Here is a 44,993-nt window from a genome sequence, read left to right as displayed (position 1 = left end):
CGGCGCTTTCGCGCTCCATAAGTCCCTCTGAGGGACTTGCTCAGCTCCAAGCAGCGCTTTTGCGCGCCATAAGTCCCTCTGAGGGACTTGCTACGCTCCGAACGGCGCTTTTGCTCACCATAAGTCCCTCTGAGGGACTTGCTCGGACCATCCCCCACTCCAAAAGTGTTCCAATTACGTTACAGTAACAGCTCGCGCCAGCGTAACAGTCTGTCTTGAGCCGGTTCCAGCTCCCCTAAACTTAAAGGCGGCGCCCGCTAAGCGCGGCGTCGCCTCTGTTCTATGTGTTGGATTAAGGTACTCACTCTTGTTACGCCCGAAAGACTGCAACGAGGCCCGTTGTGGCTATCCTTAATTAGTGTTTGAAATGTCTTACGCCGGTGAAGACCATGCGATGCCATTTTCATTGGCTGCTTGATGGATTCCCCATCCTTAATGGAGCCGCCCGGTTGAATGATGGCGGTAATGCCGGCTTTCGCTGCCAGTTCCACCGTATCTCCCATCGGGAAGAATGCATCGGAGGCGAGAATCGCGCCCTGCGCTTTCTCTCCGGCTTGCTCAACCGCAATCCGCGCCGAGCCGACGCGGTTCATCTGGCCTGCACCAACACCGACGGTCATGTTGTCCGCAGCCAGTACGATTGCATTGGACTTCACGTGTTTGACCACCTTCCAGCCGAAGAGCAGTTGCTTCAACTCAGCTTCGGTTGGCTCGCGGTCTGTCACCACCTTCAGGTCGGCCACATCCAGGGAATGCACGTCGCTTTCCTGCACGATCATGCCGCCTTCAATCGTCGTAACGGCAAGCGTGCTCTCACGTTCCTTAGCGGAACCGAACTCGCCCATCTTGAGCAGGCGGATGTTCTTCTTCTTCGTCAGGATCTCCAGCGCTTCCGGCGTGAAATCCGGTGCCAGGATGATCTCCAGGAAGATTTCCTTCAGCAGATCGGCTGTTGGGGCATCAATCGTCCGGTTCGCCGCCACAATGCCGCCGAAGATGGAGGTCGGATCTGCGTTATAGGCTTTTTGATAAGCTTCCAATACGCTAGTGCCGATGCCAACGCCGCAAGGTTCATATGCTTCACGGCCACCACGGTCGGCTCATCAAACTCCTTCACGATCTGCAGGGCCGCATTCGCATCGTTAATGTTGTTATAGGACAGCTCCTTGCCGTGCAACTGCTCGGCTGTCGTCAGGGTACCCGCGGGAGCCAGCGGTTTACGATAGAATGCCGCCTTCTGATGCGGGTTCTCGCCGTAACGAAGATCCTGAATTTTCTCGTACGTCACGCTAAAGCGCTCAGGGAGCGGATCGCCCAACACATTCGACAAATAGTCGGAAATGAGCGTATCGTAAGCCGCCGTATGGCGGAATACCTTGGCAGCCAGACGTTTGCGAGTTTCCAAAGTCGTGTCGCCGCCGCCGCGGATTTCCTCGATTACGTTGCCATAATCCGCCGCATCGACAACCACGCTCACAAAAGCATGGTTTTTTGCCGCCGAGCGCAGCATCGTTGGACCACCAATGTCGATATTTTCGATCGCATCTTCATACTCGACATCCGGCTTCGCAATCGTTTCCTGAAATGGATACAGATTTACGACAACCATATCGATGTAATCGAGACCGAGCTCCTGCATTTGACGCTGATGCTCCTCGCTGTCGCGAATGGCAAGCAAACCGCTGTGCACCGCAGGATGAAGGGTTTTGACACGTCCGTCCAGAATCTCGGGGAATCCAGTCACATCCGAAATACCGATGACAGGAACTCCTTCTTGCGCGAGCAGATTCTTCGTTCCCCCTGTCGAAATGATCTCTACACCCAATGAAGACAACTCGCGGCAAAATTCCACGATGCCGGTTTTATCCGAAACACTGACCAAAGCTCTTTTGATACCCACGTCCATACCCCCTATATATGAATGAAAATGATATAAGCCTGTCTTGATTGCATAAATGCTGTCGAACACCCATAATTGCAAATTATTTCCCGAGAAATATCGAACATGTCACTCGGCAATCGTCACATTCCGCCCATTCAGCGAAATCCGCCTCTGAGCAAACCAGGATACGACTTCCGAGTACAGCTTCTGCTCCACGTTATGAATGCGTTCCGCCAACAATTCCGCAGTATCGCCTTCCTTGATCTCAACCGCCTTCTGGGCAATAACGGGCCCGGTATCCATGCCGCCATCCACGAAATGAACGGTGACTCCGGTCATTTTCACGCCATATGCAAGCGCCTGTCCAATCGCGTCTTTACCTGGAAAAGCAGGCAGCAGGGAAGGATGAATATTGATGATTCGGCCGTTGTAAAATTCCACAAAAGACGGACTTAACAACCGCATATATCCTGCAAGCACAATCAATTCGACACCGCGCTGTTGAAGCTCTGCTGCGATATTCCGTTCATACTCTTCCTTGGAGGCATACTCCTTAGGTTGAAATACAAAGGTATCCACGTTCGCCGCTTTGGCCAGCTCCACGACGGGTGCCTGCGGCTTGTCGCATACCATGAGGCTGAGCTCGCAGCCCAAGGCTCCGCTTACCTGCGCATCCACCAAAGCCTGAAAATTACTGCCTCTTCCGGAAGCAAACACCGCAATCCGAAGCGAACTCATTACACTTCAGCTCCCGTGAAGGTTACGATGCGCTCGCCTTCCGTCACGCGGCCGATTACGTAAGCCTCTTCGCCTGTGGAGCGGAGGAATTGAAGCGCCGCATCGGCATCCTGTTCCTTAACGACAAGAACCATGCCGACTCCCATATTAAATGTCGTAAACATATCTTTGTTCGAGATATTGCCTTTCTCCTGCATCAGCTTAAAGATCGGCAGAATCGGCCAAGCGCCGTATTCAATGTCGACATTGACGCCATCCGGCAGCATGCGCGGAATGTTCTCGATAAATCCGCCGCCCGTAATGTGCGCCATGCCCTTCACTTCGATCTCCTTCAACAAACTAAGCAGCGGCTTCACATATATCTTGGTTGGCGCCAGCAGCACGTCGCCAAGGCGTCCTCCCAATTCGTGAATCTCTTGCTGCAACGAATAGCCTGCATCCTCAAGGAGCAGTTTACGGACAAGCGAGAAACCATTGCTGTGTACGCCGCTGGATGCAAGTCCGATCACCGTGTCGCCTGCCGCGATATTCGACCCGTTGATCATTTTGCTTTTGTCGACAATCCCTACGGTAAAGCCTGCAATGTCATACTCGCCTTCACTGTACATCCCCGGCATCTCCGCTGTTTCCCCGCCGATTAGAGAACAGCCCGCTTGGTTACAACCGTCAGCAATCCCCTTGACGATCGATTCGATCTTGGATGGTATGACCTTGTCACACGCCAAATAGTCGAGAAAAAAGAGCGGTTCGGCGCCTTGCACCACAATATCGTTCACGCACATCGCTACCGCATCAATCCCGATGGTGTCATGTTGATCCATCGCGAATGCGAGCTTCAGCTTTGTGCCGACGCCATCCGTGCCTGAGACGAGTACCGGCTCTTCATATTGGTCTTTATTCAACTTGAACAGTGCGCCAAAACCCCCGAGGTCGGTCATGACTTCCGGTCTGAAAGTCGTTTTGACATGCTTTTTCATCCGCTCTACCGCTTCGTTGCCTGCTGCGATATCCACGCCTGCTTGTTTGTAAGTATCAGACACGCGCTCAACACTCCTTTTTCGTTATGACGAAAGTATCAGTTCAGTTCACACATCATTTATATCCTTAATAGATCATCAGCTTAAAGGGTCAACCTGAGAAAACGTGGCTGTCCACTGCAAAATCAGCAGCTACAGCCCATTTTCTCTTCCCCATTAAAATCAATGGGCGTCGGGTAATCATTGTCGAAGCACGCCATGCACAAACCGCCTTTATGGCTATGCTCATCATAACCGCCAATCGCGGAGATAAGTCCATCCGGGCTCAAGAACGACAAGGAGTCGGCATTGATCTCCCGGCAAATTTCCTCGACGCTTTTTTCAGATGCAATCAGCTCTCTGCGATCCGGTGTATCGATGCCATAAAAGCAAGGATTCTTGAACGGCGGCGACGTAATCCGCACATGCACTTCGGTGGCGCCTGCTTCGCGAAGCAGATTGACGATCCGGCGGGACGTCGTTCCCCGAACGATGGAATCATCGATCATCACCACACGCTTGCCTTCCACCACGCGCCGTACCGCGCTCAGCTTCATCTTGACGCCTTGTTCGCGCAACTCCTGGCTCGGCTGAATGAACGTGCGTCCCGTGTACTTGTTCTTAATCAATCCAAGCTCATACGGAATGCCCGTTTGTTCGGCATAACCGATCGCGGCTGATATGCTGGAATCCGGCACGCCTGTAACCACATCGGCATCCACGAACGATTCCAGGGCCATGACGCTGCCCATCCGCTTGCGGGCCGAATGCAGGTTCGAACCGTTCAGATCACTGTCCGGGCGGGAGAAATAGATATATTCCATTGCGCACAATGCTTTGCGCCCCGGCTCGGTATAACGCTCTTCCCGAAGCCCGTTCTGATCGAGGACCAGCAGTTCCCCGGGAGCGACATCACGAATCGCTTCCGCTCCAATCACTTCCAGCGCGCACGTCTCGGAAGTGAAGATATATGCATCGCCTAGACGTCCCATCGTCAGCGGACGGAGTCCGTTCGGATCCGAAGCGACGAGCAGCTTGTCATTGGTCATGAGCAGGAAAGCAAATCCGCCGACCAGTCGCTGTAATGCATCTTTGGCTGCTTCAACAAAATCTTTAGGCGAACGGGCAATTAAATGCGCAATGACTTCCGTGTCGCTGGTCGTTTGGAAAATGGAACCCTCCATCTCCAGCTCACGCCGAAGCTTCGGTTCATTCACGATGTTGCCGTTCGTAGCAATCGCCAGATTGCCCTCGCGGTATTTGAAGACGAGCGGCTGTGCATTCGTCAGCCGACTGTCGCCGCTGGTCGAATAACGGACATGCCCGATCGACATGTCCCCCTGCAGCGATTCCAGCTTGTCTTTATCAAACACTTCTTTGACAAGCCCCATATCGCGGTGATAATTGAAGTTCTCGCCATCGGCCACGCAGATTCCTGCGCTTTCCTCTCCCCGATGCTGGAGTGCGTGAAGCCCATAATAGGAAAGGGAGGCGGCATCGGGATGCCCAAACACCCCGAATACGCCGCACTCTTCTTTTAATGTATCAAATATATCGCTCTGACCTGTTCCCTCATTGTAGTAATCCCCTGTCCACAGTCCTTCGGGTATCAGTTCATGAGACATGGAATGGCATCCTCCCAGACGGATTTCAAAGCCTCCACGGATTCTTCCAGCGCAGAAGCACCGTTAATGTTAATGCTAAGCTTGCTTCCGCCAACGAAGCCAAGCGCGGTAAATGGAACGCCCGCTTCTTGCAGAAGCTTCTCAAGCGAATTCTTATGATCAGCGGATACCGACAGCACGATCCGGGATTGGCTCTCGCTGAACAGCGCCACATCGCTGCGAAGATCGGTCGACCATTCGACCTCTGCACCAACGTTGCCGCTAATGCAGCTCTCCGCGAGTGCTGCCGCAAGTCCGCCCTCCGACACGTCATGCGCGGATTGTACCAGACCGGATTGGATTGCCTTCAGGACACCGTCAAGCAATCTCTTCTCGGTGCCCAGGTTCAGCTCCGGTGGTCTGCCTTCCGACAACCCGTGAACGACCGCTTGGAACTCGCTGCCGCCCAGTTCGGCATGGGTATCGCCCAGCACATAAATCGCATCGCCTTCCGCTTTGAAGCTTGCGTCGTAATGTGATCCGTATCATGGATCAAACCGACCATGCCGACAACCGGCGTCGGGTAAATCGCGCCCTTGGTGTTCTCGTTGTAGAGACTGACATTTCCGCCGATAACCGGAGTTCCAAGCTCGCGGCAAGCCTCGGCCATGCCGTCCACTGCCTTCTCCATCTGCCAGAAAATCTCCGGCTTCTCCGGACTGCCGAAGTTCAGGTTATCCGTAATCGCAAGCGGTTCTGCGCCGGAACATACGATGTTGCGCGCAGCTTCGCTGACCGCGATTCTGCCGCCCAGCTCCGGATCGAGATAGACATAGCGGCCGTTGCAGTCCGTTGTCATCGCCAGTGCTTTGCGCGTGCCATGCACCGTCACGACAGCGGCATCCGAACCCGGACGAACAGCCGTGCTGGTACGAACCATGTAGTCGTATTGGTTGTATACCCATGCTTTGCTTGCCAGGCTTGGCGAACCCAGCACCTTCTTGAGGGCTCCGCCCAAATCCTTCACTTCTTGGTAACGAAGCGTATCTACGGCAGCTTGCTCTTTATAATAAGCTGGTTCTTGGGATGGTTTGTCATAGATTGGACACTCATCGACGAGTGCTTTCACCGGCATGTCGCCCACCACTTCATCATGGTGGATCAGCTTCAAACGGCCATCGTCGGTCACTTTACCGACCTTAGCGCAGATAACGCCCCAACGGTCGAAGATTTCTTGTGCTTGCGCTTCATGCTTAGGCTCAACCACGAACAGCATCCGTTCCTGAGATTCGGACAGCATCATTTCATACGGAGTCATTCCTTCTTCACGTTGAGGCACTTGGTCCAAGTACAGCTCCAGGCCATTGCCTGCTTTACTTGCCATCTCTGCACTGGAGCAAGTCAATCCAGCTGCGCCCATATCCTGAATGCCGAGCACGATACCGGAATCGATCAGCTCCAGGCATGATTCCATCACCAGCTTCTCCATGAACGGATCGCCGACCTGAACGGCCGTGCGGTTCGCTTCGGACTCCTCCGTCAGCTCAACGGAAGCGAAGGTCGCACCGTGGATGCCATCACGTCCTGTTGGAGGTCCGACATAGAAGACCGGATTGCCTACCCCTTTGGCGACGCCGCGCTGAATTTTGTCATGGTCGATAATGCCGACGCACATCGCATTGACCAGCGGATTGCTTCATAACTCTCATCGAATACAACTTCTCCGCCTACCGTCGGTATGCCGATGCAGTTACCGTAGCCGGCAATACCGGATACTACATGCTCGAACAAATATTTAACGCGATCGCTCTCCAGCTTACCGAAGCGAAGGGAGTTCAGAATCGCTACCGGTCTTGCTCCCATGGAGAAAATATCGCGGATAATGCCGCCCACACCCGTAGCCGCGCCTTGGTAAGGTTCAACAGCGGACGGATGGTTGTGGCTTTCGATCTTGAATACCACCGCTTGGTTATCGCCAATATCAACGATCCCCGCGCCTTCGCCCGGTCCCATCAGGACGCGCGGTCCGCTTGTCGGGAAGCGACGAAGCAGCGGCTTGGAATTTTTGTAAGCACAGTGCTCGGACCACATGACACTGAACACGCCGATTTCCGTATAATTCGGCTTACGTCCCATGAAGGAACAGATCAGCTCATACTCGCTGTCCGAAACTCCCATCTGCTTGTAAATCTGATGCTCTGCGATCTGTTCTGCTGTCGGTTCCTTAACGGACGTTTGCTGCGCCATGAGTATCCCTCCATGCCTGTAATATCGATGTAAACATTGCCTTGCCGTCATCCGAGCCGAGCAGACTGCTCACCGCGCGCTCCGGATGCGGCATCATGCCGATCACGTTGCCGCGCTCGTTGCAGATGCCTGCGATATCCTCTACCGAGCCGTTCGGATTGTCTTGATACGTAAATACGATTTGCCGGTTGTCCCGGAGCTTTTGAAGCGTTTCTTCATCACAGTAATAGTTGCCCTCACCATGTGCGATCGGAATGACGATCTCTTGTCCCTCCGCATAATCGCGCGTAAATGGCGTTGTATTATTGTTCACTTTCAGTACACTGTCATGGCAGCGGAATTTCATCGAATCGTTACGGCGCAGCGCCCCTGGAAGGAGTCCCGCTTCCGTCAAAATCTGAAATCCGTTGCAGATGCCAAGAATATACTTGCCCTCTTCTGCCGCCTTCGCCACTTCACTCATAACCGGGGCGAACCGGGAAATCGCACCACACCGCAGATAATCGCCGTAGGAGAATCCGCCGGGTACCAATATACAATCGTACGGAGTAAGGTCGGTTGCCGTATGCCATACGTAATCCACCGGCTGACCGATTGTCTCTTCTACCGCCTTATAACAGTCAATATCACAATTGGAGCCAGGAAAGACCAGCACTGCAAATCTCATTGGTTTAGCCCTCCAATTCATAACGGTAGTTCTCAACCACCGTATTGGCCAAAAGCTTCTCGCACATTTCTATCACGCGCTGCTCGGCTTCCTCACGGTTGTCCGTACCCAGCTCAAGTTCCATATATTTACCGATTCGCAGACTCTCTACTTCCTTGTATCCGATCGAATGAAGTGCACCTTGCACCGCTACCCCTTGAGGGTCCAATACGCTCTGTTTAATCGTGACGTAGACCTTTGCTTTCAACATTGTTTCCTGTTCCTCCTCGGTATATATGAATGAAATGGTTAAAAAGATCCTTAAGCTTTACAGACTCAATGTCGTGATTCGGCTGTAAATATCGGTGTAGCGGCGCGTCGTCTCCTCCACCACGGCCTGCGGCAGAGGATCGGGCTCACTGTTCTTATCCCAATCGGACGAAGCGAGATACGTGCGCACCGGCTCCTTATCCATGCTGTCAATCTCAATATCGAGCGCATAATTGGCTTCATCCCAGAAACGGGAGGAATCCGGCGTGAAGATCTCATCGATGAGGACAATCTCTCCATTGATCAAACCGAACTCAAACTTGCAGTCGGCCAAAATAATGCCGTGCTTGCTGCAATAGTCGCGGGCGTACTTATAGAGCATCAGGCTGCGATCCTGCAGCTGCAGCGCCAGCTCCTCGCCGACAAGCTCCTTCATCCGGTCAAGCGAAATATCTTCATCATGACCGACATCGTTCTTGGCGGCCGGTGTGAAGATCGGCTCAGGAAAAGCCTCATTCTTGCGCAGGCCCTCCGGCAGCTTAATGCCGTTAACCTCACCCGTCGACTGGTACTGCCGCCAGCCGCCGCCAGTGATATACCCCCGGACGACGCATTCAATATCGATGCGTTCGGCCCTGCGGCACACCATGATTCGTCCATCCAGCAGCGTCTTATCCTTGACGGCATCGCCCAGGAGATCCACATCGGTATGCACGACATGATTGCTGATGAGCTCCTTCGTTTGTTCAAACCAGAAAGCGCTCAGCTTGTTCAGCACGGTTCCTTTGGCCGGTACAGGCGGCTCCAGCACATAGTCAAAAGCGGAAATACGGTCGGTGACTACGATGAGTACATGCTCCCCCAAGTCGTACAATTCACGAACCTTGCCCTTGTACAGCAGCGGTACGTTGACCAGATGGGTGGCGGTCGATAATGCCGGTAATGTCATGTGTTCCTCCCCTTGGGGCGACGTGTATCTCGGTCCCGAGAACTGTCGCTCCCTATATTTCTGTCGGATGAAAAATGGACTGCTCCGTATCATGTTAAAGATGCAGCTTGTTCATCACTACGAATGCGGATTGTTTTTCCGATCCCTGTTGCCCCCAGATTTATTATGAATTTTATTAATTATGTTTAAATCCGGGGGCAAAGGGGACCGCTCGCGCTTCTCCAAAACAATTCCGCCTTCTCCGTTGTAGCGATTCTCAAGTTCATAGAGCCTTCAGTCGCTAATATAAATTTCTTAACTACTCCAACCCCAGCTTGGCAAAAATCGTATCCACGTGCTTCAGGTGCCAGCTTGGATTAAATGCATCCTCAATCTCCGCAGCGCTGAGCACCTCGGTGATCTCAGGCGTCGCTTCCACGATCTCGCGGAATTGGCGCTGCTCTTCCCATGCCTGCATGGCGCGAGGCTGAACGGTATCGTAGGCTTGCTCGCGGCTAAAGCCTTTGTCGATCAACTTCGTCAGGATGCGGCCCGAGAATGGAACGCCGTAGGTGCGAGCCATGTTGCGCTTCATGTTCTCCGGGAAGACCGTCAGGTTCTTCACGATGTTGCCGAAGCGGTTCAGCATGTAGTTCAGCAGCATCGTGGCATCCGGCAGGATGATACGCTCTACTGAAGAATGGGAGATGTCACGCTCATGCCAGAGTGGCACGTTCTCGTATGCAGACACCATATGACCGCGAATGACGCGCGCCAGGCCCGAGATGTTCTCCGATCCGATCGGATTGCGTTTGTGCGGCATCGCGGAGGAGCCTTTTTGCCCTTTAGCGAATGCTTCTTCTACCTCGCGAACCTCACTCTTCTGCAGCGCCCGGACTTCTGTAGCAAATTTCTCAAGGGATGTAGCGATGAGGGCAAGGGTAGCCATATATTCGGCATGACGGTCACGCTGCAGCGTCTGGGTCGAGATCGGTGCTGCTTTTGTACCAAGCTTGCGGCATACGAATTCTTCCACGGAAGGATCGATGTTCGCATACGTTCCAACCGCACCCGAGATTTTACCGTATTGCACGCCGTCTGCCGCATGACGGAAACGCTCCAGGTTGCGGATCATCTCTTCATGCCACAGCGCCATTTTCAGACCAAAGGTTGTAGGCTCTGCATGCACGCCATGCGTTCTGCCCATCATCGGGGTATGCTTGTAGGCCAGTGCTTTCTCTTTCAAAATGCCGACAAAACGCAGGATGTCCTGCTCCAAAATATCGTTGGCCTGCTTGAGCAGATATCCCGTCGCGGTGTCCACCACGTCCGTCGAAGTCAAGCCGTAGTGGACCCACTTGCGCTCCTCGCCCAGGCTTTCCGATACGGCGCGGGTAAAGGCGATGACATCATGGCGCGTTTCCTGCTCAATCTCGTATATCCGGTCGATATCAAAAGTTGCATTCTGGCGAAGCTTAACGGTGTCTTCCTGCGGAATGACGCCAAGATCTGCCCATGCCTCGCATGCGCACAGTTCCACTTCCAGCCACGCTCTGAATTTGTTCTCCTCGGTCCAAATCGCCCGCATTTCCGGTCTGCTGTAACGTTCAATCATCGTTTAATCCTGCCTCCAAATATTCATTTTCTCTACCCATTCCAGCGCAGCTTCTACATCCCCGCACAAAAGGTTAATATGTCCCATCTTGCGATTATGCTTCGCCTCATGCTTGCCGTACAAATGAAGTTTCGGTACAACACCCAGAGACTCTGCAAGCTCGTCTTCATTAGCGAAGCTTCGCACCGCTTCTGCCAGATGCTGACCAAGTACGTTCACCATGACAACCGGGCTTAACAGCGTAGTGTCCCCGAGCGGCAAATCGCATATGGCTCTTACATGCTGCTCGAATTGGGACGTTGAGCACGCCTCCATCGTATAGTGGCCTGAGTTATGCGGACGAGGCGCCAGCTCGTTCACATACAGCTCGCCATCCTCGGTCACGAACATCTCCACGGCCAGCAGGCCTACCGCCCCCAAGCCTTCAGCCACGCGTTCGGCGAGCTGACAGGCTTTACGTTGAACTTCGTTCGATACACGCGCAGGCACAATCGACAAATGCAAAATATTGTTGACGTGCACGTTCTCTGCCGGCGGAAAGCTCTTCACGATGCCGCTGGGCGTACGTGCGGCGATCACCGAAATCTCGCACGCAAACTTGACGAACTTCTCCAATACGAGCTCCGTGTTGCTGGCTGCCAGCTCCTTGTAAGCTGGCTCCAATTCATCCTCGCTGCGGAGAACCGCTTGCCCTTTACCATCATAACCTCCCATGGCGGTCTTAAGCACGCATGGAAGGCCAAGCTCGGTGGCGGCGGATTGCAAATCTGCAAGGCTTGTTATTTCACGATACGGTGCAACCGGCACGCCAGCAGCTTCTATCGCCGCCTTCTCGCGCAAACGATGCTGCGTGGTATACAGCAGTTTGCTTCCTTGCGGAACATAAGACTGTTCCTCCAGAAGCTTGGCTACGCCCGCATCGACATTTTCGAATTCGTACGTAATGACATCGGCTTTCGCCGCTAATTGCCGAGCTGCCTCTACATCGTCATAACCGGCGGTAAGCTGCTCGGCTATCTGGCCCAGCGGGGAGTTCGGCGTGGGATCCAGCGTGACGAACGAATAACCCAAGCGGATGCCCTCGAGCGCAATCATCCGTCCGAGCTGGCCTCCGCCGAGAACACCGATCACGGAACCTGGCAAAAGCTTGCTGACGGCGAGCGAGTTCTGCTGTACTCCGTTCCCCATCATAAGTTATTGCTGCTTTCCAGCACTTCGTCGCGGATGCGGTCGCGGCGTGCTTGTACTCTTCCACGGACTCCCTCATCTGAAGTGCCCAGAATTTGAGCGGCGAGCAGGCCTGCGTTCGTGGCGCCCGCTTTTCCGATGGCTACGGTAGCTACGGGAATGCCGCCCGGCATTTGCACGATGGACAGTAACGAATCAAGGCCGTTTAAGGCTTTGGATTGCACCGGCACCCCGATCACCGGTAAGACGGTCTTGGATGCGACCATCCCCGGCAAGTGGGCCGCGCCGCCTGCGCCTGCGATGATAACGTGAATCCCGCGCTCCACCGCTTCTTCTGCATAACGAAACATCAGGTCTGGTGTTCGGTGAGCGGATACGACTTTTTTCTCATAAGGAATTTCCAGCTCCTCCAGCACTTCACACGCATGGGACATCGTCTCCCAATCCGACTGGCTTCCCATAATGACTCCTACTTGCGCTGCCATGAGTTACCCCCGCTTTCTTATTGTCGTGTCGATTGAATAAAAAAAGTCCGATCCCGTAAACACAATCACTGTGCAGGTTTCAGACATACCAGGGATTACGAACGCTGCCTCTCTAAGTCCTAAGACGTTCTCTTAAGAACAGAAAAACCCGTGCATGTCTGCCACAGAGGCAAACATCAAGCAGGCCCCATCCTTAACGCACCGTTTGTATTCCCTCGTAGTCCGAAAATTCACGGTTTTCGGGTAGAGACTTCCGGGCCATATTCCCGGGGTTATACGAGTTATATTAAATTTCATGTAATCACGTGCTTTACGTTCATTTGAACCACTTTCCTCCTCAGTTTATCAATTTCTGACACCTGATGTCAACCTAAACACGAACATTCAGAATTATGTAAAAAATAATGTTCGTATCTAGCGAGTGAGCATGAAGGCACCAAAACTAAACATGAATGATAGGACAACCGCTCCGCAGACGTATCGTGATTCCGATCGCTGTTAAACACGGGAAACTGGACTTATGCAAATAATAGGATGTTTCCCGTGTTTAAAGGCGAACGCTATCGCTTCTCCATCCACGATTCGTCTGCTCCGCTGGACGCTACCTTGAGAACTTTTGCTGCTTCATAAGTGGGTGGGTAAGGGAAAGGTCTCGCACCATAAACCTGGTGCGAATCCATAGCAAGCATGAGAATTAAACAAAAGCAACAGCAAAAATAAAAAGGGATCACTACCCCCTAAATTGAATAGTTATATAGATTAATGCACGGGAGGAACACAACTTGGAACAAGTTGAACTAGTCGAATTAGGTACTGCTTTATTAGAGGGAACCGGCAGTTACTGTCTTAGAAGCAAGAAGAGCAATGCGGGGTACGTCAAAAAAAACAAGTGGCTGACCGATCGGTTTGAAGAGGGGCTGAAGTATGTTCAGTTGTTCGAGAATCAAAAACAAGTCGGTTTTATTGAATATACGGCGGCGGAATTCTCGTCTCGTGTCGTGTATGCTGAGCATTATCTCATCATCCATTGTCTATGGGTCAGCACCACGGGCAAAGGTCACGGTACGGCACTCATCCACAAATGTATCGATGACGCCCGCCTGGCCGGCAAACATGGGGTTGCTGTCGTCACCAACTCGACGACGTCGTGGACGCCTAGCCAGAATATTTTTCTCAAGAACGGTTTCATGCAGGCGGATACGGCTCCATTCGGTTTTGAACTGCTGGTCTATAAATTTAACGATCAATCGGACTCTCCCTCTTTTCCGACCAATTGGGAGGGGCGCGCTCGGTCCTTCGATAAGCTGACCATCCTTCGTTCGTTCCAATGCCCTTATGTGGAGATTGCCACATCCAATGTTCTGGAAGGTGCGGAGCGACTGGGAATCGAAGCAGACATTTACGATTTGCAGAATCGGGAAGAGTTAATGCGATTATCGCCCACGCCATACGGCATTTATTCCGTTGTATATCGCGGGCAGCTAGTCGCCTTTCATAGATTAACCGTGCACTCCGTGATCAAACGATTAAAGCAGATTCATGCAACCACTTAAACCGAACAGGAGGACTTAGAATGGCTATTTATCTTGCAAGGCATGGGCAGGATGATGAAAGATATCGCGGCGGCTGGAGCCGGCGCGGGCTTATCGAGGAAGGTATTCGCCAATCCGAGCGTTTGGGGCAGTATTTAGCGGACAGGAGTCACGACTACCCAATCAACCGAATCGTCAGCAGCGATCTATCCAGAGCCCAACAAACGGCTGCTATCATTGCCGACAAGCTTGGGATTGTCTCAACAAGTTCCGAGTCTTGGCGGGAGACGAATAACGGCCTGCTGGCCGGCATGCCCCACTCGCTCGCAGAAGAGAACTACCCCGGGTTATCTTTCTCAAGTTTGGATATGGATGAGAGATACCCCGGGGGGGAGAGTCCGCGAGAGAACTTCGAACGTATTCAGGCAGCGTTCACGAGATTGTGTCACCATCAGCAATCGGCGGATCCGGATGATAATATCCTGGTGATCACGCATGGCGGCGTCATTAATATCATCTACCACATCATAAAGAACGTGGAATGGAGCAACAAGAACGCCTTCTATCCCGCGGGCAAGACGGGGCTCCACAAAATGGAGTACCGCGATGGCAAGTGGGCGTTTACATTGGAGAATTCAACCAATCACCTTCAGGCATAATTCTGAATCATCCTTTAGACGACTCACTCGCTCTTTACGGCATCTACATATTGCTTAGCTTCAATTAATGACAATCCCAGCTGTTCTCGCACTAATTTTATGGCCCTAACCTCCTGCCCATCAGCCAAAAGCGTGCGGACCTCCTCATTTACCGGGTGCTCTGGTACTTCCAATTGACTAGCGATTTGGTTTAACGTGAACTGCTGCTGGTTCATCCGCTTTTCCATCGCGGTCATTCGACTGGAGAACATGAGACCCACCAAGACGATCAGAATAATAAGAATAACAAATTCCATGTAATCCCTCCTTGAACGATTAACGCCCTAAATAATACAAAGTAATGCCCATGATGGGCATTACTTTGTATTTATCCTCATTAGATTAACTTACCTATTCCTATTTCACGACCAATACCGGCACCGTAGCATGCTGCACCACATTGTGGCTGACGCTTCCGAGCACGAACTCCCGTATTCCGCCAAGTCCGCGACTGCCGATGATGATCAGGTCACAGTCGTTCTGCTCGGCATATTCCAGGACAACCTCTGCGGGAGGTCCCTGAATCATCTCAACCTTCCCGTTCACGCCCGAATTCTCAATCCGCCCGCGGATATCCTCTGTCGTCTGAACGGCAATATCATAAACATCTTTATTAAGCGATGCCGGGATCGGAGCAAGACCTTCTCCTACAAAAAAACGCGGGAAATCATAAGCATGGATCACATGAAGCGATGCCCCTGGCGTTACCTTGGTCAGCTCGACCGCACGTCCGAGCGCCTTATTCGCTGCCTTGGAACCGTCGTAAGCAAGAAGAATTTTCGTAAACAGCATACAGGCCACCTCTTTCTAGAACGAATATGTAACATACCCTACTACTTCATAATTAACCATCTTCGATCTGAAGTGAAACGAATGAAAGAGCTTGCTGAAGTAAATATCATTATGTAATTAATGACTTATAACCAAAAGTATGCGTATAAAGCGGCGTTTACCGACAACAACAACGGCACACCGATTTTGAACGATAAATGTCTCGTTTTATGACGTTTGCGATACATTCCGACCCATATTCCCAGAGCACCGCCCACCGCAGCGAGCAGAAAAAGCGTTCGCTCCGGGACCCGCTCCCGTCCCAACCGGGCACGGCGTTTGTCCTCGGACATCACCAAGTAAGCTACGGCATTAATAAAAATAAACCATACGATCAGCGCAGGTCTCATTCGTTGCTTGAGCCTCCTTCAAGCGGTCAAATACTATAGTTGCATAACCACATTTACAGTTATTATAAAACTGCCTGCAGGTGGAAAACAACGTCCTTCCGGGACAACTCGCCTGATCGATTACATGAATGCCATGCGAGAACAGGTTATTCACTCGTTCTCACATGGTATTCATCATAAGATGCCAACATATCGTATGACTTATGATTCTTCTTTGGAGATTTCATTCAGGCTGGGAACGTAATCAGCAGCCTTGGTCGGTTTCAAGGTTTTGCTTTCCTCGAGAATGCTGGACTTGTTTTGCTGGTTCTCCGTCTTTCTCGCTTTGTGTTTCGGCATGAATTTCACCCCCTGTTCGTAGAATGATCCATTCTACCGGAGGTTATGCTCGTTTTCCGCAAGTATTGAACGTTAATCCGGATTGTAACTCTCCGTTATTTTTTCTCTTTCTGTTCCAGGGCAGCCTTTAGCAAGTCACCCAGGTTCGAGCCAATGGACTCTGGTTTGCTATACTGCTGAACGAGTTTTCGCTCCTCACGTTTGTTCACATGCTTCGCGTCCTTGTTTAGCGTCTCTGTAATGCCGCAGCCCAGACATTGCACGAACATACCCGCCTTGCCTTCCTTCATCTCCATTTTCTTGTGGCACTGCGGACAGCGACGACTGGACAGGCGCTTCTCTCCGGAACGCTTATATCCGCAGTCCTCACTAGGGCAGACGAGAAGCTTGCCGCGCTTCGTCTTCTTCTCCAACAGTCGAGTGCCGCAATCCGGACAATGGCTGTTCGATACGTTATGCGGCTTGTACTCCACTTCGCTTCCCTTGACGTCCGTAACCAGCTTCTTCGTCATATCACGGATACCTTGAAGGAACGGCCCCGGTTTGCCTTGACCCTTCGCGATCCGCTCCAGTTCGCCTTCCCAGCGGGCGGTTAGTTCTGGTGTTCGCAGTTCTGGAGCTACCAACTCAATGAGTTGCTTGCCTTTTCCTGTTGGGTGCAGCGTCGGTCCCTGGCGCTCGATCGTATCCGAGCTGATGAGTTTCTCAATGATATCGGCCCGGGTAGCAGGTGTTCCTAGCCCATGCTTCTCCATTTGGGAGAGCAGCGCTGCTTCGTTGTAACGTTTTGGCGGCTGGGTTCTGCCTGGTTTCAGCACAACACGGACTGCCTTCACAGACTCCCCTTCTTTTAACTCCGGCAGCAGCTTTCCTGAAGCAGCACCTTGCCCCGGAGCATCGTCCGACTCGTCTTCACTGTCATCGTCATAATCGCCGCCGTACACTTCACGCCAACCACTGTCTTTGATCGTGGTCCCTTTTGCATAGAAAGACTCTCCTGCGATCTGCACGGTCACTGAGACGTTATCGTATCGGGCCGGCGGATAGAACAGACTGATAAACCGGCGCACGATGAGATCGTACAGCTTGCGCTCCTCCGCGGATAGCTGGTTCAGCAGCACCGTCTGCTCTGTCGGGATAATGGCATGATGATCGGTTACCTTGCTATCATCTACCACTCTTTTACCTGGAGACAGGTTCTTGCGTAGCAGCGGACGAGCCAAGGAAGCATAAGGTCCAATCGCAATACTCGATAGTCTTTCCTTCAACGTTCCAACCATATCCGATGTCAGGTAGCGGCTGTCTGTACGCGGATACGTGACCAGCTTATGCTGCTCATACAGACGCTGCAGCACATTGGAGGTCTGTTTGGCTGAGAAGCCGAATCGACGGTTCGCGTCTCGCTGCAGTTCCGTCAGATCGTACGCCAGCGGATGCGGCTCATTATTCTCACTCTTCTTCACACTGGTTATTTTGCCGCCGCTTCCTTCTACCTTCTGTTTCAACTGGGCGGCCTTGTCCTTCTCAAACAGACGTCCATCTCCGCCAGATGCCCGCCATGAAGCTTCGAAGCTCCCCAGATCGACCTGTAACGTCTCATACTCTTGGGAACGGAAATTCAAGATTTCCTTCTCCCGGTCCATAATCATGCCGAGAGTTGGGGTTTGAACTCGGCCAGCTGACAGTTGTGCATTAAACTTCGTGGTCAGCGCCCTTGTCACGTTAAGGCCAACCATCCAGTCCGCTTCCGCCCGGCAGCGTGCAGACTCATACAGGCGGTCGAATTGCTGGCCCGGCTTGAGTGAAGCAAATCCCTCTTTAATCGCCTTATCGGTCTGCGACGAAATCCACAGCCGTTTGAACGGCTTGTTCCACTTCGCCATCTGCAGAATCCAGCGGGCCAACAGTTCACCCTCTCGTGCTGCGTCAGTCGCAATGATCAGCTCACCTACATCCTGACGTTTCATGAGATGCTGCACCGTTTTGAACTGATGACTGGTTTCTCGCAGCACCTTAAGTCTGGACTTGTCAGGCAGAATCGGTAGATCCTCGAGTGCCCACGTCTGGTATTTCTTATCGTAGTCCTCCGGCTCTGCTAAGCCTACTAAGTGGCCAAGTGCCCATGTCACAACATATTTCGGTCCTTCAAAATAACTCTTCTGCTTATTATGACTGCCCATGACCCGGGCGATTTCCTTGGCTACGGACGGTTTCTCTGCTAACACTAATACCTTCATAACTCTCCCCTTCCTCTATAGTCTCTATTATAACTTATTGTACATAAAGATCAGATCCTGCTTCACCTGAAAGCCCTGCTTCTTATAGAATTCCTCAGCCGGAAGCTCCTTCTCCGTAAGCAATACCATACAGTGAATGTTCTTGGAAATAAGATCATCCTTAATATAATTCATCAGGGCTGAGCCAAGCCCACTCCGCTGTAAACCGGTATCGATGTAATATTCATGAACATGATATTCTCTTCCAGAATACCAGCTCTTGGTATGACCAAAACACGCACCCAACAGAGCTTGATTACGCTCGATAACATATCCCACAAATACCGGATTATCCATGAATTCAAGCAGGTACTGCTGCACCTGCCCTGCGGATTGCCACTCGTCAAACCAAGGAGAGGCATTAAACACCTTCAGGAATAGATCAGCACACCGCTCAAGATCTGATTTCTCCATGACTCTGATACTCACATTGGAATCCATTCTATCTCACATCCTATACTAAGGTCCTCTGATTCTGATCATAAACATATAACTCCGATTCAACAACCCTGGACACCGCTTATGTAAGCAAAAAAACACCGTCGAGCAGTTTAGCCCAAACGGTGTTCACGTTGATAATCAGTAAGCACATGACGCTGCAAGTGATATAGCGTTGATCTTCTTCCGCATTTCCTATTACTGAATGATCTTGTACAGCCGGTCCAGATAACGCCAGCGGGTGATCAAGAAATATAGGATCTGAACGCTCAGGAAAAAGAGAAATATTCTTAAGCTGTGACCCACAATCGAGAAATCGACCAACTGCTGCAATGCCACAAACGACACAGCACTATGGATTACAGCCATCAGCATCGGCAGAAAGAACATCACCACGAGCTGCCTGGTCACAATCAGACCTAGTTCTTTTTTACTTAGTCCCACCTTCGCGATCATGCGGTACTGTTGCTCATCCCTTGCCAGATCCGCGTACAACCGGAAATAGATAAAGCTTGCCGCAAAGGTAAAGAACACAATTCCTACAAGTCCGCTGACCATAAGTAAAATGCCGTTATGCTGCTGAGCGCTTTTCCAATCGAGATACAAAGATTTTATATAGTAGCTGTACTCTTCCTTCTCGCTGATTCTGTCCATAATGGTTCTGGATACGTCACCCGTCTCTCTCCAGTTCTCGACAAAAAACGTATTGAACGTAGGGTACCCATAATTGTCCTCTTGCTCACTCATCACTTCGTCATACACACCATCAGAAACGACAAGCGTATCTCCGTAGGCTTCCGGTACGGCTATAAAGGTCTCTGCTTTGATTACCTTAATACCTAAGGCGACGTCTCCATGTATTATCTCGATCTGATCGGTCTCCGTACCGTCGATCCGGTAACTGTTCTTCTGAGTTACAGTTCCCGGCGTTAGAATTCCGTCCGTCTCGGCTAGCGTCTCCAGCGGATAGCCAAGTGACTGGATCAGGCTGTTGTAATCACTCAATTTAATCAACTTGAAGCCATTATCTGAATAGATCGGGGTCACGGACGCCTCTTTGTAATTGAATCCCGCCTTCCCTAATTCTTCCCTGAACACGTCCAGCAGTTTCTCGCTGTCCTTTCCTTCCTCTTCATAAGGGGCATACGTAAAGGCATACGGATTCTCCATGGCCGATAAGCCGGGGTCCCCGATCGCCAGCGTCGTTCCAATTCCCGTAAACGCTGAAGCCGATATAATTGAGACCAGAAAGAACATCACCGCATTATCCTTTACCCGGTATATTAGCTCGGATATCGTCAACAAATTTGTTTTCCGGAAAAAGAAGCGCTCCTTCTTCTGGAGATATCGCATGAAGAACACGCTGAATTGCGTAAACAAAAAGTAAGTACCGATAATGACGAGCACGACACCGCCAAACAATAACAGCAAACTGAAAATTTGCAGAACAGCGAAGACCATCACCATACCATATCCCGAGACGATCAGAACCACGGCCAAAGCTGCAAGCCCAGGTGAAGCTTTCGGCTGCGGTTTCGGACTGTCTTCCGCTTTGACAAGCGAGAGCAGTGTACCCTTGCGCAGCATCACGGATGAGAACAACGCAACGAAAAGGAACAGCACCGCATAAGCTACTGCCGTTATTAGAAGTGCCTTCAGCGGAAAATAAAACGGCAACCCGTGATCTACCGCCAATAGCTTGGCACTGATAAGCAGAATCAGCTTCGAGAAGAGCATACCGATACCGATCCCGGCGATAATCGCCGCAGCACCGATTAAGATATTCTCGATGAACAACATCCGGTTGAGCTGTTTGCGCGACATCCCTAGCGTGAGCAGTATGCCGAATTCTTTCTTTCGCACCTTGATGAAAGCTCCCACTGAATATAGCAGGAAGAAGAAAGAGAAAATGAATACGATATATTGCGATACCGTCATGCCCATGGTGCCCAGCATGCTCAAGGTGCCGCTTGAAGATACAATGCCGTCTTTTATTTGCGGATGAAACGCAAGCAGTCCATAAGTGAAGAAGATCATCACTGAGAAAGCGCTGCTTAGAAAGTGCGCAATATACGTACGCTTGCTGCGCAGGACATTGTTAATGGCGAACTGGCGAAAATTCATGTCCTGACCCCCCAAGCAGCGATAACATGTTGATAATTTTCTGGTAGAAATCGGACCGGCTGTCTCCGTAAGTTATTTCGTTATACAGCTGGCCGTCTTTGATGAAGATTACCCGGTTACAGTAACTGGCTGCCACTGGATCATGAGTGACCAGAAGCATCGTTGCCTGGTCCTCCTTGTTCCGGCGTTCCATCATTTCCATGACATCCCGCGCTGACTTCGAATCGAGATTGCCTGTCGGCTCATCGGCCAGTACCAGCTTCGGAGCATGTATTAAGGCTCTTGCAACCGCTGTTCGCTGGGACTGTCCACCTGATATTTCATAGGTTCGTTTGTTCAGAATCGAGGTAATGCCAAGCTTCTCGCCCAGCTCCTTAACTCGGTGATTCATCTCGTCCAGATCGACTCCGTCCAGAGCAAGCGGCAACAGTATATTCTCCTTCACCGTCAATGTATTCAATAGGTTGAACGACTGAAAGACAAAGCCAAGCTCTCGGCGACGGAACATCGCCAGACGATCCTGGGATAGTCCGAAAGGATCCTCCCCACCGATATGGATTTCACCGGACGTTGGACGGTCGATGGTGGATATCATGTTAAGCAGCGTCGTTTTGCCGCTTCCCGATGGTCCCATGATGCCCACGAATTCCCCTTCGTTGATACTCAAGTTTATATTGGATAGCGCTTCGTGAGACACCGCTGCTTTATAGACCTTCCCCAAATTACGTACACTTAAGATTTCCATGATGTAACCTCGCTTTCTCTTTTCATGTTTCTTGTAAGGTCAGTTTATAGCATGCACAGCCCGTTCTCCTATCGATCACTCTTTCACCAATCTTACATCGATGTAAGCTTTAGACGTACTCGCATATAAAGAAAGAACCTTAACTGCAAGTGGCTGTCATGAATCCACCCCATCATAAGGTTCTTCTTAAATAAGCTATATTACAGCGCGAACACCAACCGGACCGTCGTACCCTGTCCCGGTTCCGATTCCAATTCGATCCGATGGTTCATCTTGCGGATCACTTCCTGTACGAGATACAATCCCATTCCTGTCGACTCCTTCAGCTTCCGACCGTTCTCACCCGTGTAGAACGGATCGAATACCCTCTTCAAATCCGCAGTAGGAATCCCGATTCCACGATCGATAACCTCCAGCAGCACTTCCCGATGATTATCCGATCGGTATGCCGTTATCGTTACCTTAAGTCCGGAACCTGCAGAATATTTAATGCTGTTGGAGATCAGTTGCAGCAGAACAAACCGTAACCATTTCGCATCTGTCTGAACAATCAGATCCGTTTCAATTCTCACCTCGGGGTACACATGGCTATGAATGAAATAGCGTTTGTTCTCGTGTACGGCATCTACAACAGCTTGATGAAGACCTACGGGCATGACGCTAAAATCCTGCTCGAAAGTCTCCAATCTGGACATATACAGCACCATATCCAATCCGCGCCGGATCCGGTCCGATTCCTCCGATATGCTCTTATACGAGTCGTTGTCATCCTCCTGCGTGATCATCTCGATGACCGACAGCGGCGTCTTCATCTGGTGAACCCATTGGTTCATGAAGATCAGATGCTCCTTACGCCTTCGATCCCATTCCTCCATCACATTACGGTATTGTCTGTACTGCTCTTCCATCAATCCACTCAATGCCGCTGGCAGTGGCGCAGACTCATTGTGCTTGATGGATTCCTCTAGGGAGGTGATGGGCTTGGACAATCTATCATAGAAATCCCGGTGCGTGAAGTAACGAAACGCCAGGTACCCTGCAAGAATCGTTAGACCTAGAAATACCGCATAGGCGGCAGTAACCGGATGATCGTAACCGTCATACCAAAAAACGAGGAGAACAACAAGTAATGCGGAGGCCATAAACAGAATAAGCGGCAAATGTTCACGCCAGAATAATTTCTTCATCCCTGACTCTTCCATACGGCATGAAGCCGGTAGCCGGAACCCCGGACGGTTTCAAGCGCACCCTCGATACCAAGCTCGGCCAACCGCTTCCGCACGCGGTTAATATTAACGCTCAGCGTATTATCATCAACGAAGGTATCGTCCCACAGCTTCTCCAGTATCGTCTCACGGGTAACCAGGCGCGGAGATCGGCTCAGCAGGGTTTCCAGCAGGATGGATTCTTTCTTGGTCAGGATCAGGGTGTGATTATCCAGACACAGTTCCATCCGTTCAGGGTACAGAACAAGTCCGTCCTGTTCCACCGTACGTTCACCGGAGGCCGTCGCATAATCCCCATAAACACGGCGCAGTTGACTATGAATCTTGGCTATCACGATGTCGTAAGCAAACGGCTTGGTTATATAATCGTCAGCGCCATTCTCCAGCGCTCTTAATTGATCTGGCGTTCCGCTCCGAGCGGAGATGAATATAATGGGACAGGTCGACACAGACCTGATCTGGCGGCACCAGTAATAACCGTCGAAGCTGGGCAGATTGACATCCAGCAGAACGACATGTGGTTTCGTCTCGTGAAACCGCTCCATCACTCGATCAAAATCCTGGACCATAACCCCCTCGTTGCCATACCTTGCGATATGCGATTGAAGCAATTCCGCCAGCTTGGGATCGTCCTCAACAACCATGATTCTATACATCCTTCTCTCCCTCCAACAAACGTCAGACCGCTTGATTCACATGGAAATAACAGCCTGAATGTTTATGGTTCCCTAACGATGGCCGCTTCAAAAAAGTTTGTCCCTTCAGGCGATGTCCCCAGGATATAAACGGTGTTGTTCTCAGAAACAGAACGCTTAATGACCATGTTGTCTCTCAGTCTTGCCTCATGGTGATAGGTAATTCGGAAGCCTTTAACTCTTCCTTCCTGAAGCTCCGCTTCATCCAGTGCATCAAAGCATAAATCGGCATACCGCGCATTATTTAAATGTCCGTTCGGATCGATTCCACTATAGCGGACTAAGTGTGAATAGGCTTCTGTGAGCTGTACCCCTTCAGGCAGCACGGTCTTATGAAGGGCTTCGCCCACAGCCTCATGAACAACTGGCACTTCATACGGAAACATCGAAGGACGCAAGATTTTCCGCTTCTGAATATCCACCAAAGCCCATACCGACCTGGCCTCGCCCAATAATTCGCCGTCCGAGTTCGTGATTCGGTAATCTCTGTGCCATAGCGCCCCTTTGGCACCTTTACTCCAGGTCTCCACATCCATGGTTTCCATATCGCGGGGGATGCGCTTCATATCAAGTCCGAGCGTAATGAGCATCCATCCCATCCCTTGGTGGATCATCTCATCGCGACTGATTCCAAGCGCCTCCACATGCCGGTCGGCTGCCCTCTGCAGAATACTCAGTAGTGCAGACCATCTGCAGTTTCCCTGAAAGTCCGCATCCACTGATTGTACCGTATATGTCTCTGTCCATTTTTTAACCATGACTTAAATACCCACTCCTTCATCTTCAAAAACATAGCGTTAGTTCAAGCATAATTCAAATTCAAAGTAAATATCAAAAATCAATCGTCAAATATGGATTGGAAATAAATGATATTTTCTATGAACAGATCATTCGGTTTAAAAGTCTCCTCTTTGGTTAATAGTAAGGCACAAACAACTATAACTTATACGAGGTGATAAACATGAGTTTTCTCTGGTCATTAATCGTTGGTGGTATCATTGGTTGGATCGCTGGCTTGATTATGGGAAGGGATATCCCGGGAGGCATTATTGGTAACGTCATTGCTGGTTTCGTTGGCGCTTGGCTCGGCGGGCTTCTGCTTGGCGCTTGGGGACCGGAAATGGGCGGATTCTTCATCGTACCGGCTCTGATCGGTGCCGTGGTCCTCGTCTTTATTGTCAGCCTGATCATGGGTTCAATGAGACGCGGTCGCCGCTCTTAACCAAGCGACAGCTCGAACGATCATCACATGATAAACAGGGTGCCCTTAAGCCGTTAGGCTTTAAGGCACCCTGTTTTGTTGTGCTGTATCAAGCGACAGGGATTCCCTGCTTACGGGCATACCTGCCCCAATGCGGCCTGCATCCATCGATATCGCTGAAGCCGTATTCATCCGATAAATCCCAACTGGTCAGCGCTTTGCCGCTCTTATCAGCCACATTGGGATCTGCAGCTAAAGCCGCAACCGCCTGTCCTACGAAATATGGAGTCTCGGATGCGATGAAATGTGGTTCCTGCTGCACTGCATCCTGCCAATTCTCTTCCGTTACGCCGAAATGATCCAGCATCTGCTCGGATCGGAGAAAGCCTGGGGTTACGGACAACGCCGTGATGTTGTATGAGGACAGCTCGGCCGCCATGCTTCCGCGAGATGGATGTTGGATATTTTGGCCAGACTATAATACAGATTCCCGCGGTAACGGTAACTGGCACCATCGGTTACCTCGATAATCAAACCCTGACCTCGTTCGGCCATGAGCGGTACCCCATAATGACTCGTAATCATATGAGTAGAGACCGCGCGCTGCTGCATCAGAAGGCCATCGGATAGAGGCTGCTTCCAGAACGGAACGTTCCAATGCGTTAACCCTTCTCCGCCCCAGATGTCATTCACGAGAATGTCCAGCCGTCCATCCTGTTCTTCCCGTACCTGCTGGAATAACGCCTTGACTTGAGCTTCCGAGGTATGATCGCACTGCACGGCAATTCCAATTCCACCGCGTTCCGTCACCATATCCGCCGTATCTTCAATCGTTTCGCTCCGCTGAAGATCGGATGCTTGTCTGCGGGTGCTGCGTCCCGTGCAATATACCGTCGCCCCGGCAGCGCCGAGCGCAACCGCAATCGCACGGCCCGCTCCCCGGGTAGAACCTGCAACAACTGCAACCTTGCCTTGTAGTGGCGTATTTGCGTTCATTATCGTACCTCCATATCTAATTGGCTACAACCTTATCGTATCAGTCATATATGACATCTGTTGTCGTATATCCGTGTTACAATATCTTTGATAACGAACATAAAAGAGGAGGTGACCACGCATGCGGGCGGATCGTTTATTGTCGATCCTGTTAATGCTGCAGAACGGCGGGAAACAGACGACGGCGATATTTAGCAGAACAACTGGAGGTATCGGAGCGGACCATCATTCGGGATATGGAGAGCTTAAGTTCAGCAGGCATACCTATCTATGCAGAACGAGGCTCTCTTGGCGGATGGGTGCTAGAGGAGAATTACCGTACGAATTTGACGGGCATGAAGCATGAAGAACTGATCTCCCTGCTCGTATCCAGTCACAATCCGCTCAGCGGAGACCTTGGAATAGGCAAGCAATTTGACACCGCGTACCAGAAACTGCTGGCATCCTCTCCACGTTCCGTTCGGCAGGACGCCGAGATGATCCGGGAGAAAATTCATATCGATGGCGCAGGCTGGCATTCCTATAAGGAGTCACACCCATATCTATCTGTCCTTCAAGATGCTTTGTGGGTTGATCGCAAGCTGCACATTATTTATCGCAAGGAAACAGAGCAGGTCGAGCGGACCGTCTGCCCGCTCGGCCTCGTTGCCAAACGCAGCACATGGTATCTGGTTGCTGAATCTGGCGGGGAACTGAGAACGTATCGTGTATCCAGGATTGTCGAAGTTGTCGCATCCGAGGAAACATTCTCCCGTCCAGCCTATTTCAACCTGTCGCAATATTGGGAAGAGTCCTTAATACGATTCATGCAGAACCTCCCTAAATACCAGGCGCAAGTGAAGATGACGCTCACGCTGATGAAGCGGTTCGAACGGGAACGATTTGTGCAAATCATCCGCAGGGATCAGGAAACGTGCGATGATGGCCGCATAAGCGCGGATCTAGAATTCAACACGCTGGACTCCGCCGCCGATTTCATTCTGAGCTGTGGAGCGGAGATAGAGGTGAGCTCGCCGCAAGAGCTTCGAAAGCGTGTTGCTCATGCGGCGCAAGCTATCGCCCGACTATATGAATAGATCCCCTGGATCATTACGGAGTGGTATCGAGCGGTCTGAGTTTCGCCTCAATCTGCTCACGCTTTGGCTCCAGGAACGGCGGCAAGGCGAGCGATTCACCCAGATGGTCCAGGTGCTCATCGGTATCAAAACCCGGTCCGTCCGTCGCTACTTCGAACAAGATGCCGTTCGGCTCTCTGAAATACAATGATCGGAAATAGTAGCGGTCCACGAAGCCGGAGTTCGAGAAGCCTGCCGCATCGATCTGCTCGATCCATGCCTTGAGTTCCTGCTCGTCCTCCACGCGAAATGCAACATGATGCACACCGCCGCGTCCAAGACGCTCCTGCGGCAAATCATGGCGTTCCTCCACATGCACTTCGGCACCGCTGCCGCCTTCTCCCGTCTCCAACACCAGGATATCCGGCTGGCCTGCTACAGACGAAGGATATTGGCCTTTCTGACGGAACCCCATCAGATCGGTTAATACCGAAACGGTTCGATCTGCACGAGGGACCGTCAGTTGAACCGGGCCAAGTCCGGTGATCGCATACTCCGCAGGTATCGGACCTTTCCGCCATGGAACACCGGCAGCAACCCCCTCATTATCCTCATCGGATACAAGAATAATGCGCTGTCCTTCATAATCCCGGAACCATAAAGTCTTACGGCCGGCTCTCTCTATGATTTCTTCCCGCTCAACATGGAATTTATCCAGTCGCTCCACCCAGTAGTCCAGCGCCCGGTCGCTGGGCACGCGCAGCGACGTCGCCGAGATACTGTTATTGCCTTCCCGCGTGCGACCAGCCATCGGTATTTCGAAGAACGTCAGTTCCGTCCCCGGGTTCCCTCGTTCGTCCCCATAAAACAGATGATAGACCGAAACATCGTCTTGGTTGACCGTCTTCTTCACCAGTCTCATACCGAGAATCTTCGTATAGAAATCAAAATTATTGGCGGCCGCGGCCGTCAAAGCCGAAACGTGATGAATGCCCTTAAATTCCATTTTGACAACCCCCTTCTGTTATATCCTAAGTGTAGTTCTCTTGGAATGAAAGGTCAAGTCTTAATATTAAGATATTCAATATATTAATATTAAGTTAAGTATGACTCACGGCTTCTCTGAATTCGGAAGGTGTCTGACCTGTTATTTTCTTGAACACTTGCGTGAAATAACGCGGGTCCTGATACCCCACCAGCGGTGCAACCTGGTACACCTTCACATCCGAGTTCAGCAGAATGCTCTTGGCTTTCTTAATTCTGCACTCGGTGAGATACTCCAAAAACGTATATCCGGTCGTACTTTTAAACAACGTGCAGAAATGGCTGATGCTCAGATCAGCCAGCTCGGATACTTCTTCGATAGTCAGATCCTTCTGGTAGTTGTCTTCAATATATTCCTTCGCTTTGCCCATGACCGTGCGAACGTTCGCCTTGGATTGAGCCATGCGGCTCTCGGTCATCCATTGGCTGAACCTGTTCTTCACCGCATCCATCAATTGTTGCAGCGTATCCGATGTATACAGCTCTTGCAGCAACTCCTCCAGGGACCATTCGAACAGCACCTGCATGTGCTCGAATTGACGGTACACGACCACGCTCAATTCCACCAGCAGACGCTGCGTCATATCCCTGTTGTAACCGTGCTCTTCGATGTAAGCTTTAGTCTGGTCAAAAAGCTCCAGCAACCGCTCTTTGTGCAGCGTGCGCACACTCTCCACGATCTTGATTTCCAGATGCTTCGGATATTTGGCCTCGCTTGAAATTTCAGCAGGGATATCGGTGATTGCGCTTCCGGTATATACCCCCTCTTCACCGGAATAAAACCGCTGGTAAAGCGCATGCACAGCCAGCTCATACGCACCTCCAAGCTGATCAATTCCCTTCACGTTGGCACTAAATCCAACCGAGCAAGACAGTTTCGTATTCCGTTTAATCAAATCGACGAGATCTCGGCCAATTTCCACTTGGCGCTCATCATTCAAGTTTGGGAACAACAGCACCCACTCCCCGCTTCGAAACGGAAACACCGTCAGTCCCCCATGAAGAACGCACCATTCTTCCAGCACATTACGCACGGCAAACAGCCACAGTCGCTTCTCATCCAGACTCCACTGTTCATTGAGTCGCAGATAATGATCGAGCTGCACGACAGCCATGATGTAACCATGCTCAAGCTCGCTATCCTCAAGCCATTGCATATGCTGCAGCGGACTGCGATTCCCTTCAATGAACTCGGTGAGCATCCGTTCGCGTGCCAACAAGGACAACATCTTGACGGAATGCAGCATTTGATCGTCAGCCGTCTGCTGGTCGATTATTTTGACCGCCCGGGAGATCGTCTCCGTTAACTCCTCATGATCAATCGGCTTTAACAGATAGTCGAAGGCCCCTTCTCGCAGCGCTTCCCTGGCATATTCAAATTCACCGTAGCCGCTTATAAAAACAATCAATCGTCGCTCCTGGTCCGCCTTCAGTTCTTTCAGCAAGGTGATTCCATCCATACCGGGCATGCGGATATCACTGACGATCAGATGCGGAGATACCTCGCGGGCCAGCCGCAATGCCCCGTCACCGCTCTTTGCTTCACCAACAACCTCAAGATTTAGCTCATCCCAAGGAATCGCTGCTCTGAGGCTGCGCAATATCATCGGTTCATCATCGACCAGGATGACTCGATACCTTCCATCCGCCCCTCCCATACGCCACCTCCTGCCTATCTTTATTCTTCCCCTGCATTTCGCCTGAGTTGCCAATACTTCACCGATGACTGCTGGATGTGCGCCAGCGCCGCCTTCGCCTTCATCCGTCCGCCGATCATCTCTTCGATCACTTTCAGATAGGCGGTGTTTACTTCCGGCGACAGTTTGTTGTCGTACGGCACGAAGGTGCTTGGCGCTTGCTCCATCAGCTCGGTCATCTGGGCGAAGACCGGCCCGGTCTGGTTCGCATCATAATCAATATCCATCGACGGAACGCGCAGCCCTTCGTATACGAGCTGCGTTTGTACTGCAGGCGTGTAGAACATCGACAGCAGCTCGAGTGCCGCCTGCTTCTTCGCCTCATCAAGATCGGCGGACAATCCGATTCCGATCGTATAACCCCCGGCTAAGGAACGTTCATCTGCTTCGTGCAGAGCCGGAAACGGCATAACACCGACGTCGAACGGGAAATCGGGTTGGCTGTCGTTACGTAACAACGTAATGTCCCAGCTGCCATTAAGATACATGGCCGCCTCACCCTGGGTGAACTGAGTGATCGCTTCCTCGGTTGACAAGTGATTGGCCGCCGGACTGAACGCCCCTTCATCGATCCACTTCTCCAATTGTTCCAACGCCAGCAGGTACGCTTCATCCTCAAAACTCACGTGCTGCTGTCCCTCAACCAGTTGATCGATTAAAGACGGTCCCGCATAACGATCCATCACATAGTGGGCGAATATCCCGGCCGGCCAGCGATCCTCGTTCCCGAGGGCGAACGGAATGATATCCTCGGCCCGGAGCACGGAAATGACGTCGTTCAGTTCAGCCAGTGTCTTGGGCGGCTCTATACCGAGCCGCTGAAAAATAACCCGGTTGTAGTAGATCGGCTCGGCATGACCTTCGAACGGCAAACCGTATATCCGTTGATCAAACGTCCAGTGCTGCAGGTCTTTGAACTGTTCCCTTAGCCCCTGGTCTTCCAGCCAATCCGTCAGATCCATTAGCCGATTCGAGCGAGCATAGGGCAGAATCTCCGCTCCTCCGAACAATACGAACATGTCCGGCGGCGTCCCCGTGACCATCTCGCTCTTCAGCTTCTGCTCGCGATGAATCGTCTGATCGATGCTCTCGAAGTTCACCTTAACGTTCGGATGGGCTTGCTCATAGGAACGGACGATATTCTCGAATATCCCGAGCACCGGCTTGTCATGCTCCTTGTTCCAGAAGTGGCGAAACGTGATCGTCACTTTATCAGGCTGCTCCGATTCGACTGAGCCTTGATGCTGCAGTGTAGCCCAGAGAAGCGCGAGAATCAGGATCGCCCCGTACACCCCAATCCAACCCCAATTCCAAAACCATCTCATACCGAGACGCCCCCTCATGTCAGTATCTTCGGAATACGGATTCTGACCAAAGAACCGAAGCCGGGGGACGAACAGATCATTAAACCGTAGCGGCTGCCAAATCGTATTCTCAATCGTTCATGCACATTTTTAAGCCCAACACCGTTCTCGCGGTACTTCTTCAGCTGCCCTTGGTCTTTGTTCCACCATTCGCTTAACGTGACCGGGTCAAAGCCGGGACCGTTATCCTTCACGTCCAGTATGATATCACCGTGTTCCTCCATTACCCTAATCGAGATATAACCGTTCTCCTCCATCGGCTCGATTCCATGATACAGCGCGTTCTCCACAATAGGTTGAACGATCAGCTTCTGCGTCACATAGTGCCTGAGCGGATCGGGTAGATCGATCTCGTAATCAAACTTCTCTTCGAAGCGGAATTTCTGAATCCGCATATAATGCCGCACATGCTCCAGCTCCATGCTGAGTGGAATCAATTCATGGTGTTCGCTGATGCTGATCCGCAGCAGCTTTCCTAAGGACACAACCATTTTGCTGATATCCTTATTGCCCTGCAGTACCGCCATCGAATTAATGGACTCCAATGAATTGTATATAAAATGCGGGTTGATCTGGGCAACCAAAGCCTGAAGCTCCGCTTCCTTCTTCCTCGCCTGCTCCGTCTCCACCTGCACGATCAGTTCCTGTATCTGCGTGCTCATTCGGTTAAAGCCGTCGATTAAGAGGTCCGTCTCGTCGTCGGCAATGGGCTGAGCCGGAATAGGAACGAAGCTGCCATGCTTCACGCGCTTCATTCCGTTGACTGCGCTAATGATGCTTCGCACCATCCGACGGACGAAGAAGCGGTCGAACAGAAATGCCGAAACCAGCGATACGAGTCCCAGAATCAAGGCCAGATTACGAATCGAATCCGATTCGGCGGAGATTAGCTTGCTAGGCGTAATCGCGACCAGGAACCATTCCTCATTATGAGAAGGCAGGTAGGTAATGAGTGATTTCTCCTCCAAATACGTGTCTACGTAATACCCCCTTCCATTCGTATCCCCCTCCGAGAGAAATGGAAAATCCGTCTGCTCTCCGATATGGCCACCCGATTTGCTGAACACGATCTGACCGCGTTGATTGACGAGCAGAATATCCCCTTGCTGAAGAGTAACCGCTTCCCAGAACACCTGATCCAGAATGTCCGGTTTAACATACATGACAATCGTGCCAATATCCTCCAGCGAATAATAATCCTTGATCATTCTCGCTTGAATCAGCATCGGCGAACCGGATGCCACTGAACCATTCTCGACTGGTCCCACCCACAGGGGACGCCCTTCGGCCTTGACGACGTCTTCATACCATTCTTGCTGCCTTAATTCTGCATCGTCCAGGCCTTCGTTCGTCTGATATACCAATCCGTTGTTTGAATAGAAGGCAAAAGAAGCAATCATCGGATGATTGATCAGATTGTTGATCTCCTGCCGCCGATCGTAAGTTACCAGGTAATCCGGCTGTTTCAGCATTTGCTGTACAGATTGCTGGGTGATAGCAGATCCGGATATGGTGGTGATTTCGTTCAAGGCAAACTTCAGCTTTCGGTCCGTCTCCAGTAACGATATCCAATAGAAATCATTGGACTTCTTCTCCATTGCCGTAGAGAAACTGTAATACGATACGCCGCCAAGCGCGGTGACGGGTATGAATACAAGAAGAATAATAGCCACCCATATTTTTCGGCGGAGTCTCATCGATGAATAACCTCCCCCTAACTCTCGCTATGACTACTATTCTTCATGTCAGGCTTCATTCCTGTGTGGTTTTGCGTCACTGTTCACTAACTTTTTATCGCACCTGACGTAAGTCCCGCAATCACCCAGCGACTGAACAACAGAAACACGATCAGAAGCGGCAGCGTAGCCGTGAACGTGGCCGACATGATCATCCCGAAGTCGAGCCCGTCTTTATTCGTGAACAACTGCTGCAAGGCGATCTGAATCGTGTAGTTCTCCCGGTTCTTCAGCACGACGAGCGGCCAGAAGAAGTCGTTCCACACGTTCATGAAATTCAGAATGCCGAGCGTAGCCATCGCCGGGGTCACCACGGGAATGGCGATATTCCAGAAAATCCGGAAATGTCCGCCGCCATCGATCCGCCCCGCTTCGATCAACTCGGTATGCACAGCCGAGGCGATGTACTGCCTCATCCAGAAAATACCGAAGGCATTAACCATCGCGGGAACGATAAGCGCTTTGTAGCTGTCAATCCATTGCAGCTTAGCCATGATGACGTATTGCGGGAGCACACCGAGCTGCACAGGCACGAGCATCGTGGCTATGACAAAGACGAACAGCGTCTTTTTCATAGGGAACTCATATTTGGCAAAGGCATAACCCGCCAGTGTACAGAGAAACACCACGGACACCGTGACGGCTGTAGACACCACGACCGAGTTCAGCAATGCCCTGAAGAAATCCGTGCGCTCCAACACGCGCGAGAAATTATCCAGAAACTGCGTTCCCGGCGTCAGCAGCGGCGGGATGTGAAAGGCGGCATCCTTGTCATTGGTGGCTACGACAAACATCCAGTAGAACGGGAAGATGGATACAAGCGCACCTAGGATCATCAATATATAGAAAAAGAACTTCGCGACAATACCCGGCTCATCCGGTTTTTTACGGCTTATGACAGCGGTGCTCATGCTTTATTACCTCCTGTCTCTCTTCCTTCACGACCCATCATCATGTTAAGCACTGAGAACAGAATGGTCGCGATAAACAAGAGCACCGCCGTTGCGGCAGCCGTGCCGAAGAACCCGTTCTTAAACGCTTCGTTGTACAGATAAGTCACCATCGTGACCCCTTCCTGACGAGTGGAGCCTGTGCCGGACTGCCCAAGGAACACATACGGCTCTGTAAACAACTGGAGCGCACCGATCGTTGATACCAACGTAACAAACAGAATAAAAGGTCGAAGCAGCGGCAGTGTAATATAGCGCAGTTGCTGGCCCCGGGTCGCGCCGTCGATTTTGGCGGCTTCATATATATCGGTCGGGATGCTCTGCAGCCCCGACAGAAAGATAATCGCGTTATACCCCATCCATCGCCACATCACCATGGACGATATCGCGATTTTGACTCCCCACCAGCCCGAATTGAACGGGACGCTCTCGGCTCCGAAGGTGTTCAGCATCCAGTTGACCATGCCGTTGTTACCGAACATCGTACTGAAGACGAGCGTCACGGCCACAATCGAAGTGATATTCGGCATGAAATACAGGATGCGGAATGTGTTCTTGAATTTGTTCAAGGCCGAATTGAGCATAACCGCAACAAACAATGCCACAATTAGCTGCGGCACGGTTCCCATTAAAGCCATGATGAGGGTGTTGCTGAACGCGATCCAGAACGTCGGATCACTCGTAATCAATTCATAGTTCTTGAACCCGACGTATTTCATTGGCCCGAGCGCGTCCCATTTGAAGAAAGATAGATAGACGGTAAACAGGATCGGATACAGACCGAAGATCGAGAACAAGATGAAGAATGGCGATATGAACGTATAGGCGGTAAATCGGCTTCGCACCGTCTCCGTCAAGAAGCGCCGCCGTTGCGGCTCGGGATGTGATGACGCTGCCGTAGCTGTGTCTGCCATGAATGCACCTCCAGATAGGTAAGGATAAATCCGAATCCAAGCGGGAGCGTCTCATCCCGGCTCGAATTCGGACCGATGTTTTGATATATGAGTCAGTTACTTGGTGAAAAAGATTTGCTCTGTCTTAGCTGCGATCGACCAGCGTCTTGATTTGTTTCATCGCGCTATCCCATTCTTTTTGCGGATCGGCCTTTTTCTCCAACACGTTCTTGAGCGCGTTCTTAATGATCGTATCGGTCTGGTCATGCAGCGGTCCGTAGTAGACCGGCTTGATGCGTTCGGCCGATTTGGCATACGCTTCGGAAATGACCTGGCCGCTGAAGAATTCATCCTTATCCTCGGTGAACGAAGGCTCGCTGTACACCGCAGGAATGGAAGGGAACAAACCGCTGTCCTTAAATGATTTCAACTGATTGTCTTTATTCAGTACCCACGTGATGAATTCATAAGCTTCCTTCGAATGCTTGCCTTCCTTCGGCAGCGTCAGGAACGAACCGCCCCAGTTACCCGCTCCTTCAGGAAGCTGAGCAATCTGCCATTTACCTGCGGTGTCCTTGGCATTGCGGATCGTACCGGCAATCCAAGCTGGGCCGAGCATCACGCCAAAGTCTCCATCATTAATCGCTTTCTGCCATTCAGGGGACCACAGAATCCAGTTGCCGATCCATCCCTCCTGAATGCCTTTCACCGTGTAGTCGTACGCTTTTCTCACTTCCGGGTTCGAATCTCCAATGAAGGAGCCATCTTCTTTGCTGAAATAAATCTGATCCGCGGACTGATCACGGAGGCCGTTATACACCAAGTCTGTCAGATCGGCGAAAGGCTTGCCGGTCTTGCTCGTGAAGTCTTTGGCAACGCTCGCGAATTTATCCCAGGAATCGATCGCCGCACTGAACCCGTCCGGGTCGGTCGGCAAACCGGCCTGCTCCGCCAGATCCGTGCGATAGTAGACAACGGTTGGGCCGATGTCAGTCGGGAGTCCCAGTTGGAACGAACCATCTACCGAGGTGGCTTGCTTCCACTTCCATTCCAGATAGTTGCCCTCAAGCTCCTTTGCACCTAGGTCATACAGGTTGTAGAATTTGTCTGGATTGTTAATGAAGCGCTCCATGAACGCGATCTCGAGCTGAAAAATATCCGGTGCGCCTGAATTAGCGGATAGCGCCGTCGTCAAGTTGTTATGATGGGCCGTTTGGTCCGACGTATTCTGGAACTTGAACGTGATGTTCGGATGCGCTTGCGTATATTCCTTGGCGAGTTCTTCATAGTTGGTCGTACCAAGCGACCAGAACGTCAATTCGACTTTCTCAGCAGGCGCTTGTTCTTCATTGGTCTTCCCGGTCTCATCATTGCCGCCGCTGCTTCCCCCTGGTGCCTCGGTATTCGTACCCGTATTGCCGCTGCCGTTCCCACTTCCGCCGCTGCATGCGGCTAATGAGAACACCATGATGATGCTCATAAGCAACATACTCCAAGATTTGAACCCTTTCATTCTTCTACCCCTCTTTCGCAATGCGTAATTTTCTTCTTAAGTCTAATCAAAGTTCCGCTCGATTTTGAGGAGGTAAACGTTCGAATTGAGGTTGAATTTATTACGATTACAGCCCTATATCCAATCATCATGGCGCACAAAAAAAACCGCTATCGAATGCGATAGCGGTTCGTATATATCATATTAGATCGTCCATCTCACGATGGAACCGGCATAGGTCATTCCTCCGCCGAATCCATACAGCAGCACGTGGTCTCCTGCCTGTAGTCGCCCCTCATCCACCGCTAGCTGAAGTGCAAGCGGAATGGAGGCAGCCGATGTATTACCACGGTACTCGACACTCGTTAACGTGCGATCCATCGTAAACGGTCCCCGCTCGTTAATCCCCTCAATCATGCGCAGATTGGCACTGTGCGGTACAAACCATTCTACCTCCTCAGCATTCATGTTTGCCTTGGATAATAAAGTCCTGACGCCCTCCGGGATGTTCCGAATAGCCCATTTATAAATTTCACGACCGTTCTGAACAAGACACCCACTCTTAAGATCCGTACCATCCATTTGTTCTGAGAGGGCTGTTTTGTAGAGATGAATGCCGCCCTCGCCAAAAGTGCCCGAGATGGAAGCGAGTACGCCGGGTGATTCCTCATCTCGCTCCAGCAATATCGCACCAGCGCCATCGCCGAACAATACGCATGTCGTCCGGTCGGTGTAATCGGTAATCTTGGATAAAGTTTCGGCTCCGATAACGAGTACCTTACGGTAAGCGCCGCTGCACAACAATCCGTCCGCCAACTGAAGCGCATACACAAAGCCTGCACATGCTGCATTCAGATCAAGTGCCCCCGTGCTGACGATCTTAAACTTCGACTGGACTCGGGAAGCCGTGCTCGGGAAGGCATACTCCGGCGTGCTGGTAGCCACAAGAATCATATCGACATCCTGAACGGTAACGCCGTACCGACGCACCATATCCTCCACGCTTGAATCGCCAAGTCTGATACGTATTGATCCGGAGCAGCAATCCGGCGTTCCTTCATGCCTGTCCGTTGAACGATCCATTCATCGCTGGTCTCCACCAGCTTCTCTAAATCCGCATTGGTTAGAATACGTTCGGGAACGTAAGTTCCGAATGCTGTTATTCTTGATTTGGATTGGCTCATCCTTCACACCTCCATGTTTACCTCCATTATACCACCTAGTATTAAGACTTGGTACTAATTTATTTATAAGTTATCCTGATTAACCCTTCACCAACTTCATATGCATCGAAACACAGCCTTCCTACGCCAAGAAAACCTTTATCGTGGATAACGATAAAGGTTTGATTTCATGGATTGCCTCATAAAACTTTACGTTTCAAAAATGCACTTCCTCACCGGCCGATATCGAATATATACGGCTGCGTTCATCCTTCAGTTCCTTCAACAGCAGATCGCGAAGCCGATCCGTCTCCGTTCTGTCTGCGTGAACAAGAACGACATGCTTCGCCGGAACGCAGGCGAGCATCTGGAGAACATCCTTCATTCCTTGATGAACCTTATATCTGACTTTCAACACGGAACAATGACCGAATAAGGAAGGCTGCTGCAAGAGACGATGTCCGAAGGTTCCCTTTGCCATATGACCCGTGAGCAGAATTAAATTTCGCGGATCTTCCGCCAATCGGCGATAGTACCACTGTGCAAGCCGCGACTGCATCATGCCATCCGTCACCATCCATAACGAGGCCTCATACTGATGGAGCAGTGCTTCGCGCTCCGTATCGTTACCGGGTATGATCCATTTGTTAGCTCTCAGTGCGAGCCCTGGCTGATCTCTTACCGTCTGCTCGCAATTCGCAGTACTACGAAGCCATTCCGAGCGGCTAAGCAGCTGTTTCATCCCTTCCATGAGCGGGGCCTCAACCACGATCGGGACATTCCCCCATCGTCGGGAGGCCCATAACATCATTTCTTGTCCTCGACCGACTGCGGGAACCGGCAATAATATTTTCCCGCCACTTTGCAGAGTACTATCAATCGTCTGCTCCAAATGCTTCAGCTGGTCAGCCTGAGAAGTAACATCGGTCCCGTAAGCCGCATCTATAATCGCCAGATCCATCGCGGAAGATGGTTTATCTGACAGAGCGGGCCGATCATCGGCGAGCAGCAACGATTCCGATGTATAATCACCTGAATAAAACACCCGCTTCCCTTCCGTCCGTACTAAGAACCAGACAGAACCCAGCATATGCCCGCTCCGCCCCCACATCGCCTCCACACCAGGAAGCAGCTCAAACCACGTTAGTCTTGGGGCTGTCTCCTCCAAGTATCGGTAGCGAATGGCCTCCTGATCCTTCATTCCGTATGGAAGGTTTATGTTCATCCGCTCCGTTTGCTCCCGCCACGAGGCGAAATATGACCTGCACTGTGCGGCCGTCTCACGGGTCGTCCATACCTCTCCGCGATAACCCGACTTGTACAGGAGCGGAATGGCCACCGAATGATCCTCGTGGGCATGCGATAACAGTACCGCATCCAATTGCCGGACCTGATCCGGCTGGATTCGCGGATACGGATCGGCTCCTCCCTTTTTCACGCCACAATCCAGCAGCAGCGATACCCGTTCTCCACTCAGTAGGTAGGCGGAGCGACCATGCTCGCCAGCTCCGCCCCACACCGTCAGTTTCATCATGATGCATTCCACTTTCTATTAGAATTCATAGCTTCGATTACCAGTAACAACAGGATCGTCATTCCGACGGAGACCACTGCCATCGCCATGCCGAGTGATACCTGTCCCTGTTCGAATTGAGCGAAGATATACGTAGCCGATGTCTGCATCGAAGGGGGCAGGATAAGCAGCGATCCCACCAGTTCGCGCGATGCTATCGTAAACGTCATGATCCAGCCTGCCAGCATGCCCGGCATAACCAGCGGCAGCAGGATACGCCTCAGGATAAGGAGGGGACCGCCTCCGAAGACCTGACCTGCCTGGAACAACGTACTATCAATCTGCGTAAAGCTGGCTTTTACATATTGCACGGTGTACGGCAGGAATAGTACCACATACGTGAGTACAACCATGCCGTATGTATTGTAGAGCGTGACCGGCATCCACGGCGCATTCCAGAGCAGGATCAGCCCGACCACCATGACGATCCCGGGTACCGTATTGGGCATCAAGCTGAGCAGATCCACGACCCGCTGCATGCGACCTTGCGACTTGCCGATCGTCAGGGCAAAAAAGGTTCCCAGCACAACGGCTACCGTAGAAGCTGCCAATGCTAAGCCGATGCTGTTCCCGAGCGCCTTCAGGCTGACGGACCCCCAAGAGAGCAGCTCCTTATAGTGTTCGAGCGTTAGATTATCCATCGACAATCCAGCTCCGCGAAGTTTCATCAAGGATGCCGCGATGACAGAGAAGTACGGTATGCCGACGGACAAAACCAACAACAATCCAATATATAGAGCGCAGATCGCCCCTTTACTGCCTCGCAGCGAGTATCGTTTGGAACGCTGGCCTTTGCCACCGACAAGTCGATAGGTGAACCTCCGGCTAACCGTGGACTGCATATACCACATGACCAGACACACGGACAGCAGAATCGATGCGAGTGACGTAGCTTTTCCGAAATCAATCGGCCAGCTGGATATATATTTGTGGATTTCCGAGGTCATGACGTAATAGCCGATCTTGCGCCCAAACGTAGCCGGTGTGCCGAATTCGGCAATGGTTTTGACGAACACCAGCATCGCGCCCATGCCGTAAGAAGATAACAGCAGAGGCATGATAATCTTCCTGAACCGATATCCGGCACTCGCGCCGTGCACGGCACCGGCTTCCTCCAGATTGCCGCCAATACGAATCAAGGCATCTCGCAGCAACAGATACAAGAACGGGAACAGATGCAGGCTCATAATGAGTACCATGCCACCGAAGCTGAAGAACGACTCGCTCCAACCGGCGGCACCCGGCAGCCATTGCTGTAGATACCCACCCTTTTGCATAAACAGTATCCAGCCCATGGAGCCGATATACGGCGGGGTCATGAACGGAATCATCACAATCACATCCACCCACCGATGCTTCCCGAGCCGCGTCTTTGCCATCATCCATGCCAGCGGCAGCGCCAGCAATGTCGATCCTGCCACCACGCAAACCCCGAGCCAGATGGTCTGGAGCAATATCCCGGAGAGTTCATGCCCTGCTATCGTTCGTAGCGGTGCCACCCAATCCAAGCGTTGTCCATCGTATATACTTTGCCAGAAGATAAGCAGCAAGGGTACGCCGATACTGATGATCAGAAGAAAAAGGGCGAGAATCACGCCCACTCTTCGAATGATTCGCTGACTGTCCATGATGACAGGTCTCACTGCTGTTCACCTCACCTTAACTTCCTCTGTTTGCTTGTTATGCGGCTTATTTGAATACTTCGGAAAAACGGGCAGCCGTCTCATCGCCATGGTCGTTCATCCAGGCCCAATCCACCTGGAACAGCGGAATATCCTTCAGATTCGTTCGTCCTTCCGCTTCAACATCCTCACGACCTGGGATCAAGTAGGCATCCGCTACGAGTTTCTGCGCCTCGTCAGACAGTAAATAGTCGATAAACGCCTTTGCATTATCCACGTTCGGGCTGGATTTCAAAATAACAGCCGGTCTCGGGCTCACCACCGTTCCTTCTTCCGGATACACAATGTCGAGCGGTTCGCCCTTCGCTTTGGCCGAATAAGCCATATAATCTACACCCGCAGCTACCAGACTCTTTGCCCCCGTAATTACAGGGTCTAGCGCTTCCTGGTTGGCTCCTGCCATCGCGGTACCGTTCGCTTTATAGCTCTCGAACAGTTCCCAACCTGCATCCCCCTTCACGCTCAGATACCCGGTGATGAAATCAAGCGCAGAACCTGATAACGTTGGATCGGGGATGTTGACCGCGTCCTTCCACTGGGGCAGACCCAGATCAGTCCAGCTTTGCGGCGGTGCTGACACCAGATTCGTATTGTAGACAATACCGAGTGCAGACGCGCTTGTACTGAAATAGTTGCCTTCGGTATCAGACCAATCCGGATTCAGCTTATCCGCGTTGACGGCTTCCGGATAAGGTAATGTCAGTCCGTCAGCTTTCAGCGCTTGTGCAGACGGAAGCGAGGCCAGGATCACTACGTCTGCAACGGGATTGGATTTCTCGGCCTCCATCCGTGCAAGGATCTTGCCTGTCGTGCCCTGGAACATCTCCACCTTGACGCCGGTCTTTGCCTCAAAGCCGCTGAGGATATTATCCGCAAGCTTCTGAGGACCTGCACTATAGAGTACAAGCTTACCACTCACCGGTGCTGTTCCCCCTGCGGCCGATTGACCGCTGTCCGGTGCTGCTGTAGCGGGGTCACCTGGAGTGCTGCCACATCCGAACAAACTCAAGCTCATGACCGACGTTAATACGAGTACCGCACTTTTTTTCGCTAATTTCAGACCCTTCATTTCTTCCCAGCTCCTCTTCATCTTTTAGCCTGCAGCTGCAGGTGTACCGTTGGCTCTAATCTGCTGTTGATTTAGATCCTGTAGCGTGTCTTCATCCATCTTGCAGATCGATTGGGGTGATACGTACAAGTTCACTCGCTCTCCGACGACCATTCTTGTATTCCGGTAAGCAGTCCATGGGTCCATACCATCCACTTGCAGTCTAATTTCATACCGCTCCCCTATATAGCTGACACTGACGACGGTCGCCTGGTAACTTAAATCGTCCGCATTCGTTCGACTCCAGGCTACATGCTCTGGTCTGACCAGCGCCTGTTGCGACTCCAGCCAGTTGGACTTGCCAATAAACGAGGCCACAAACGGGTGGGTTGGAGCTTCGTAGATCGTCTCCGGTGTTCCACGTTGCAGGACTTCCCCTTTTCGCATGACCACGATTTCATCCGACATCGACATCGCCTCGACTTGATCGTGTGTAACATAGAGCGCAGTCAGCCCCATATCCTTCACGAGCGACATCATCTCGATTCGCATTTCTTCCCGAAGGACGGCGTCCAGAGCACTTAGCGGCTCATCGAATAGTACGAGCGCCGGGCGGATCGCTACTGCTCTGGCAAAAGCCACTCGCTGCTGTTGCCCGCCAGACAGCTGATGCGGATACCGATCTTCCAACCCCTGCAATCGGACCATGGCCAGCGCCTCGGTTACCTTTTGCCTGAGATCCGCTTTATGCTTCGCTGCTTTTAATCCGAAGGTGACATTCTCATATACCGTCATATGTGGCCATAGCGCAAAATCCTGGAATACCATCCCGAAATTACGCTTATGCGCCGGGACGTCAAGCCTTTGGCGTGCGGAGTATATACAACGATCTGCCGCATAGATATCGCCTCCATCCGGCTGCTCCAACCCGGCAATCATACGCAGCAGTGTGGTTTTACCACAGCCGGATGGGCCGAGCAAGGTCGTGAATTGACCGTGACGCAGTGTTAGATCGGTAGGAAGCAACGCGGGTGTACCCTCAAATGACTTGTGAATTCCCCTGATTTCAATCTCCACTTTTTGATCCTCCTGCCTGTCCTCTCTTAAGCTATTTTCATTGTAAGGCTTTCGTTTAAGCGTTGTATTAGATGAATGTAAACGTAGAATTAACTTTTTCTTTGAATTCTGTTGATACTCATAGATTAAATCTATATAGAGACTATAAATATGGATATCAGAGGAGAGATGCCTGCATGAATCTCATGAAGCTGCAAATCGTAGAGTTAATCGATCGTCACCATCATATGACCAGCGTAGCGGACATACTGGGGATCAAGCAGCCCACGGTTAGCTTTCATATGAAGTCGTTGGAGGAAGAATGGCAGGTACCCTTATTCGAATCGAGGAATGGCAAGACTTTTCTCACTGAAGCAGGGCAAGCACTGCTACATTATGCCGTAAAAATAAACGCACTCGCGAAGGAGTCCGAGCGCGTTGTCCGCGAATACGACAGCTTATATCGCGGAACGCTGCACATTGGAGCCAGTTATGTCCCGGCCACCTACCTGCTCCCAGGCATATTAAGTACCTTCTCACGAGAGTTTCCGGGTATACGGATTTCTTTGTCGGTCAAGCCGTCCTCGGTTATTCGGGATATGCTAAGTCGCCACCAAATTGATCTGGGGATCATCTCATCGGGTCCTTTTACGAATCCAAGTCTGCGGGCTGAATCCTTGTGCAAGGATGATTTAAGCCTGATCAGTTCTCCTGATCATCCCTTGACCATCATGGATTCTGTTTCGCCCGAGCAGATTGTACGCTCTCCCTTTGCCCTACACGGCACGGAATCCAGCACAAGGCAACTCACCGACCAGTGGCTGGAACAACATGGACTGCATATGCGAAGCCCGGTGGAGCTTGATTCGCTAGAGGCCATCAAACAACTCGTATTATTCGGAGAGCATGTTTCCTTTATTTCACGCATGGCCGTACAGCGAGAACAGGAACAGGGAACACTCCACGTAATGCCCATTCCCGGTCATCGAGCATCCCGGAATATATACTGTGTTCATAACCAGGATCGGCTGCCTTCGGTTCAGATTCATCGTTTTCAGGAGGTACTGAGGGAGGCGGGCCATCGATTGGAACAAAACCTTGTGACGTGATCGTTCAAGTTCAATGGGTGCTAGAAAATATATACACACATTCAATATTTCGATGGATATTTGATACAGTTGCTCCTTCGCGTTAACAGTCACTTATTATTCAAAGCTTAAAGTAAGCTATGAACCAATAATCCAGGATATGGGAGTGATTGTGTTGAAAAGTTGGAAACAGTTGACGTTGTCTTTGATGGTGGGCTTCGCGATGCTTGGAAGTGAATTACAGACCAACGATGTTTCAGCTGCTGGTAATGCCGTGCCTTCTTATGAAGTGAAATTCCTGGCCAAGCCCGAGAAGGTGCTCCAATCCGGGGGCGGAGTGCGACAAGAAGTGCTGCAAACCTTTGGACTCGCGGCTGTGCCTCAAGCGATCGGGGTTGCTTATTATGATACGGATCTACTGGAGTTGGATGCGGAAGGCTGGAACGTTCGTTTTCGCAAAAAAGAAGATAAAAATAACTATGAGCTTACCTATAAGAAGCGTTACCCTATTGTGAATGGGGACGTTAACGCTGCTTTAAACTTGGCGAATCAGGAAGGCTTTGATGCTTCGGATGATAACTACGAAGCCGAAATTGATTGGGGTTACGGCAAGCAGACACTGAGTTTCTCCAACACGAAGAAGGTAAATACAACCACATCCGGCACACAGCTGCCATCCGAGCAGGAGTCCTTGGCTTTGCTGCTGGACAAGCTGCCCGGTAAGCTCAAGAAATGGTCTGCTCCGGATTGGGGACAACACAAGCTGGCACAGTCACGTATCTATGGACCGCTTACCTTCTACCGTTACGAAGGGTCATGGCATGGACAGAAGATGAGCTTTGAAATCTGGCCGATCCGCAACGCGGCGGGCACAGGTACCGAGAATCTAATTGAAATCTCCTTTAAAACGGAGGATGTTGCGGTTGCCTCCCAACTGCGATCGGAATTGATGACGCTATTGGAGACGAACGACTGGCTGCTCCCTCAAGATGGCTTGAAGACACAACTCATCCTAGAAAGATATTAATAACTCAGAAGGACGTTCCGCGCGATTAATTGCGGAACGTCCTTTGGGCTAATAC

The 44,993-nt window shown here is 51.3% G+C and carries 36 protein-coding genes, 5 pseudogenes and 1 riboswitch; of the genes and pseudogenes, 6 read left to right on the top strand and 35 right to left on the bottom strand.

Going from position 1 to position 44,993, the window contains the following annotated elements; genetic code table 11:
* Positions 1 to 355 precede the first annotated feature (355 nt).
* From purH to purE, 11 genes and pseudogenes are all read right to left on the bottom strand, one after another.
* Positions 356 to 1,900 (bottom strand): annotated as a pseudogene (purH, locus tag JCM10914_RS25390) (bifunctional phosphoribosylaminoimidazolecarboxamide formyltransferase/IMP cyclohydrolase).
* Between the two features lie 108 nt (positions 1,901 to 2,008).
* A complete protein-coding gene (gene purN / locus JCM10914_RS25385; protein ID WP_023966345.1) occupies positions 2,009 to 2,620 on the bottom strand; it encodes a phosphoribosylglycinamide formyltransferase in 612 nt (203 codons plus the stop codon).
* Positions 2,620 to 3,660: a phosphoribosylformylglycinamidine cyclo-ligase gene (gene purM / locus JCM10914_RS25380; protein WP_023966343.1), complete on the bottom strand. Its 1,041-nt coding sequence runs from the start codon at positions 3,658 to 3,660 to the stop codon at positions 2,620 to 2,622. Before purM ends, purN begins: the two co-directional genes overlap by 1 nt.
* Before the next feature lie 122 nt (positions 3,661 to 3,782).
* Positions 3,783 to 5,261 carry an amidophosphoribosyltransferase gene (purF, locus tag JCM10914_RS25375; protein WP_023966342.1) on the bottom strand — a complete coding sequence of 493 codons (1,479 nt, stop codon included), beginning with the start codon at positions 5,259 to 5,261 and terminating at the stop codon, positions 3,783 to 3,785.
* Positions 5,246 to 7,487, bottom strand: a pseudogene (gene purL, locus JCM10914_RS25370) (phosphoribosylformylglycinamidine synthase subunit PurL). Before purL ends, purF begins: the two are co-directional and overlap by 16 nt.
* Entirely contained in the window at positions 7,465 to 8,154 is a 690-nt protein-coding gene (purQ, locus tag JCM10914_RS25365) for a phosphoribosylformylglycinamidine synthase subunit PurQ (protein WP_023966333.1), read from the bottom strand. The pseudogene purL and the gene purQ overlap by 23 nt, the downstream one beginning before the upstream one ends.
* Positions 8,155 to 8,158: 4 nt before the next feature.
* Positions 8,159 to 8,404, bottom strand: a complete 246-nt coding sequence (purS, locus tag JCM10914_RS25360; protein WP_023966331.1) for a phosphoribosylformylglycinamidine synthase subunit PurS — start codon at positions 8,402 to 8,404, stop codon at positions 8,159 to 8,161.
* A gap of 57 nt (positions 8,405 to 8,461) precedes the next feature.
* Complete coding sequence (locus JCM10914_RS25355) at positions 8,462 to 9,352, bottom strand: phosphoribosylaminoimidazolesuccinocarboxamide synthase (protein ID WP_023966329.1); 891 nt, start codon at positions 9,350 to 9,352, stop codon at positions 8,462 to 8,464.
* Positions 9,353 to 9,650: 298 nt separating this feature from the next.
* Positions 9,651 to 10,946 carry an adenylosuccinate lyase gene (purB, locus tag JCM10914_RS25350; protein WP_023966327.1) on the bottom strand — a complete coding sequence of 432 codons (1,296 nt, stop codon included), beginning with the start codon at positions 10,944 to 10,946 and terminating at the stop codon, positions 9,651 to 9,653.
* 3 nt (positions 10,947 to 10,949) lie between these two features.
* Positions 10,950 to 12,137 (bottom strand): 5-(carboxyamino)imidazole ribonucleotide synthase, encoded by a 1,188-nt coding sequence (gene purK, locus JCM10914_RS25345; RefSeq protein WP_023966325.1) that lies wholly within the window; start codon positions 12,135 to 12,137, stop codon positions 10,950 to 10,952.
* Entirely contained in the window at positions 12,134 to 12,619 is a 486-nt protein-coding gene (gene purE / locus JCM10914_RS25340; protein ID WP_023966323.1) for a 5-(carboxyamino)imidazole ribonucleotide mutase, read from the bottom strand. Before purE ends, purK begins: the two co-directional genes overlap by 4 nt.
* 198 nt (positions 12,620 to 12,817) lie before the next feature.
* Positions 12,818 to 12,919, bottom strand: a riboswitch (purine riboswitch).
* A gap of 482 nt (positions 12,920 to 13,401) precedes the next feature.
* Between purE and JCM10914_RS25335 the strand changes: the two genes are divergently transcribed.
* The gene (locus JCM10914_RS25335) at positions 13,402 to 14,172 is read left to right on the top strand and encodes a GNAT family N-acetyltransferase (RefSeq protein ID WP_023966321.1); all 771 of its coding nucleotides are present in this window, start codon (positions 13,402 to 13,404) and stop codon (positions 14,170 to 14,172) included.
* Between the two features lie 20 nt (positions 14,173 to 14,192).
* Positions 14,193 to 14,810, top strand: coding sequence for a histidine phosphatase family protein (locus JCM10914_RS25330; RefSeq protein ID WP_023966319.1), 618 nt, complete (start codon positions 14,193 to 14,195; stop codon positions 14,808 to 14,810).
* A 23-nt stretch (positions 14,811 to 14,833) separates the two neighbouring features.
* Here the strand turns inward: JCM10914_RS25330 and JCM10914_RS25325 are convergent, their stop codons facing one another.
* From JCM10914_RS25325 to JCM10914_RS25280, 11 genes are all read right to left on the bottom strand, one after another.
* The gene (locus JCM10914_RS25325) at positions 14,834 to 15,106 is read right to left on the bottom strand and encodes a hypothetical protein (RefSeq protein ID WP_023966317.1); all 273 of its coding nucleotides are present in this window, start codon (positions 15,104 to 15,106) and stop codon (positions 14,834 to 14,836) included.
* Positions 15,107 to 15,206: 100 nt separating this feature from the next.
* A complete protein-coding gene (locus JCM10914_RS25320; protein WP_023966315.1) occupies positions 15,207 to 15,641 on the bottom strand; it encodes a universal stress protein in 435 nt (144 codons plus the stop codon).
* A 125-nt stretch (positions 15,642 to 15,766) separates the two neighbouring features.
* On the bottom strand, positions 15,767 to 16,030 hold the full coding sequence (locus JCM10914_RS25315; protein ID WP_023966313.1) for a DUF1294 domain-containing protein: 264 nt from the start codon (positions 16,028 to 16,030) through the stop codon (positions 15,767 to 15,769).
* A 201-nt stretch (positions 16,031 to 16,231) separates the two neighbouring features.
* Positions 16,232 to 16,369: a hypothetical protein gene (locus JCM10914_RS29425; RefSeq protein WP_162834841.1), complete on the bottom strand. Its 138-nt coding sequence runs from the start codon at positions 16,367 to 16,369 to the stop codon at positions 16,232 to 16,234.
* A gap of 95 nt (positions 16,370 to 16,464) precedes the next feature.
* The gene (locus JCM10914_RS25310; RefSeq protein WP_023966311.1) at positions 16,465 to 18,606 is read right to left on the bottom strand and encodes a DNA topoisomerase III; all 2,142 of its coding nucleotides are present in this window, start codon (positions 18,604 to 18,606) and stop codon (positions 16,465 to 16,467) included.
* A gap of 27 nt (positions 18,607 to 18,633) precedes the next feature.
* Positions 18,634 to 19,086, bottom strand: coding sequence for a GNAT family N-acetyltransferase (locus tag JCM10914_RS25305; protein WP_023966309.1), 453 nt, complete (start codon positions 19,084 to 19,086; stop codon positions 18,634 to 18,636).
* Between the two features lie 195 nt (positions 19,087 to 19,281).
* Positions 19,282 to 21,207, bottom strand: a complete 1,926-nt coding sequence (locus JCM10914_RS25300) for an ABC transporter permease (RefSeq protein ID WP_023966307.1) — start codon at positions 21,205 to 21,207, stop codon at positions 19,282 to 19,284.
* On the bottom strand, positions 21,182 to 21,952 hold the full coding sequence (locus tag JCM10914_RS25295) for an ABC transporter ATP-binding protein (RefSeq protein ID WP_023966305.1): 771 nt from the start codon (positions 21,950 to 21,952) through the stop codon (positions 21,182 to 21,184). The genes JCM10914_RS25300 and JCM10914_RS25295 overlap by 26 nt, the downstream gene beginning before the upstream one ends.
* Positions 21,953 to 22,152: 200 nt before the next feature.
* Positions 22,153 to 23,139, bottom strand: a complete 987-nt coding sequence (locus tag JCM10914_RS25290; protein WP_023966303.1) for a HAMP domain-containing sensor histidine kinase — start codon at positions 23,137 to 23,139, stop codon at positions 22,153 to 22,155.
* Positions 23,136 to 23,834 carry a response regulator transcription factor gene (locus JCM10914_RS25285; RefSeq protein ID WP_023966301.1) on the bottom strand — a complete coding sequence of 233 codons (699 nt, stop codon included), beginning with the start codon at positions 23,832 to 23,834 and terminating at the stop codon, positions 23,136 to 23,138. The genes JCM10914_RS25290 and JCM10914_RS25285 overlap by 4 nt, the downstream gene beginning before the upstream one ends.
* 62 nt (positions 23,835 to 23,896) lie before the next feature.
* Complete coding sequence (locus JCM10914_RS25280) at positions 23,897 to 24,631, bottom strand: acyl-[acyl-carrier-protein] thioesterase (RefSeq protein WP_036720088.1); 735 nt, start codon at positions 24,629 to 24,631, stop codon at positions 23,897 to 23,899.
* Positions 24,632 to 24,834: 203 nt separating this feature from the next.
* Between JCM10914_RS25280 and JCM10914_RS25275 the strand changes: the two genes are divergently transcribed.
* Positions 24,835 to 25,095, top strand: a complete 261-nt coding sequence (locus JCM10914_RS25275; protein WP_023966297.1) for a GlsB/YeaQ/YmgE family stress response membrane protein — start codon at positions 24,835 to 24,837, stop codon at positions 25,093 to 25,095.
* Between the two features lie 88 nt (positions 25,096 to 25,183).
* On the opposite strand, the pseudogene JCM10914_RS25270 reads toward JCM10914_RS25275, so the two are convergent.
* Positions 25,184 to 26,070: pseudogene (locus JCM10914_RS25270) on the bottom strand (SDR family oxidoreductase).
* Between the two features lie 121 nt (positions 26,071 to 26,191).
* Between JCM10914_RS25270 and JCM10914_RS25265 the strand changes: the two are divergent.
* Positions 26,192 to 27,146, top strand: a pseudogene (locus tag JCM10914_RS25265) (helix-turn-helix transcriptional regulator).
* Positions 27,147 to 27,159: 13 nt separating this feature from the next.
* Here the strand turns inward: JCM10914_RS25265 and JCM10914_RS25260 are convergent.
* The 12 genes and pseudogenes from JCM10914_RS25260 to JCM10914_RS25205 all read right to left on the bottom strand — a co-directional run bounded on the left by JCM10914_RS25260 (position 27,160) and on the right by JCM10914_RS25205 (position 42,844).
* A complete protein-coding gene (locus JCM10914_RS25260; RefSeq protein WP_023966287.1) occupies positions 27,160 to 28,131 on the bottom strand; it encodes a ring-cleaving dioxygenase in 972 nt (323 codons plus the stop codon).
* A 94-nt stretch (positions 28,132 to 28,225) separates the two neighbouring features.
* Positions 28,226 to 29,827: a response regulator gene (locus JCM10914_RS25255; protein WP_023966286.1), complete on the bottom strand. Its 1,602-nt coding sequence runs from the start codon at positions 29,825 to 29,827 to the stop codon at positions 28,226 to 28,228.
* A gap of 20 nt (positions 29,828 to 29,847) precedes the next feature.
* Positions 29,848 to 31,191, bottom strand: coding sequence for an ABC transporter substrate-binding protein (locus tag JCM10914_RS25250; protein ID WP_023966284.1), 1,344 nt, complete (start codon positions 31,189 to 31,191; stop codon positions 29,848 to 29,850).
* A gap of 14 nt (positions 31,192 to 31,205) precedes the next feature.
* On the bottom strand, positions 31,206 to 32,927 hold the full coding sequence (locus tag JCM10914_RS25245; protein ID WP_023966281.1) for a sensor histidine kinase: 1,722 nt from the start codon (positions 32,925 to 32,927) through the stop codon (positions 31,206 to 31,208).
* 86 nt (positions 32,928 to 33,013) lie between these two features.
* Positions 33,014 to 33,877 carry a carbohydrate ABC transporter permease gene (locus JCM10914_RS25240; protein ID WP_023966278.1) on the bottom strand — a complete coding sequence of 288 codons (864 nt, stop codon included), beginning with the start codon at positions 33,875 to 33,877 and terminating at the stop codon, positions 33,014 to 33,016.
* Positions 33,874 to 34,830: a carbohydrate ABC transporter permease gene (locus JCM10914_RS25235; protein ID WP_023966276.1), complete on the bottom strand. Its 957-nt coding sequence runs from the start codon at positions 34,828 to 34,830 to the stop codon at positions 33,874 to 33,876. Before JCM10914_RS25235 ends, JCM10914_RS25240 begins: the two co-directional genes overlap by 4 nt.
* A 124-nt stretch (positions 34,831 to 34,954) precedes the next feature.
* Positions 34,955 to 36,322, bottom strand: a complete 1,368-nt coding sequence (locus JCM10914_RS25230) for an extracellular solute-binding protein (protein WP_036720083.1) — start codon at positions 36,320 to 36,322, stop codon at positions 34,955 to 34,957.
* A gap of 183 nt (positions 36,323 to 36,505) precedes the next feature.
* A pseudogene (locus JCM10914_RS25225) lies at positions 36,506 to 37,485 on the bottom strand (ketoacyl-ACP synthase III).
* 196 nt (positions 37,486 to 37,681) lie between these two features.
* Positions 37,682 to 38,998, bottom strand: a complete 1,317-nt coding sequence (locus JCM10914_RS25220) for an MBL fold metallo-hydrolase (RefSeq protein WP_023966268.1) — start codon at positions 38,996 to 38,998, stop codon at positions 37,682 to 37,684.
* Positions 38,995 to 40,665: an iron ABC transporter permease gene (locus JCM10914_RS25215; protein WP_036720080.1), complete on the bottom strand. Its 1,671-nt coding sequence runs from the start codon at positions 40,663 to 40,665 to the stop codon at positions 38,995 to 38,997. Before JCM10914_RS25215 ends, JCM10914_RS25220 begins: the two co-directional genes overlap by 4 nt.
* A 61-nt stretch (positions 40,666 to 40,726) precedes the next feature.
* A complete protein-coding gene (locus tag JCM10914_RS25210; protein ID WP_023966264.1) occupies positions 40,727 to 41,788 on the bottom strand; it encodes an ABC transporter substrate-binding protein in 1,062 nt (353 codons plus the stop codon).
* Positions 41,789 to 41,812: 24 nt separating this feature from the next.
* Positions 41,813 to 42,844, bottom strand: coding sequence for an ABC transporter ATP-binding protein (locus tag JCM10914_RS25205; RefSeq protein ID WP_023966262.1), 1,032 nt, complete (start codon positions 42,842 to 42,844; stop codon positions 41,813 to 41,815).
* 176 nt (positions 42,845 to 43,020) lie between these two features.
* Between JCM10914_RS25205 and JCM10914_RS25200 the strand changes: the two genes are divergently transcribed.
* Positions 43,021 to 43,932 (top strand): LysR family transcriptional regulator, encoded by a 912-nt coding sequence (locus JCM10914_RS25200; RefSeq protein ID WP_023966260.1) that lies wholly within the window; start codon positions 43,021 to 43,023, stop codon positions 43,930 to 43,932.
* Positions 43,933 to 44,083: 151 nt separating this feature from the next.
* Positions 44,084 to 44,938: a hypothetical protein gene (locus tag JCM10914_RS25195; protein ID WP_370570281.1), complete on the top strand. Its 855-nt coding sequence runs from the start codon at positions 44,084 to 44,086 to the stop codon at positions 44,936 to 44,938.
* Positions 44,939 to 44,993: the final 55 nt, after the last annotated feature.

Origin of the sequence: Paenibacillus sp. JCM 10914 (assembly GCF_001315105.1) — a bacterium.
GTDB lineage: Bacteria > Bacillota > Bacilli > Paenibacillales > Paenibacillaceae > Paenibacillus_AQ.
The sequence above is the reverse complement of the archived record's forward strand: the minus strand, read 5'-3'. Positions and strand labels throughout refer to the sequence as shown.

Bases quoted from the DNA above. Each gene is read 5' to 3' on its own strand.
- JCM10914_RS25305 (WP_023966309.1), bottom strand. From the start codon at position 19,086: ATGGATTCCAATGTGAGTATCAGAGTCATGGAGAAATCAGATCTTGAG.
- JCM10914_RS25300 (WP_023966307.1), bottom strand. From the start codon at position 21,207: ATGAATTTTCGCCAGTTCGCCATTAACAATGTCCTGCGCAGCAAGCGT.
- purQ (WP_023966333.1), bottom strand. From the start codon at position 8,154: ATGAGATTTGCAGTGCTGGTCTTTCCTGGCTCCAATTGTGATATTGAC.
- JCM10914_RS25215 (WP_036720080.1), bottom strand. From the start codon at position 40,665: ATGGACAGTCAGCGAATCATTCGAAGAGTGGGCGTGATTCTCGCCCTT.
- JCM10914_RS25315 (WP_023966313.1), bottom strand. From the start codon at position 16,030: ATGAGACCTGCGCTGATCGTATGGTTTATTTTTATTAATGCCGTAGCT.
- JCM10914_RS25320 (WP_023966315.1), bottom strand. From the start codon at position 15,641: ATGCTGTTTACGAAAATTCTTCTTGCTTACGACGGTTCCAAGGCAGCG.
- JCM10914_RS25240 (WP_023966278.1), bottom strand. From the start codon at position 33,877: ATGAGCACCGCTGTCATAAGCCGTAAAAAACCGGATGAGCCGGGTATT.
- JCM10914_RS25235 (WP_023966276.1), bottom strand. From the start codon at position 34,830: ATGGCAGACACAGCTACGGCAGCGTCATCACATCCCGAGCCGCAACGG.
- purS (WP_023966331.1), bottom strand. From the start codon at position 8,404: ATGTTGAAAGCAAAGGTCTACGTCACGATTAAACAGAGCGTATTGGAC.
- purE (WP_023966323.1), bottom strand. From the start codon at position 12,619: ATGGCAGCGCAAGTAGGAGTCATTATGGGAAGCCAGTCGGATTGGGAG.
- purK (WP_023966325.1), bottom strand. From the start codon at position 12,137: ATGATGGGGAACGGAGTACAGCAGAACTCGCTCGCCGTCAGCAAGCTT.
- JCM10914_RS25290 (WP_023966303.1), bottom strand. From the start codon at position 23,139: ATGAAGAAATTATTCTGGCGTGAACATTTGCCGCTTATTCTGTTTATG.
- purF (WP_023966342.1), bottom strand. From the start codon at position 5,261: ATGTCTCATGAACTGATACCCGAAGGACTGTGGACAGGGGATTACTAC.
- JCM10914_RS25210 (WP_023966264.1), bottom strand. From the start codon at position 41,788: ATGAAGGGTCTGAAATTAGCGAAAAAAAGTGCGGTACTCGTATTAACG.
- JCM10914_RS25285 (WP_023966301.1), bottom strand. From the start codon at position 23,834: ATGTATAGAATCATGGTTGTTGAGGACGATCCCAAGCTGGCGGAATTG.
- JCM10914_RS25220 (WP_023966268.1), bottom strand. From the start codon at position 38,998: ATGATGAAACTGACGGTGTGGGGCGGAGCTGGCGAGCATGGTCGCTCC.
- JCM10914_RS25325 (WP_023966317.1), bottom strand. From the start codon at position 15,106: ATGGAATTTGTTATTCTTATTATTCTGATCGTCTTGGTGGGTCTCATG.
- JCM10914_RS25280 (WP_036720088.1), bottom strand. From the start codon at position 24,631: ATGGTTAAAAAATGGACAGAGACATATACGGTACAATCAGTGGATGCG.
- JCM10914_RS25200 (WP_023966260.1), top strand. From the start codon at position 43,021: ATGAATCTCATGAAGCTGCAAATCGTAGAGTTAATCGATCGTCACCAT.
- JCM10914_RS29425 (WP_162834841.1), bottom strand. From the start codon at position 16,369: ATGCCGAAACACAAAGCGAGAAAGACGGAGAACCAGCAAAACAAGTCC.
- JCM10914_RS25230 (WP_036720083.1), bottom strand. From the start codon at position 36,322: ATGAAAGGGTTCAAATCTTGGAGTATGTTGCTTATGAGCATCATCATG.
- JCM10914_RS25295 (WP_023966305.1), bottom strand. From the start codon at position 21,952: ATGGAAATCTTAAGTGTACGTAATTTGGGGAAGGTCTATAAAGCAGCG.
- purN (WP_023966345.1), bottom strand. From the start codon at position 2,620: ATGAGTTCGCTTCGGATTGCGGTGTTTGCTTCCGGAAGAGGCAGTAAT.
- JCM10914_RS25250 (WP_023966284.1), bottom strand. From the start codon at position 31,191: ATGAGATGGTTTTGGAATTGGGGTTGGATTGGGGTGTACGGGGCGATC.
- JCM10914_RS25245 (WP_023966281.1), bottom strand. From the start codon at position 32,927: ATGAGACTCCGCCGAAAAATATGGGTGGCTATTATTCTTCTTGTATTC.
- JCM10914_RS25330 (WP_023966319.1), top strand. From the start codon at position 14,193: ATGGCTATTTATCTTGCAAGGCATGGGCAGGATGATGAAAGATATCGC.
- JCM10914_RS25275 (WP_023966297.1), top strand. From the start codon at position 24,835: ATGAGTTTTCTCTGGTCATTAATCGTTGGTGGTATCATTGGTTGGATC.
- JCM10914_RS25355 (WP_023966329.1), bottom strand. From the start codon at position 9,352: ATGACATTACCGGCATTATCGACCGCCACCCATCTGGTCAACGTACCG.
- JCM10914_RS25260 (WP_023966287.1), bottom strand. From the start codon at position 28,131: ATGGAATTTAAGGGCATTCATCACGTTTCGGCTTTGACGGCCGCGGCC.
- JCM10914_RS25310 (WP_023966311.1), bottom strand. From the start codon at position 18,606: ATGAAGGTATTAGTGTTAGCAGAGAAACCGTCCGTAGCCAAGGAAATC.
- JCM10914_RS25255 (WP_023966286.1), bottom strand. From the start codon at position 29,827: ATGGGAGGGGCGGATGGAAGGTATCGAGTCATCCTGGTCGATGATGAA.
- purB (WP_023966327.1), bottom strand. From the start codon at position 10,946: ATGATTGAACGTTACAGCAGACCGGAAATGCGGGCGATTTGGACCGAG.